28 protein-coding genes and 1 other RNA gene (1 of these 29 cut by a window edge) are annotated in these 40,902 nt (G+C 61.2%); 16 read left to right on the top strand and 13 right to left on the bottom strand.

Features of this window, described 5'->3' with window-relative positions; translation table 11 throughout:
* Nucleotides 1-120 precede the first annotated feature (120 nt).
* Together Mhypo_RS00610 and Mhypo_RS00605 are read right to left on the bottom strand one after the other, a co-directional pair.
* Entirely contained in the window at nucleotides 121-642 is a 522-nt protein-coding gene (locus Mhypo_RS00610) for a P44/Msp2 family outer membrane protein (protein ID WP_119339416.1), read from the bottom strand.
* A gap of 56 nt (nucleotides 643-698) precedes the next feature.
* Nucleotides 699-887 (bottom strand): hypothetical protein, encoded by a 189-nt coding sequence (locus tag Mhypo_RS00605; protein WP_119339415.1) that lies wholly within the window; start codon nucleotides 885-887, stop codon nucleotides 699-701.
* Nucleotides 888-981: 94 nt separating this feature from the next.
* Between Mhypo_RS00605 and Mhypo_RS00600 the strand changes: the two genes are divergently transcribed.
* Entirely contained in the window at nucleotides 982-3,975 is a 2,994-nt protein-coding gene (locus tag Mhypo_RS00600; RefSeq protein WP_119339414.1) for an ATP-binding protein, read from the top strand.
* Between the two features lie 5 nt (nucleotides 3,976-3,980).
* On the opposite strand, the gene Mhypo_RS00595 is transcribed toward Mhypo_RS00600, so the two are convergent.
* Nucleotides 3,981-6,239 carry a xanthine dehydrogenase family protein molybdopterin-binding subunit gene (locus Mhypo_RS00595; RefSeq protein ID WP_119339413.1) on the bottom strand — a complete coding sequence of 753 codons (2,259 nt, stop codon included), beginning with the start codon at nucleotides 6,237-6,239 and terminating at the stop codon, nucleotides 3,981-3,983.
* Nucleotides 6,240-6,686: 447 nt separating this feature from the next.
* On the opposite strand from Mhypo_RS00595, the gene Mhypo_RS00590 reads away from it, so the two are divergent.
* Nucleotides 6,687-7,631 (top strand): acetamidase/formamidase family protein, encoded by a 945-nt coding sequence (locus Mhypo_RS00590; protein WP_240637054.1) that lies wholly within the window; start codon nucleotides 6,687-6,689, stop codon nucleotides 7,629-7,631.
* 2 nt (nucleotides 7,632-7,633) lie between these two features.
* Here Mhypo_RS00590 and Mhypo_RS00585 read toward each other — a convergent pair whose 3' ends face one another.
* A complete protein-coding gene (locus tag Mhypo_RS00585) occupies nucleotides 7,634-8,542 on the bottom strand; it encodes an AAA family ATPase (RefSeq protein ID WP_170148169.1) in 909 nt (302 codons plus the stop codon).
* A 100-nt stretch (nucleotides 8,543-8,642) separates the two neighbouring features.
* On the opposite strand from Mhypo_RS00585, the gene tsaD reads away from it, so the two are divergent.
* A complete protein-coding gene (gene tsaD, locus Mhypo_RS00580) occupies nucleotides 8,643-9,623 on the top strand; it encodes a tRNA (adenosine(37)-N6)-threonylcarbamoyltransferase complex transferase subunit TsaD (RefSeq protein ID WP_119339411.1) in 981 nt (326 codons plus the stop codon).
* A gap of 10 nt (nucleotides 9,624-9,633) precedes the next feature.
* On the opposite strand, the gene Mhypo_RS00575 is transcribed toward tsaD, so the two are convergent.
* A complete protein-coding gene (locus Mhypo_RS00575; protein WP_240637053.1) occupies nucleotides 9,634-10,320 on the bottom strand; it encodes a TapB family protein in 687 nt (228 codons plus the stop codon).
* 269 nt (nucleotides 10,321-10,589) lie between these two features.
* On the opposite strand from Mhypo_RS00575, the gene secA reads away from it, so the two are divergent.
* From secA to Mhypo_RS00560, 3 genes are all read left to right on the top strand, one after another.
* Entirely contained in the window at nucleotides 10,590-13,619 is a 3,030-nt protein-coding gene (gene secA, locus Mhypo_RS00570; protein ID WP_119339410.1) for a preprotein translocase subunit SecA, read from the top strand.
* Nucleotides 13,620-13,690: 71 nt separating this feature from the next.
* A complete protein-coding gene (locus tag Mhypo_RS00565; RefSeq protein ID WP_119339409.1) occupies nucleotides 13,691-14,566 on the top strand; it encodes a metallophosphoesterase in 876 nt (291 codons plus the stop codon).
* A 21-nt stretch (nucleotides 14,567-14,587) separates the two neighbouring features.
* Complete coding sequence (locus tag Mhypo_RS00560) at nucleotides 14,588-15,409, top strand: metallophosphoesterase (protein ID WP_119339408.1); 822 nt, start codon at nucleotides 14,588-14,590, stop codon at nucleotides 15,407-15,409.
* A 6-nt stretch (nucleotides 15,410-15,415) separates the two neighbouring features.
* Here Mhypo_RS00560 and Mhypo_RS00555 read toward each other — a convergent pair whose 3' ends face one another.
* The 3 genes from Mhypo_RS00555 to Mhypo_RS00545 all read right to left on the bottom strand — a co-directional run bounded on the left by Mhypo_RS00555 (nucleotide 15,416) and on the right by Mhypo_RS00545 (nucleotide 18,369).
* Nucleotides 15,416-16,495 (bottom strand): prephenate dehydrogenase/arogenate dehydrogenase family protein, encoded by a 1,080-nt coding sequence (locus Mhypo_RS00555; protein ID WP_119339425.1) that lies wholly within the window; start codon nucleotides 16,493-16,495, stop codon nucleotides 15,416-15,418.
* A 233-nt stretch (nucleotides 16,496-16,728) separates the two neighbouring features.
* Nucleotides 16,729-17,766 carry a 3-deoxy-7-phosphoheptulonate synthase gene (aroF, locus tag Mhypo_RS00550; protein ID WP_119339407.1) on the bottom strand — a complete coding sequence of 346 codons (1,038 nt, stop codon included), beginning with the start codon at nucleotides 17,764-17,766 and terminating at the stop codon, nucleotides 16,729-16,731.
* Nucleotides 17,767-17,967: 201 nt separating this feature from the next.
* Nucleotides 17,968-18,369 (bottom strand): hotdog fold thioesterase, encoded by a 402-nt coding sequence (locus tag Mhypo_RS00545; protein WP_119339406.1) that lies wholly within the window; start codon nucleotides 18,367-18,369, stop codon nucleotides 17,968-17,970.
* Nucleotides 18,370-18,420: 51 nt separating this feature from the next.
* Between Mhypo_RS00545 and ssrA the strand changes: the two genes are divergently transcribed.
* The 3 genes from ssrA to Mhypo_RS00530 all read left to right on the top strand — a co-directional run bounded on the left by ssrA (nucleotide 18,421) and on the right by Mhypo_RS00530 (nucleotide 23,250).
* Nucleotides 18,421-18,776: a transfer-messenger RNA gene (ssrA, locus tag Mhypo_RS00540) on the top strand.
* 315 nt (nucleotides 18,777-19,091) lie between these two features.
* Nucleotides 19,092-21,275 carry a VWA domain-containing protein gene (locus Mhypo_RS00535; protein ID WP_119339405.1) on the top strand — a complete coding sequence of 728 codons (2,184 nt, stop codon included), beginning with the start codon at nucleotides 19,092-19,094 and terminating at the stop codon, nucleotides 21,273-21,275.
* 31 nt (nucleotides 21,276-21,306) lie between these two features.
* The gene (locus Mhypo_RS00530) at nucleotides 21,307-23,250 is read left to right on the top strand and encodes a S8 family serine peptidase (protein WP_119339404.1); all 1,944 of its coding nucleotides are present in this window, start codon (nucleotides 21,307-21,309) and stop codon (nucleotides 23,248-23,250) included.
* 262 nt (nucleotides 23,251-23,512) lie between these two features.
* Here Mhypo_RS00530 and Mhypo_RS00525 read toward each other — a convergent pair whose 3' ends face one another.
* From Mhypo_RS00525 to Mhypo_RS00515, 3 genes are all read right to left on the bottom strand, one after another.
* Nucleotides 23,513-26,290 carry an FtsK/SpoIIIE family DNA translocase gene (locus Mhypo_RS00525; protein ID WP_119339403.1) on the bottom strand — a complete coding sequence of 926 codons (2,778 nt, stop codon included), beginning with the start codon at nucleotides 26,288-26,290 and terminating at the stop codon, nucleotides 23,513-23,515.
* Nucleotides 26,291-26,519: 229 nt separating this feature from the next.
* Nucleotides 26,520-27,011, bottom strand: a complete 492-nt coding sequence (locus tag Mhypo_RS00520; RefSeq protein WP_119339402.1) for an OmpH/Skp family outer membrane protein — start codon at nucleotides 27,009-27,011, stop codon at nucleotides 26,520-26,522.
* Nucleotides 27,012-27,022: 11 nt separating this feature from the next.
* A complete protein-coding gene (locus tag Mhypo_RS00515) occupies nucleotides 27,023-27,514 on the bottom strand; it encodes an OmpH/Skp family outer membrane protein (protein ID WP_170148168.1) in 492 nt (163 codons plus the stop codon).
* 124 nt (nucleotides 27,515-27,638) lie between these two features.
* Between Mhypo_RS00515 and Mhypo_RS00510 the strand changes: the two genes are divergently transcribed.
* Nucleotides 27,639-28,076, top strand: a complete 438-nt coding sequence (locus tag Mhypo_RS00510; protein ID WP_119339400.1) for a hypothetical protein — start codon at nucleotides 27,639-27,641, stop codon at nucleotides 28,074-28,076.
* Nucleotides 28,077-28,356: 280 nt separating this feature from the next.
* Here Mhypo_RS00510 and pheA read toward each other — a convergent pair whose 3' ends face one another.
* Nucleotides 28,357-29,199 carry a prephenate dehydratase gene (gene pheA, locus Mhypo_RS00505; protein ID WP_119339424.1) on the bottom strand — a complete coding sequence of 281 codons (843 nt, stop codon included), beginning with the start codon at nucleotides 29,197-29,199 and terminating at the stop codon, nucleotides 28,357-28,359.
* A gap of 92 nt (nucleotides 29,200-29,291) precedes the next feature.
* Here pheA and Mhypo_RS00500 point away from each other — a divergent pair, with 92 nt between their 5' ends.
* The 4 genes from Mhypo_RS00500 to Mhypo_RS00485 all read left to right on the top strand — a co-directional run bounded on the left by Mhypo_RS00500 (nucleotide 29,292) and on the right by Mhypo_RS00485 (nucleotide 32,991).
* Nucleotides 29,292-30,314, top strand: coding sequence for a lipid II:glycine glycyltransferase FemX (locus Mhypo_RS00500; RefSeq protein ID WP_371862135.1), 1,023 nt, complete (start codon nucleotides 29,292-29,294; stop codon nucleotides 30,312-30,314).
* A gap of 195 nt (nucleotides 30,315-30,509) precedes the next feature.
* The gene (locus tag Mhypo_RS00495) at nucleotides 30,510-31,079 is read left to right on the top strand and encodes a hypothetical protein (RefSeq protein WP_119339399.1); all 570 of its coding nucleotides are present in this window, start codon (nucleotides 30,510-30,512) and stop codon (nucleotides 31,077-31,079) included.
* Entirely contained in the window at nucleotides 31,076-31,990 is a 915-nt protein-coding gene (locus Mhypo_RS00490; protein ID WP_119339398.1) for an LptA/OstA family protein, read from the top strand. Before Mhypo_RS00495 ends, Mhypo_RS00490 begins: the two co-directional genes overlap by 4 nt.
* A gap of 8 nt (nucleotides 31,991-31,998) precedes the next feature.
* Entirely contained in the window at nucleotides 31,999-32,991 is a 993-nt protein-coding gene (locus Mhypo_RS00485) for a DUF5666 domain-containing protein (RefSeq protein WP_119339397.1), read from the top strand.
* A 97-nt stretch (nucleotides 32,992-33,088) separates the two neighbouring features.
* Here Mhypo_RS00485 and Mhypo_RS00480 read toward each other — a convergent pair whose 3' ends face one another.
* A complete protein-coding gene (locus tag Mhypo_RS00480; protein WP_147371334.1) occupies nucleotides 33,089-34,990 on the bottom strand; it encodes an SBBP repeat-containing protein in 1,902 nt (633 codons plus the stop codon).
* Between the two features lie 155 nt (nucleotides 34,991-35,145).
* On the opposite strand from Mhypo_RS00480, the gene Mhypo_RS00475 reads away from it, so the two are divergent.
* The gene (locus Mhypo_RS00475; RefSeq protein ID WP_147075268.1) at nucleotides 35,146-36,954 is read left to right on the top strand and encodes a VWA domain-containing protein; all 1,809 of its coding nucleotides are present in this window, start codon (nucleotides 35,146-35,148) and stop codon (nucleotides 36,952-36,954) included.
* A 480-nt stretch (nucleotides 36,955-37,434) separates the two neighbouring features.
* Nucleotides 37,435-40,902, top strand: the start of a protein-coding gene (locus tag Mhypo_RS00470; protein WP_119339394.1) for a tandem-95 repeat protein. The gene runs 5,712 nt beyond the window's last position; the window shows 3,468 of its 9,180 coding nt (coding positions 1-3,468); its start codon is at nucleotides 37,435-37,437; the stop codon falls past the right edge of the window.

Here is a 40,902-nt window from a genome sequence, read left to right as displayed (position 1 = left end):
GGGTGGGGGGGTGCTGCTACCGCCACAAGCGCTCAGGACTGCTAGACTGAGAACAAGACCGACGGTTCTGATGAAAGCCTTCATATCTCCTCCTTGATCGTTTGAAACTGCATTCTTGCCTTAGAAATAAATGTTTGCCCCGACCCGCAGTTCTACCGTGGTGCCGCTGATCGGGAGCGAAACTGCTGATCCACCTGATGTCCCACTGACGGTGCCGGTCACGAAACCGGGACGGGCCTCGGCGAACAGCGCGAACTGGCGGTTGAGCAGGTATTCGACCCCAAGGATTCCATCGGCCCCAAACACCAGCCCCGAGACCGAGGCCCCCTGTACAAAGCCGCTGAGGAAACCCAGCCCGACCCCCGCCCCGATGTAGGGGTTGATGGGAGAGTTGGGCGTAGTGATCAGATATAGACCATCCACCCCAAAGCCGAATCCGGTTAATCCTCCCCCTGAGCTGAAAGTCAGGCTGCCCCTGGCTCCAAAGGCTGGGGTGAAGTTGGCCCCGAACTGAACCCCGAAGGTAGCGGTGCTGTCGTTGAGCGCAAAAGCGAAAGTTCCGCCCAGATAGGGGCGCTGGGCAAGGCTTTGAGCAAGGAGACCGAAGACGATCAAGACTAGGGGCAACAAGATTTTTTTCATACCAATATTCCTCGGGGCCGGGCCTGAAGTGACGTTGAGGTGGTTGCTGGAGGGTTTTACTCGGGCTTGGACGGTTCCAGGCGAAACTGCTCCATCCAGTCCAAGGCGGCCTCGAGGCTATCGGTCTGGGCCTCCTGACCGCTTTGCACATGACGCACCTGGTAGCGCCGACTGCCACCTGGGAGCAGCCAACAGCGAACCAAGAAAGTGGTTTGCTGCTTGGGCAGGTGTTTGGTTTTGTCCATAAAGCGCTCCTCAGCAGGCTCATGTTGCACATCATCTCCTGGGACACTTATCGGTCACTTACTTGCACTTACTACCTTGCTAAAATGAACTTAGATGTCTTCTCAGCCGCAGTTGCGCATTGGGCTGCTGGGCTCCTTTCGTTTGAGCCTGGACGACCAGACTGTGTCTATCCAGGCCCTGCGTAGGAAGAAAGCCAGTGATGTCATCAAGTTGCTGGCCCTCCAGCCTGGGTTACGTCTTCACCAAGACCAGGTGCTGGACGCACTCTGGCCCGAACTTGATGAGAAGTCGGGCATGAACAACCTGCATCAGAATCTCTATCATGCCCGCCGGATGCTCGAGCCCGGGCTTTCCAAGGGAGTCAGGTCGCGCTTCCTAACCCTCGAGCACGAGGTTCTGGTGCTGTATGCGGGCCCTGTAGAGGTGGATTATCAGGAGTTTCTGAGGTTACAGGCCCAGGCCCGCAGACAGGGCGATCTGGCCCTTTACGAGGCGGCAATAAGGCTTTACCAGGGCGATCTGCTGCCGCAAGACATTTACGAGGATTGGACGGAGCCACAGCGTGACGAGGCTCGCTCGCTGTATCTGTCGACCCTGCTCGAGCTGGCCCAACTACTGGAACAGCGGGGCGATCTGGCCCAGGCCTGCCGCTTCCTGGAGCAGGCCATTGCCAAAGAACCCACCACCGAGGCCGCTCATCTGGCCTTGATACAGATCTACGCACGCACGGGGCAACAGATGGAGGCTATCAGGCAGTTTCAGGCCCTGCGCGAAGCCTTAGTGCGCGAATTGGGTGAAGAGCCCGATGAGCGTACCCGGGCCGTGTATGAACAGGTTTTGCAGCAATTGCCAAGCCCGCCCGAGCTGTCATTACCTGCCGGGCCTGCGCGAGCTCAAGGATGGGTGCCGGTACCGTTATCCCCCTTAATTGGCCGCGAAGCGGCACTGGAAGAAACCCTTCAGTTGCTATCCACCACCCGCTGCTTGACGCTAACAGGAGCAGCCGGTTCGGGGAAAACCCGCCTAGCCCAGGAACTGGCTACCAGAGTCCAGGGCCGGTATACGGGCGGGGTCTGGTGGGTGGAACTCGCAGCCATGAGCGAGGACCAGATGATACTGCCAGCCATCGCCCAGACACTGGGCGTGCACGCCACCTCTCAAACACCCCTAAAGGGTATTATTGAGAGGCTGCGGGGTCATAAAACCTTGCTGATACTGGACAACTGCGAACATCTGATTGACGGCTGTGCCGAGGCTGCCATTCAGCTGCTAAAGTCGTTGCCAGAGTTGCATTTGCTAGCTACCAGCCGTGAACCACTGGGGATCGTGGGGGAGATCGCCTGGGTAGTGGCTCCTCTGGAAGTTCCTGATCCCAAAGCTGATCTCAGCCCCGAGAATCTCAATCGCTTTGAGGCGGTGCAGTTTTTAGTCGAGCGTATTCGACAGTACCGATCTAACTACCGACTAAACATACAGAATGCGGTTCACATAGCACAAATCTGCCGTCGTCTGGAGGGCTTACCGCTGGCTCTGGAATTGGCGGCAACCTGGGTGGGGGTGCTATCCCTGGAACAGATTGTTGCCCGCCTGGACAACAGTCTGCGTCTGCTCACGCGGGGCCAGCGGGGTGGAGAGCGCCACCACCAGACCCTGGAAGCGGCTTTGCAATGGAGTTACAACTTGCTCCAGGAGCCCGAAAAAAATTTATTTGTGCGGCTTGCAGTGTGCGTGGGGAGTTGGTCGCTCGAGGCCGCCGAAATGCTGTGCGCTGATCAAAATTTTGAGATGGGAGAACTGGCTGAGTGCCACGCCCGGTTGGTGCGTACCTCGATGGTGCTGCCGCTCGAGGAGGGTTCTCAGTTGCGCTTTCGTATGCTCGAGCCGATACGCCAGTTTGGCCTGGCCCAGCTCGAGACCCAGGGCCTGACCGAGGCAACCCGAAAACGGCTACTGGAATGGTATCTGGCCGAGGCAACCCGCATTGCCCCCAAGCTGACGGGTGCAGACCAGGCCCAGTGGTATAGCTACCTTTCCGCAGAGTACGAAAACCTCCAGGCTGTTTTATGGTGGAGCCAGCGTGCTGAGATCGAGCTGGGCTTACAGCTCGCAGCGCGTTTGTGGCGTTTCTGGCAGGTAAAGGGTCATGCCCAGGAGATACTTTCCTGGTTCAAAGAGGTGTTGCCTAAAACGTCTCGAGTGTCTCCGGCTATTCTGGCCGAGGCCTACAACGCTGCCGGTATCATGGCGCGTACCTGTGGTCAGTATGCCCTGTCATTTGACTACCTGGGGCAATCCCTGGCCGCTCGAAGAGACCTCGGTGATCGGCGGGGAGAGGCCATCGCGCTGAACAATTTGGCTGTGAGCGCTCGTGACCAGGCAGACTACCCCAGGGTTGAATACTACGCACGCCAGAGTCTGGCCATTGCTCAAGAAGTTGGCGACAGGAATCTGGAGGCCTTGGGTTTAATGAACGTGGGGGTGGCGCTTCGTGGGCAGTCTCAAAATGAAGCTGCTAAAGCCCACTTTCGGCTTAGCTTGGCCATTTTCAGCGGGTTGGGTGAAAAGCGATCAGTAGCCGCACTCCATAACTATCTGGGTAACCTGGCCCAAGAACAGGGCTACTGGCAAGAAGCCCGCCAGCTCTACCAGCAAAGCCTCGAGCTCAATCAGGAATTAGGAGATTTCTGGGGTCTGGGTATTTCTACCCATAATCTGGCTAATCTTTGGTGTGAGCAGCAAGAATATACCAGGGCCTGGGAAATGCTTCTGCAAAGCTTAACTCATTACCGTCGTGCCGGAGTACGACATGGCCTAAATGAGTGCTTTGAAACCCTGGCCAGGATTGCTCATAAGCGGGGGAGGCCCGAGCAAGCAGCCTGGGCCCTTGGGGTACGGGATGAGCTCGAGGCCTCTATTGGGCTGGCTGTTTCGTCAGAGCAACGGAGCCTGCGCGAGCAAACGGTAAAAGAAGTGGTTCTGATCATGGGCCATTCTGCCTTTGAGCGGGCCTACCAGAACGGCCGTAGCACCTCCCTCGAGCACGCCTACCAGGAAATTCTTGCAGGGTTTTCAGAAGTGAGCAATTGAGCTTGCTAGAGTGATATTTGCTTCCAGACCTTCTCCGGCGTGAGGGGCATATCCAGGTGAGCCATGCCTAGCGCATCCAGCACTGCATTGACCACCGCCGGCGTGGCGGCAATGGCCCCGGCCTCGCCCACCCCTTTTACACCCAGGGGATTGGTGGGCGAGGGAGTTTGCTGGCGGTGGGGTTCCATCCAGGGAATCTGATCGGCTTTGGGTAGGGCGTACTCCAGGTAGTTGGCCGTGCGGTTTTGCCCTTCGCTGTCGTAGACGATGCTTTCGTAGAGGGCCTGCCCGATGCCCTGAGCAATGCCCCCGTGCTGCTGCCCTTCGAAGAGCATGGGGTTGATCACCACCCCGCAGTCGTCTACCGCAATGTAGCGAAGAATGCTTATCTGGCCGGTCTCGGGGTCTACCTCGACCACGGCCAGGTGGGCTCCAAAGGGATAGTTGGCCTCCTTCAGGGCAAAGCTGGCGTGTCCCTCCAGCCCTGGCTCCATATCGGGGGGCAGCTTGCGGGGGTTGAGGGCAGCTGCGATGATCTGCTCTAAGCTTACCGATTTATCGGTGCCGCGCACCCCCCAGCCTTGCTCGAGCAGGTCTATATCCTCGGGGGCGGCCTCCAGCAGATGCGCGGCGATTCTTTGCACCTTGGCCCGAACCTCGTCGGCGGCTTTGAGCACCGCCGAACCCCCAACCGAGAGCGTGCGGCTGCCCGCCGTACCCATGCCGTAGGGAATAGCCAGGGTATCGCCCTGCACCACGCTAATGCGCTCTGGTGCGAGGCCCAGCCGCTCGGCCACAATCTGCACAAAGGCGTTCTGGGTGCCCTGGCCGTGGGGGGAGGTGCCGGTAAAAATAACGGCGCTGCCGTCGGAGTTGATGCGTACCCCGCCGGTATCCCAGCCATAGCCAGTAATCTCCACATAGCTGCACAGCCCAAGGCCCAAAAGCCGCCCCTGGCTTCTGGCCTGGGCTTGCTCGGCCCGGAGTTCTGAATAGCGGCTCACCTCGAGCAGCTTCTGCAAAACCTCGGCGTAGGCCCCCGAGTCGTACCTGGCGCCGGTGCGGGTTTTGTAGGGGAAGGGGCCCTGGATGAAGTTTCTGCGGCGAATTTCTGCCGGGTCGAGGCCCAGCTCCCGTGCGCCCATATCCATCAGGCGCTCCAGGTAATAAGTAGCCTCGGGCCGTCCTGCACCTCGGTAGGCCCCAGTAGCGGTGGCGTTGGTGTAAACGCCCAGCACCTCCAGCTCCACTGCCGGGATTTCGTAGGGGCCTTGCAGCATCAGGATGGTGCCGGGGGCATTGCCCAGGGTGGTCTCGAGGGCATAAGCACCCAGGTCGGCCACCACCCGCCCCCGCAGACCCAGTATTTTTCCTTCGGCATCGAAGGCCATCTCGAGCTCGGCCACCTGGGCCCGCCCGTGGATGGTGGCACTGAAGCTTTCGCCGCGCCCTTCCACCCAGCGCACACTTTTGCCCAGGTGTTTGGCCAGGTATGCCACCAGAATTTCCTCGGGATAAACGTTAATCTTGGCCCCAAAGGCTCCACCTACATCGGGGGTAATTATCCGCACCTGGTTCTCGGCCAGCCCCAGCTTTTCCGCAACCGCACTGCGCAGGTCGTGGGGCATCTGGGTGCTCGACCAGACCGTAAGGACCTCGCGGATGCCGTCCCAACTGGCCAGAATGCCCCTAGGTTCCATTGAGCTGGGTGCCACCCGCTGCTGCACCAGCCGCCCACGCACTACCTGATGGGCCTGCGCAAAAGCCTCTGAGACCTGGCCGGCTGAGGTCTTGCGGGCAAGGGCCACATTGCTCTGCAGGTGGGGGTGAATGGCGGGCGCTTGCTCGGCCTGCAGGGGCTCGGGATAAGCCGGAAGAGGCTCGTAGTCCACAAAAATTTGTTGGACAGCATCCTGGGCAACAGCCTCGGAAGTGGCCAGCACCGCCGCTACAGGTTCACCCACATAGCGAACCGTATCCCTTGCCAAAACTGGGTGTGGGGCTACCTTGCTGTCACGTGCTCCCGAGGCCGGGGCAAATATGTGTGGAAGGTCGTTTGAAGTGTAAATGGCAACTACACCCGGTATTTGCAGGGCCTCGGAGGTGTCTATCTGGCCCAAGCGGGCATGGGCGTATGGGCTTCGCACCAGCACCACGTGGAGCAGATTTTCGGTGGTTAAGTCGGCAAGGTATTGTCCCTGACCTTGGATTAGCTTGCCGTCCTCGAGGCGCTTCATGGGTTGGCCAATATAGCGGTTCGACATGCTGCTATGTTACCCACTACATGGGGAGTAATGGGAATCTGCCTTACGCGGGATGCGGCAGGGTGGTTTAGAGCCCAGACCGCGCCTACCGGCTCGAGAACTGGGCCCCCGAGACAAGCCTATGAAAAACCTGTCCAGGGTTGCTTGTAATACCAGATTCGGTTAGTTCGTCACCATTTGGTGACGAACTAACCCGACCGAAGTTATCCGCGTAGCGGAGGGCGATACCGCCCCTTGGAAGTTATCCGCGTAGCGGAGGGCGATAACGCCCCTTGGAAGGGAGACGCTTTCTTCGCCGACCGACAGTGAAGGGCCATCGGCCCCCGGCTAGCGCCGGTACTCAAGGGAGGGGTGTGCTCTAGGATTCAAAAAGACAGCCTCTGGTGTTTTTGATTTTGTAAACTGTCTTTTTGAATCCGGTATAAGCTCTGGAAGGATGCGTATGCTATGGGAACCATGTCCACTCATACCTTCGAGCCCACCCATTACCACCACACCCTTGGCAACCATCCCCCCGTTTTGCGCATTGCACCGGGCGATACCGTGATTACGACCTGTGTGGATGCTGGCGGCCTGGATCGGTATTTGCAGCAGGTTACCCCCAGGGGCAATCCCATGACCGGGCCCTTTTTTGTCGAAGGGGCACAGGTGGGCGATACGCTGGCGGTCAGGCTGGAAAAACTCAGACCCAACCGTACCAGCGGCTGGTCGGGGGTGGTGCTGGCTTCCAATGTGGTCGACCCCGACGATGTGCCCATACTGGCCCAGGCCAGAGGCTCGCAGCGCTGGCTGGATTGGGAGGTTGATTTGCGAGCCAATACTGCTCGCCTGCGTTCGCCTGCAGGGCCGCTAGAGGGTTTCGAGCTGTCCCTGGAACCCATGTTGGGCTGCTTTGGGGTGGCTCCGGGACGCGGTGAGGCCATCTCCACCGCCACCTCGGGGCCACACGGCGGTAACATGGACTACCGGGGTTTTAAGGAAGGCGTCACGGTCTATTTTCCGGTGCTGGTCGAGGGCGCTTTGTTTTTCCTGGGGGATGGACATGCCTTGCAAGGTGATGGCGAAATAGCCGGCACCGGCATCGAAATCTCCATGGATGTGCAGTTTTCAGTAGACCTCATCAAAGGCCAGGCCATCCGATGGCCCAGGGGAGAGAACGCGGCGTATATCTTCACCGTGGGCAACGCCCGGCCCCTCGACCAGTGTGTACAGCACGCCACCAGTGAGATGCTGCGCTGGCTTACTTCGCAATACAGGCTGGATACTCAAAGTGCTTCGCAACTGCTGGGGCAGTGTGTGCGCTACGACCTGGGCAACATCTTCGATCCGGCCTACACCATGATTTGCAAGATGCCCAAAAAGGTGCTGGAGCGCCTTTCGAGCAGCCAATAATCCTATTTGGGCATGGTGCGGCGCAGTAAATCCTGGATAATCTGGGCTACCTGAATGCCCTCGAACTGGGCCTCTTCGGTCAGGAGCAGCCGGTGCGAGAGGGTGGGCATGGCTGCGCTGCGCAGGTCGTCCCAGTCTAAGTGCGCGCGGCCCGAGAGGTAGGCCAGGGCTCTGGCCAGGTTCAGCCAGGCTTTGGCTCCCCGGGGAGAAAGCCCCATGCGAATATGCTTTTCTTCGCTGGCAAGCTGGGCGGTGTTGGCAATGGCCTCGAGCGCAGGCTGGCTCACCACCACCTGCCGCGATTCGGCACGGGCCAGGAGCAAATCCAGCCCGGGCACCGGCTCCGGGTCGGCCGGCTCTTCGGAAAGAATTTTTATCCAGGTGGCCCGGGGGGGTGCCTGCACGGTAATTTTCGACATAAAACGGTCTAACTGCGCCTCCGGAAGGGGGTAGGTGCCCTCGAGTTCCAGGGGGTTCTGCGTGGCCAGCACGATAAAAGGCTCGGGCAGGGCATAGCGGATGCCGCTGACGGTTACGCCGCGCTCCTGCATGGCTTCCAGCAGTGCCGACTGGGTTTTGGGGGTGGCCCGGTTGATCTCGTCGGCCAGCACCACCTGGGCAAAAATGGGCCCCTGGCGAAACACGAACTGCCCGTCTTCCAGAATTTCGGTTCCGGTTACGTCGGCGGGCAGCAGGTCGGGGGTGAACTGGATGCGGCGGTAGGAAAGCCCGCTGGCCTCGGCAAAGGCTTTGGCCAGCAGGGTTTTGCCCAGCCCCGGCAGCCCCTCCAGTAGGGCATGACCGCCCGCCACCGTGGTAGCCAGTAGTTCCTGTATAACCCGCTCCTGCCCAAACAAAACCTGCGAAAGTGCAGTTTGCAGGGCCGAAAGTTGGAATCGAGCCTCACTCACATGCCTATACTACCCGCGGCATCCGGCGCGCGGGCAGGCTCCAATCCGCAATTTAGGTTTTTGGCTTGACCCCAAAGGCTCAGCTAAGGAAAATCGGACTGTGTGGATTCTGGGCATAGACACCTCCTGCGACGATACCGGCGTGGGCCTGGTGCGAGACGGAAGCGTAGTGGTCAACCTGGTGGCCTCGCAAACCCTGCTGCACCAGCGCTATGGGGGGGTGGTGCCCGAGCTGGCCTCCCGCGAACACACCCAGGTGATTGATGGTTTGGTGCAACAAGCACTTCTGGAGGGGGGAATTGAAGTTTCCCAACTCGATTTGGTTGCCGCTACCCGGGGGCCGGGCCTGATAGGGGCCTTATTGGTGGGTTATACCTACGGCAAAGGGCTGGCTTTTGCCCTGGGCAAGCCGTTCGTTGCGGTGCATCACCTCGAGGGCCACATTTATGCAGCGCTGGCCGAACACCCCGAGGTCGAACCCCCATTCCTGGCCCTAATTGCCTCCGGTGGACATACCCACCTGTTCGAAGTGCCCGCCTGGGGAACCTACAGGCTGCTGGGGGCTACCCTGGACGATGCCGCCGGTGAAGCCTTCGACAAGTCGGCCCGGCTGCTCGGCCTGGGCTACCCCGGGGGGCCCGAAATAGAAAGACTGGCCCAACAAGGCGACGCCAGCAGGGTGCCCCTGGGGGTTCCGCTACAGGGCCAGGAAGGCTTTGCCTTCAGTTTCTCGGGCCTGAAGACCGCTGTGGCCAGGGCCCTTGAAAAGGGCTATGCACCGGCCGACATTGCCGCCCGGTTCCAGCAAGTGGCGGTGGAGCATATCGCTCAGGTGGTGACCCGTGCGGCCCTGCACAGCGGCCTCAGAACGCTGCTGGTGACCGGAGGGGTAGCGCAAAATGCAGCGCTTAAAGCCCACTTGCAGGCAGCTGGACTGCGAATTCTGTTCCCACCAAGGGGTCTGGCCACCGACAACGGAGCCATGATTGCCCTGGCGGCCTGGCGTACCCAGGCGCAGAACCCGCAAAACCAGCTCAACCTGCCGGCGGCGGCCTATCTGCCGCTGAGTCGCGCGCCTTGAGCCTTACGCCTTACTTCCGCAAAGCGATCAGCTCGGTAACGTTTTCACCCTCACGGGACTTTTGAATGCTTTTGACCAGCCCCACATTTTCGGCATACCAGCTGGTGCCCTGGCTTTCGAAGTTGAAGGGAATGCTGATGGGGCCAGCGTTGGCCCGCATTCGGGTAGCAAAGGTGGTCTGGAGTTTGTAGGCCGTAAAACGACCCGCAGGGGTGCTGACGTTTTCCAGGGCCACAACCCGGTAGGTGGTCTCGAGGGTTCCGCTAATGTTAAAGCGCAAAGGCCCTTGCTGACCGGTTCCACGTACTTCAATTACCAGCCTCCAGTTATTGCCCACTGCCCAGGTGTCGTAGTCGGGTATGGCGACTCCGGTCACCTTGACCACCTCGAGGTCGTAGCTAACCGGCTGCCCTCCCGCCTCGACCCGGTTGCTCCCACTGCCGCCGAAATCTACTGGGAAGATGCCTTCAAGGGTACAACGGTATTTCAATTCCTCCCTACCACCCGCAGTCTGGCGAACCTGGGTAAAGCTGCCATCGGTGATGCTGGTCTTGCGGATCGAATAGGTGCTACCGCGTTCTCCGGTAACCCGGTACTGCCATTCCCAGCCCGGCCTGGTCGGTGAAAAAGGTTGGTCACAAAGCTGAGCCAGGGCTGGACTGCCCAGCAGAAATAGCATGAACAATACCCGGAACATGTCCAGAGTGTATAAAAAGCTGGTCAGCAAAACGTTAGAATCTGGTTGGGAGCTTTCTGTGGGTATTCCAGGAAAGAACGGTTTCTGGCTTTTCTGTGGTGCTTACGATCAAATCGGTTGAACTCCAAGTGACATTCCGAATAATGTACTTGTTCTGTCTATGACAGAAGATTTCTCACGCCGCATAGCTGGATTCTTGTGAATAACGCTCTAAAGTACCCAAATACCCCATTCATTCTCATTCAGACAGGGTACAATCGCGTTTGGATATGTTGGCCTGGATTAATAAGCTTCTGGATAACAACGAACGCAAGGTGGCCCGCTACTGGAAAGAAGTGGTGGCCCCGGTTAATGCCCTCGAGGACGAAATTTCACGCATCGAGAACCTGGCTGCTGAATACGCCAAACTGCGAGAAGCCTACCAAAACGGCAGCAGCCTCGATGAACTCCTTCCCCGGGCCTTTGCCCTGACCCGCGAAGCCTCCAAACGGTTTTTGGGTTTGCGCCACTACGATGTACAGCTCATCGGGGGCGCGGTCTTGCACGAGGGCAAGATCGCCGAGATGAAGACCGGTGAAGGCAAGACCCTGGTGGCCACTCTGGCGGTGGCCCTGAACGCCATTGCAGGTAAAGGGGTTCACCTGGTGACGGTGAATGACTACCTGGCCCGGCGTGATGCCGAGTGGATGGGGCCCATTTACAAGGGCCTGGGCCTGACGATCGGGGTGGTGCAGAACCACTCGAGCCCCGAGGGGCGACGCCAGGCCTACCTGTGCGACGTAACCTACGTGACCAACAGCGAGCTGGGTTTCGACTACCTGCGCGACAACATGGCGGTGGCCCCGGAGCAACTGGTGCTGCGTCACGACACGCCCCTGCACTACGCCATCATCGACGAAGTGGACTCCATTTTGGTGGACGAAGCCCGCACCCCCCTCATCATCAGCGGGCCGGCGGAAAAAGCCACCGATATGTATTACCGCATGGCCGAAATCGCCCGGAAACTCGAGCGCGGCGAGAAACCGCCTGTCGGAACCAAGGGCGAACCCACCGGCGACTACACCATCGAGGAAAAACAGAAGGCCGTGCACCTCACCCTGCAAGGTATTGCCAAAGCGGAGAAGTTGCTGGGGGTCGAGGGGCTGTTCAATACCGAGCACATGGAACTCGCCCACATGCTCACCCAGGCCATCCGGGCTAAGGAGCTCTACTTTATCGACCGTGAATACATCGTGCAGGAGGGTCAGGTCATCATCGTGGACGAGTTTACCGGTCGCCTTCAGCCGGGTCGTCGCTTTGGCGAGGGGCTGCACCAGGCTATCGAGGCCAAAGAAGGGGTCAAAATCGAGCGCGAGAACCAGACCTTGGCTACCGTCACCTACCAGAACTTCTTCCGCCTTTACGAGAAAACCGCAGGCATGACCGGCACGGCCAAAACTGAGGAAAAGGAGTTTCAGGAAATTTATGCGATGGACGTGGTGAGTATTCCCACCAACCGTCCGGTGATTCGGCAGGACGCACCCGACGTGGTCTACCGCTCGGAAAAGGGCAAATTCTTTGCGGTAGTGGAAGAGATTGCCGAAAAGTACCAGAAAGGCCAGCCAGTGCTGGTCGGCACCATCTCGGTAGAGAAGTCGGAGCGGCTTTCGGCCATGCTCAAAGAGCCCCGCCACTTTTTGCCCCGCCTGGAGGCCCGCGCTCAGCTACTCGCTAAGGCCATCGAGAAGCAAAGCGGCCCCGAGTGGGATAGGCTCAAGAAAGCCCTCGAGCGCCCCGGTGCCCTGCGCGACAGCGAGCTCGAGCAGCACGAGTCCACCATCCCCCCCAAGGGCAATATCCGGGTGGCCTGGGAGTACCTCAAAAAAGCCGTGCACACCCTGGAGCTGATACGCAAAGGCATCCCGCACCAGGTCCTGAACGCCAAGTACCACGAAAAAGAGTCGGAGATCGTGGCGCAGGCCGGTCGGAGCAAGACCATCACCATCTCGACCAACATGGCCGGGCGCGGCACCGACATCAAGCTGGGGGGGAATGCCGAGTACCTGGCGGCCGATTTGCTGCGTAAGGAGGGCCTCGAGCCCCGCTCCGAGTGGCGCATCGAACTCTTCATCAAAAAACTGGTACAGGGGGACGAGGAGGAAGCCCTCAAACTGGCTGCCGAAATCGGCATACGCCAGTCGGTGATTGACGAAATCCGCCGCCTGCGCGATACCTGCGCTGCCGACGAGGTACGGGTCAAGGAACTGGGGGGCCTGCACATCATCGGTACTGAGCGCCACGAGTCCCGCCGCATCGACAACCAGTTGCGGGGACGTTCGGGCCGCCAGGGCGACCCCGGTAGCAGCCGCTTCTACGTCTCTTTCGACGACGACCTCATGCGCTTGTTTGCCTCCGAGCGCATTGTGGGCATGCTCGACCGTATGGGCTTCGACGACTCGGAGCCCATCGAAAATCAGATGGTCACGCGCTCGATTGAACGGGCCCAGAAGCGCGTTGAGGATCGCCACTTTGATACCCGTAAACAACTCCTGCGCCTCGACGAGGTAATGGCCCGCCAGCGCGAGGTGGTCTACGCCCAGCGCCGCAATGTGCTGCTCGGCAGCGACGAGGTGGTGCGCGAGGGGGCCCTGGCCATGATCGAGGATACCGTGGACGGAGTGGCCGCCAACTACCTCAACCCCCAGCAGCACCCCGACGACTGGGATATTGAAGGGCTGCGCTCGAGCCTGGTGGACTACATTCCTGCTCTAAAGGACTTCGACTTCGAGGGCCTGCGCAAGCTCAAGGCCGAAGAGGGCATCGAAAAGTTGGTGGAGGCTGCCCGTAGTGCCTATGAAGCCCGCGAGGCCGAACTCAACCGGCAGGGCCCGGGCTTAATGCGGGCGGTGGAGCGCTTCGTGACCCTACAGGTAGTGGACAACGCCTGGAAAGAACACCTGCACAGCATGGACGTGCTCAAGCAGGGCATTTTCCTGCGTGGCTACGGCCAGCGTGACCCCTTCCAGGAGTATAAGCTCGAGGGCACCCGCTTTTTCAACGAGATGATTGGGGGCATCAAGAGCGAAGTAACCAAGTTCTTGTTCCGCCTCCAGGTCGAGGTTAACCAGCAACCTGTGCCGGCTCCCGTAGCCCAGGGGGTCGAGTACAGCGGTTCCGAGGCCGGTGTAGCTTCCGCTCAGGGCAACCGTGACCCCTTTACTGTGCGCCGTCAGCAAAAAGCAGCCTCGGCCTACTCCGGTCTGAGCCGCGCCGAGCGGCGGCGGCTCGAGCGCGAGGAACGCAAGAAAAGCAAGGGATAGCCCTGCGCTATCTGCTTACGATGTTCGCGCGCAGTAGGTTTGGTTTGGGTCTGGACGTACACTAAAGAAGCATGTTGAGCCGTCGGCGCTTCCTGACCCTGCTTGGCCTTGGGGGGGTAGCTCTTTCAGGCGCGAGCGCGCTGGCGGTTGGCAGCAGCTTCCAGTTTCAGATTAACCGCCATCGCCGGGTCTTGCCCGGACTTGACCGACCTTTGCGGGTGGTTCAGCTGAGCGACCTGCACTATGGTTTCTGGGTACACGCGACCTCGGTGCAGGCCTGGGTACGGGCGGCCAACGCCGAAAAGCCCGACCTGGTGGTCATTACCGGTGACCTGGTCGAGTCCGGGTTGCGCCTGGAATGGCTCAAGGGCTTCTACCGCGCAGCCAGTCCCGACCTGCAGGGTTTGCTGGCGGCCCTGGGCGGGCTGCGGGCCCCGCTGGGGGTGTTTGCCATCTGGGGCAACCACGATAACGGGCTGCCCCAGGTCAAGCGATACCTGGGCGCACAGTTGCCCAAACATGGGGTAGGCGTGCTCACCAACCAGGGTTTGTGGGTGCGCGACGACCTGTACCTGAGTGGGGTAGACGACTACTGGGCCGAGGAAGCCAACCCCAAAGCTTCCCTGGATGGGTATCGGAAGGGCAAGGCCAGTCTGGCTCTGGTTCACAACCCCGATTTTTGGGATTTTTACCAGGATTTGCCGGTTCATCTGTTGCTGAGCGGACATACCCATGGAGGACAGGTTTACCTGCCGGGTATCGGGGCCCCCTGGACCCCCTCGCACTATCAACAGGCCTATCTGGGTGGTTGGTACAGCCCGGGTCTTGGCCCGGCCTCCCCTCCGGTTCCAGGGTTTGTCTCGCGGGGGCTGGGCATGACCGTGCTCCCTCTGCGCATAAACGCCCCAGCCGAACTCGTGGTGTTTGACTTCATTCCCGAAGGCTAGAGCTTTCGGTAGTATAACGGGGTGATTTTCAGCTACACCTTCACCGTCCAGCATTACCGGCGCGCCTTGCGGGGCCTGCAGGCTCCCTTGCGGGTCGCTCATCTTTCCGACCTGCATATCGGGTTTTTCATCCGCCGCGGCTCTGTGAAGCGCTGGGTAGAGGCCACCCTGGCCGAGCACCCCGACCTGATTGTAATTACCGGCGACCTCACCGATTCGGGCCGCCGGCATCAGGTGTTGCCGACCCTCGAGGAACTCGGCAGGCTAAAAGCCCCCCTGGGCACCTGGGCGGTCTGGGGCAACCACGATTACCGTTTTAACGGGTACCAACCCAGGAACTCCCCCCAGGGTGGACTGTCCAAAAGGTCGAATGCAAACCCCCCTCGAGTGCCCATGGTGCCGCCCCTCGAGCTCGAGCAGCACCTCAATCAACAGGGTATTCGTCTACTTCATAACCAGGGGGTTCAACTCAGGGAAGACCTGTATCTGGCCGGGGTGGAAGACTGGTGGCACGGCGAACCCAGTGCAGAACAGGCGCTGGCAAAAAAGCCCGATTCTTCGGCCAGTCTGCTGATCTGCCACAACCCGGACTATCTGTACCAGGTGCCCAGGTCCGTGGACCTTACCCTGTGCGGCCATACCCACGGCGGGCAGGTGGTGCTACCCTGGTATGGCCCTGCCTTCACGTCCTCGAGCTATGGCCAGCAGTTTGCCGGGGGTTGGGTAAACGACCCCGTTCCGGCGTATATTTCCAGGGGCCTGGGTTTGTCCACTGCGCCCATGCGGGTGGCCTGCCCGGCGGAACTGGTCATTCACGATTTTGTGCCCCTAAAAATCGAGTAGCCCTTCTCAACGCACTTTGTAGCCGATGCCCTCCAGAATTTGGCGGGCCTCTTCGCGTTCTTCAGGGGTGGCAAAGCCCATGCGGATGGCCCCCCCTTCGTCGCGGATGGCCAGAACCTCGAAATTTTTGATGTTGACCCCGGCGTTGCCCAGCGCCGTGGAGACCGTAGCAATCTGCCCTGGTTTGTCGGGCACCTGAACCACCAGCTCGTTCATCACCGGTAGCAGGCTGCGCTTGACGATGGGCAGCGAATCGCGGGTGCGTTTGGCCTCCAGGGCGGTCTCTAGCAGGGCTTCAGGGGCCTCGAGCTGGTTTTCCAGCTCCAGCATGACCGCCCGCAGGTCTTCGATGGCCTCGCGCAGGGCCTCTTTGTTGGCCACCACCATGTCCCGGCTCATGCGGGGAGAACCTGAGGCCACCCGGGTCAGGTCGCGAAAGCCGCCTGCGGCCAGGAACATGAGCAGGTCTTGATGCGGGTCCTGCGCAACCAGCCGGTTGAGCCCCACCGCCAGCAGATAGGGCAGGTGCGAGATGCGGGCCACCAGGCGGTCGTGCAACGCAGGGGGGATTTCCAGAGGGTAAGCGCCCAGGTTCTGCACCAGATCGCGCAGTTTGGACAGTGCAGTGGGGTCGGTGTTGCCATGAGGGGTTATGACCCAGACGGCATTCTGCAACAACCCCGCATGGGCTGCCTCAACACCGGCTTTCTCGCTGCCCGCCATCGGGTGCGAACCTACAAAGTTGGGCAGCACGCCCGTAAGGGCCTCCACAACCGGCCCCTTGACGCTGCCCACATCGGTCCAGAGGGTGTGTGGGCCGGAAAAGCGAGCCAGCTTCTGGCCCTCGTTCACCAGTACCCCCACCGGGGCAGCCAGCACACCCAGGTCGAGTTCGCTCACCCAGTCGCCCAGCGAGGCGTGAACTTTGTCCACCACCTGAAGGGCCAGGGCGTCCTCGAGCGCCCCGGGGTCGGGGTCGTAGGCATGAATCTCTTCGGCCAGGAAACGCTCGCGCATTCCCAAAGCCACGCTGCCGCCCAACAAGCCGATGCCAAAAATACCGACTTTGCCAAACAGAGGCTTCATCATAAAAATGTCGCAAGTCCAGGTCTGAGAGCTGGGGGCTATGGGTAATACCGGATTCAAAAAGATAATCATCCAAACCAAAGATCCCCAGAGGCTATCTTTTTGAATCCTAGAGCACTCCCTTCCAAGGGGCGGTATCGCCCTCCGCTACGCGGATAACTTCGGTCGGGTTAGTTCGCCGCCATCCGGCGCCGAACTAACCGAATCTGGTATAAATCGCCATTGGCGGCGGTTCAGGCGGGCTCGAGTTCCTGTGTCAACCGGCGCCCCAGGGCAGGTAGGAGGGCCCTGACCTTGCGCATCATATCGGCGAACTGGCTTTCGGTGAGTTGCTGGGCCGCGTCGGACTGGGCTTTTTCGGGCTCGGGGTGGGTTTCCACAATCAGCCCATCGGCCCCGGCGGCCAGGCCTGCCAGCGCCAGCGAAGTCACCCAGTCTCGCTTGCCGGCTGCGTGGGAGGGGTCTATCCAGACCGGAAGGTGCGTCCAGCTCTTAAGCACCGGCACCGCTGAGACGTCCAGGGTGAAGCGGGTGGACTTCTCGAAGGTGCGGATACCGCGCTCGACCAAGATGAGCTGCATGTTGCCCTGGGCCAGCACGTACTCTGCCGACATCAAGAACTCCTCCAGGGTCATGCTCATGCCTCGCTTGAGCATGACGGCCCGCCCCGACCTGCCCGCCGCTTGCAGCAGGGCGAAGTTTTGCGCGTTGCGGGCGCCAATTTGCAGCACATCGGCATAGGTGGCCACCAGGTCTACCTGCTCCGGCGAAACCACCTCGGTCACGATGGGCAGGCCAGTCTGGCGACGGGCTTCAGCCAGGATTTCCAGCCCTTCTTGGCCCATGCCCTGAAAGCTGTAGGGCGAGGTGCGGGGCTTGAAAGCGCCGCCCCGGAGCATCTGTGCGCCGTGCTTCTTGACATAACGGGCAGCGGTAAGGGTTTGCTCCAGGCTTTCCACCCCGCAGGGCCCGGCGGCTATGAGCACCTCGCCCCCGCCTGTAGCGCCGCTGTTCCAGCGCAAAACTGTGGGCTTGGGCGAGACCTCGAGCGAAGCCAGCTTGTAGGGCTTGGAGATGGGAATCACGTCCTGCACGGCAGAAAGTGCGCGAAAATGATCCAAGAGCTCCGGGGTAGGCCCCTTGCCGATGGCCCCAATCAGGGTGGTGTGCTTGCCCTCAGAGACGTGGGGCCGGTAGCCGACCCGTCGCACTTCTGCCACCACCGACTCGATCTCCTGAGGCCCCGAACCATGTTTCAGAATAATTAGCATTGATTGTCCTCCTTGCACACAAAAAAACTTCCGGGGATTTGGAACTCCCCGGAAGCATGGTGCGCTAAACGCCTACACAGACCCCACGGGGCGAATGGGCCAATAAAAATACCCAAAAAAGCAGGTATTTTGTCTGGCGAAACCCCTCGAGGTCTGCATATGCCGATGAGTGTAATGGGGTTCGCGCAAAACTGTCAATCCTCAGCGCATGGGTGTAATGGCCAGGGTGCAGCGCGAGATGCAGACCAGACGCCCCTCTTGGTCGCGTATTTCGATGCTCCAGACAGCGGTGGTGCGCCCCGAGTGAAGAGGGGTTCCGGTAGCCGTCACCTTGCCGGACTGCATCGAGCGCAGGTGGTTGGCGTTGATTTCCAGCCCGAAGCTGGTGTAGCCCTCCGGTGCAGCCAGGTAGGCCCCAATGCTGGCGACGGTTTCGGCCAATGCCACCGAGGCCCCGCCATGCAGGTAGCCGAAGGGCTGATGCAGCCGGGGGGTCACCTCCATTTCGGCCACCACTTTCTGTGGCGATGCCTCCAGAATCTGAATGCCCAGGGTCTTGACCAGGGTGTCGCGCTCTAACCGGGTGGGGTCTATCTTGCTCATGGCCCTAGCCTACCCAAGAAGCCAAAAACCTGCTACAATAGCTAATCGCCTGGGGGCGTTCTGGTTTCGACAGGGGCTCTTGAAGGCAGTACGGCGTGTCGAGGTAGCCCATGGCCTCGTAAAAATGGGCAAAGCCATAACTGGCAACGCTCGTAGCAACAGCTACGCCCTCGCTGCTTAAGTCAGCGACGTTCTTCAGAAGCCCAGCCGATGGCGTGCTGAACGAACGACCTAAAGTCGGCTAGCTCGAGGCAAGGCGCCGTAGCCAGGAGCGAAATCTACACGGTGCTGGGTTCAGGCCCGCTGTTGGTGGCGCAAGCCTGAGCGACAACCAAACACCAACTACACACGTAGAAGTCTGCTGGATGGGTCTTTGGACAGGGGTTCAACTCCCCTCGCCTCCACCAGAACCGCTCTGCCAACGGCAGGGCGGGTTTTTTTGCCAAGTTATGTTCATGATTGCTGCAACAAACGGGCGTTATATCAAATCCACATGAACCCCTCGCCTTCTCCCCGGAGGGAGATGGCGGCGACACCCCGACCGCGCTATTTACAAACAGCGATAGGAACACGCTTGACTGCACCTGGGGTGTCGCCGGTTGGGGGAGCTTGGGGCGACCCTTAAAGCTAACTGTCCAAGTAAAGTCGGTATTACACTTCCCGATAGCGCATCTGCGGCGCTACTCGCATTTGTCTAACCGCGTACCTCAGATAATGGGTCTGTGTTGATCGGGTTGCGGGGTGCCATCATACTCCTCCTGCTGCTGGCCTTCTGGGGGCCCAGTATTCCCGTGCAGCCGGTTCGGACGGTGGTTCTGCTGGACCAGAGCCCATCGGCACGTGAGGCGGTGTGGAAGGTGGCGCCGCAACTTGTCCTGCCCGGCGCGCAATACATCGCTTTTGCCAGCGGCGCGGTTCAGGTGGCTTCTCCGACCGCGCGCAGGCTCGACTTGGGGGAGGGCACCCAGCTGCGCGAAGCCCTCCGCAAGGCCCAGGAACTGAACCCCGACCGGATTGTGCTGGTATCAGACGGTCTGTTTCAAGATCGGGCTGAGCCCATTGGGATTCCAATTTTTAGCCTCTACCGGCCCCCCAGCCCCAACCTGTCACTGTCGCTGGTGGCTCCCGCCTTACCGAGCAAGGGCGAGACCATCGAGGTGCGGGCGGTGCTGGAGTCAACAGCCAGCCTCAAGGCCAGACTGACCCTGAGTGGGCCCTCGGGGCGACTCGAGCGCGAGTTACAACTGGAGCCCGGACGCAGCAGCGTGGGGTATCGCTTTCGCCTGGACGAGCCCGGTGTGGTAACGGCCCGGCTCGAGAGCACCCTGGGTGTTGAACAGGCCCGGCTCGAGCTCAGCCCCGCAGGCATCACCCGGGTCTGGGTGCTGGGCGACACATCCCTGGCCCGCTACCTCGAGGCCCAGGGCTTTGCGGTCGAAGAGCGTGCGGAAATTACCTTGCCCATCCGGGCCGAGGTGGTGGCCTTAGGGGTTGGGGCGCGGGATTTATCGGCGGCCGAACTCGACGCCCTGCAAACCTTTTTGAATCAGGGGGGCAGCCTGCTCTGGACGGCTACGCCCAGAGGGTTGTTCTTTGGGGGCTGGGAACGCACCAGCCTGGAGGCTAGCCTGCCGGTGGAGCCGGTGGAGGAGCCGGGCGGGGTGGGCCTTGTGCTGGTGCTGGATGTCTCGGGTAGTATGATCGAGGCCGATAAGCTGGGACTGGCGGTGGTGGGTTCGCTCGAGCTCATCCGCTCGGCGCGTCCGCAGGACTACATCGGGGTGGTGGTTTTCTCCGACCGCCCGCGCTGGCTCTTTCGTCCGCGCCCCATGACCGAGCAGGGCCGCAAGGAGGCCGAAAACCTGCTGCTCTCCACCACAGCGGGGGGCGGCACCATGATTCGCCGGGCCTACCTCGAGGCTCTGGACGCCCTGGAAAATGTCCCCACCGATTCCAAACAGGTGATCGCCCTGACCGACGGCCTGGCCGCCGATGTGACCCCCGGCCTGCTGGATGCGGCCCGCGATGCCAGCCCCAAAATCAAGACCAGTACGGTTGCCCTGGGCGCCGATGCCGACCGCCAGTTTTTGCGCGAGCTAGCCCAGGCCGGCGGGGGCACCTTCTGGGACGTGCCCAGCCCGCAGGATCTGCCCCGTTTTTTTCTAGAGGAAGCCCAGCGGGCCTTCCGGCGCGAGGCGCTCGAGGGCCGCTTTCCGGTCTCGGTGCGCCCCCACCCCATCACCCGCACCACCAACCCCCCGGCCCTTTCGGTCATTCTGCCGGCCAAAAGCAAACCCTGGGCCCAGACCCTTGTTGCCTCTGGCGAGTTTGCCGTACTGGCCGTAGGGGAGAGCGGGCGGGGCCGGGTGGCGGCCCTGGCCACCGACCTCTCGCGTTCCTGGCAGGGCTGGCAGGGCACGCCTGCACTGATGGCCGAGCTTGTGCGCTGGCTCTCGCAGACCCCGGCCCGTCCCAGGGCTCAGGCCGTGCGCGAGGCCGATTTTGTGCGGGTCCTGCTGGAAGGCCAGTTTGAACGCCCCAGCATACGGCTGGGCGGCCTGGAGCAAGCCCTGGCCCCCACAGGCCCCCTGCGTTACGAGGCCCGCCTGCCCAGCGAAGCGGCGGGGCAAGCCGTGATTTTTGAAAACGAGCAGCCCCGACTGCGGCTACCACTCCCCACCCTGCCCGAGTGGCGCATGGAGGATGGTCGGGCCAACCTGAAAAGGCTGTCGGAAGCCAGTGGGGGCCGCCTGCTGGACGATGCCTCCGAGTTGAAAAACCTTGTGGCTCGAAAAGCCCAACCCTTGCAATGGCCCCTGATTGCGCTGGCAATTGGTTTGTTTTTGCTCGAGCGTTACCTCGAGCGCAGGCGCGTTGCGGCGGTTTTTGGGTCAAATCTGCCTTGACGAATGCAGGGGTAGCGATAGTGTGAGGAAGATGCGGCGATTTCTCCTGTTGGTTTGGTTGCTGGTAGGGTGCTCTACCCAGAGCTCCCTGGCTCCTGGGCCCGCCCAGAGCATTCCAGGCGAGGTGGTGATGGAGGGCCTCGAGGGCAGCCTGACCCTGCGGGTAGGCTCTAATGTGGCCTGGCGCGTGGATTCACTTGCTACCTGGCTTAACGTGAGCCCCCAGAGCGGCATCGGCCCCCAGGTCGTAAAGCTCCAGGCCGATTTCGAAGGCGAGATTGCTAGCCAGTCTGAGTACAGCAGCAGCCTCAGGGTTACGGGCGATGTAGAGGCTACGGTTGCGGTGCGCCTGCCATTGGTGCGGGTGGTGGGCAAGCTAACCGAAGAGCTGGCCTCGAGCGCCTCGATGGCCGAGTTGGCTAGGCTTGGGGTCCGCGAACCTGCGCCCATGGCGCAACCAGAAACCCAAAGCACCCAGCCCACCGAAGTCCTGGTCAAGTACCGCCGCGATCTGCGAGCGGTGGCCCTGCCCCAGGGGAGCCGGGTGCTCTCGCACGACCAGGTGGGCCGCATTACCAAGCTCTCCACCACCAACCCCGAGGCTTTGCTGCAACGCCTGCGGCTCGACCCCAGCGTAGAGTGGGCCGAGATCAACGGCACCGTCAGTGCCCAGGGCGAGCCCACCGATCAGTTCTACCCCCAGCAGTGGTACCTGCGCAGTACCGGTGCCCGCTTTACCTATCTGCAAACCTACACCACCCCCATCACGGTGGCCGTTGTGGACACCGGGGTGCGCTACGACCACCCCGACCTGGCCGGACGGCTCTGGTTACCGGGCGAGGGCGCCTACGACTTTGTGGGCGACGCCGCCTCTCCCACGGACCCCAACCAGCCCTACGACCCCTGCGCCGATCCGGCCCCCGGTAACCCCGGCGACGCTGACCCTTCCGACCCCTGCGATTTGCTCTCGCGCACCGGCGGCAGCCACGGCACCCACGTGACCGGCATCGTTGTGGCGGGCAGCGGCAATTTCACGCCAGCCTGCCCCACCTGCACCGACTCCGGCATCGTCGGCATGGCCCACAACGCCCCCATCAAGGTGCTGCCGCTGCGGGTGCTGGACTCGATAGGCAACGGTACTTTTGAGGACGTGGCCCTGGCCGTGCGCTACGCTGCCGGTATACCGGTGCAAAAGGCCGGCCAGACCCTGAACAATCCAAGGCCGGCTCAGGTCATCAACCTGTCGCTCGGCTCGACGTCTTTTTCCAACCTAATGTGCGAAGCCGTTGCGGACGCTGCGGCCCGGGGTGTGCTGGTGGTGGCTGCGGCAGGTAATTTCCAGACCCGCAATCCCGGTGCACTGGTCTATCCGGCGGCCTGCCCGGGGGCCATCTCGGTAGGGGCCACCGACCAGTACAACCAGGTGGCCTATTACAGCCAGCAAAATGCGAGCGTGGATGTGGTCGCGCCGGGCGGCAACACCGCCCAGCCCGGCGGTGGGGTTCTCTCGAGCACCTGGAACTATAGCCTGAACCAGCCCAACTACACCTTTTATATGGGTACTTCTCAGGCCACCCCCCAGGTAGCCGCGGCCCTGGCTATGGTTTTGTCGGCCGGAAAGGCCTCGAACGCCACCGAGGCCTGGAACCTGATTCGTTCCCACCTTACCGACTTGGGCCCTCCAGGCCGCGATGATGCCTACGGCCATGGCCTGCTCAATCTGCCCGGGGCCTTTGCCTGGACGCTTCCCAGAGGCGGCTTCCTGGTGAGTTTTATGGGGCCTAGCTCGAGGCAGGTGGTGGTGAGCGATGGGGTTTTCGAGACCTACCTGGTGCCAGGGCGCTACCTGGTGACTGCCTGCCGTGACGACTCGGGCAACAACCTGTGCGATGCAGGGGAGCCAAAACTCGAGCGCACCCTTCAAGTTGGCGCGAGAAGCTCCCTGGACCTGGGCACGATGGTGGTGAGGCCTTAGGCCCATACCAGTGTTGATTGGTATGTTGCAAACCAACTCGCGCAGCTTGCGTGAAGCTATCCGCCGGGCAAAGTGGGGTAGCCCCCCTTGTAGGACAGGCGCCCTTTTCGCCAACCATATGCGTCAAATGCCTTTCATACCAGATTCGGTTGATTCGTGACTGAATGGTAACGAATCAACCCGACCAAAGGGTTTGCTCCAGGATTCAAAAAGAGAACCTGTGGAGTTTTTGTTTTTGTAAACTGTCTTTTTAAATCCGGCATTACTCCCCGCCAAAATACTCCGGTAGCTGGTCGCGGGTAATCAGCACATCGCGGGGTTTGCTGCCCTGGTGCGGCCCCACAATGCCCATGGCCTCGAGGGCATCTACCAGCTTGCCCGCCCGGGCGTGGCCCACCGAAAGGCGACGCTGGAGCCGGCTCACTGAAGCGTAGCCCTCCTCGATCACAATTTCGGCGGCTTTCTTCAAGAGAGGGTCGCCAAAGTCGATATCCCCGGCGTCGCCGCCTCCGCTGCCTCCTAGATTCAAGGGGCCTTCGAAGTCGGAGCCGTACTGCGCCACAAAGACATCCTCGAAGCTCTGCTCACGCAAAAACCCAGCAATGCGGTGAACCTCGGTTTCGGAAAGGAAAGGTCCTTGCAGGCGTACCGGCTTGGGCAGGCCGGGCTGGTGGAAGAGCATATCGCCCTGGCCCACCAGGCGCTCGGCTCCGTAGGTGTCCAGAATGGTGCGCGAGTCGAAGCCAGAAGAGACTGCGAAGGCCATACGGGCCGGGATGTTTACCTTGATCAAGCTGGTCAGGATGTCCACCGAGGGGCGCTGGGTGGCCAGTATCAGATGCATCCCGGTAGCGCGGGCCATCTGGGCCAGGCGCAGAATGGCCTGCTCCACCTCTTTTGGTGCAGTAATCATCAGGTCGGCCAACTCGTCAATCACGATGACCAGGTAGGGCAAGGTGGGGTCGCCGGCGGCCCGCATCTTCTGGTTGAACTGCTCGAGGTTTCGCGCCCCCACCTGGCTCATCATCTTGTAACGCCGCTCCATGTGGGCCACCGCGCCCAGGAGCACCCCGGCGGCATCGGCGGGGTTGGTGACCACCGGGCGCACGAGGTGCGGGATGCCCTCGTAGGGGGTAAGCTCGACCATCTTGGGGTCAATCATCAGAAAGCGCAGCTCGGTGGGGAGATATTTGAACAGCAGACTGGTAATCAGGGTGTTCACCGCCACCGACTTACCCGAGCCAGTGGAGCCAGCGATAAGCAGGTGGGGCATGCGGGCCAGATCCTTCACCCAGACTTCACCGTCGATGCTTTTGCCCAGCACCATGGGCAGGGTGTCCTTGCTGCGGGTAAAAGCGCTGGACTGAATGGCCTCGCTGTAGCGCACCAGTTCACGCTCGGCATTGGGCACCTCGAGGCCAATGACGCTCTTGCCAGGAATGGGCGCCTCGATGCGCACCGAACCTGCCGCCAGGGCTAGGGCCAAGTCGTTGTGGAGGTTTTGCACACGGCTGATTTTTTCGCCGGGGGCGGGCTCGAGTTCAAAGCGGGTAACGGTTGGGCCGCGCGACCAGCTCACCACCCGAGCTTCCACCCCGTGGTGCTGCAGGGTGTTGTTGATGAGCTCGACCTGGCGCTGGGTGATGATTTCCAGGGCCTTGGGGTCGTAGCGCGGCGCTTCGGGTTTGTCGAGCAAATCGAAGCTGGGGAGCTGCAGCGCAGTCGAGGGTTGGGTTGTGGAGCCGGATTGGGGTGCGCTGCTCCGGGCAGGCTTGCCAGTTTTGGGCTTCTCGGGCGGCGGAACTGTTTTGTGAGTGGCCTCCACCTTGTCTGGCTCAGGAAATATAAAATCGAAGTCGAGCAACGGTTCGGTGGGCGGCTTGGCCGTTGCCACCGCAAAAGCAGGGGGTTCGGCCCGCAGGCCCTTCTCGAGCAGGGCCCGCAGCCCCGCCGGGTGGGCTTCTGCCGGAGCCGACTCCACCCACTCGGCCCAGCGCAGCCAGCCGTCCACCCGCTCCTCCAGGCCCAAGGTCAGCTCTTCCGACTCGCGCCAGCTCGCCAGGCGGTGCTGGTGCTCGTCCAGGGCGGCCAGCAAAGCCCGGGCGGTAGGGTTGCTTAGATTTTTTGCAGCAGTCTCGGCCTGGCGAGTAAGGGCCTGGGTTTTGGTCAGCAGGGTGCCGATTTCCAGCACCAGCGCGGCGCGACGCTCCTCGAGGGCCTGGGCCAGGCCGTCGCCCTGGAGGGGAGCTGCCAGGGCAGCCGCCAGTCGCTCGAGGCGCACCGGCAGGGGCCGGGGCTCGGCAGCCAGCTTTCCTGCAAGTTCCTTGGCCCTTTCGCTTCGGAATTCGTCCAGCAGTCTGGCAAATCCTATAATGGCTTCGCCGTCCTGGGGGTTGCGCCGGAAGGCTTTGAGGTCCTGTTGCAGGGTGTATAGAGCCTTGTGCTCGGGGTACCGCTCGGCCAGCGCCTGGGCTTCGTGCAGCAGCCGGGTGGCGGTTTGGGAAAGGGTATAGGCCCGGTACAAACGCTGTGCGGCCAGCACCACCCGTCGGGTGCTTTTACCCAGCAGGAAACCGGGTCGCTGACGCAGGGCCAGGTCGGCGATAAAGCTAAGGGCCAGCATGGGAATCAGCAGGCCGAGGTTACCGAGTTGGCCCGTTAGCAGGGAATGGAGGTTTTGGCCAAGGGCGCCACCCAGCGGTTTGGAGGCATGGGCGACCAGCGGTAAGCTGACCAGACCCCCCGACAGGGCGATGGCAGTTGCCCTGATAAAGCCCCCCAGAGGGCGATCCAACAGCAGCCAGACGCCCAGGAGCGCCAGCGTGGGCGGCACCAGCCAGGCCAGATACCCCAGGTTGCCCCAGAAAAAATTTTGCACCGTGCTGCCCAGCTGTCCGGCCAGGTTGGAGCCAAAATAGATGGCGGCAGCCAGTAGCACCGAGAGCCCCATAACGAGAAGAGAAAAAGCCTCGAGGTCGCGCTTTCGTTCAGTGGGGGACGCTTTTCTTGTTTTATCGCCTTTAGATTTGCCTCTGGCCATCGTTTACGATTCTAACATATCGGCAATTAAACTTGACCCTGACAATAAAGCGGCCTTGTAGAAGTCGATAGTCTATAGTCCATAGTCGATAGCTGATAGCCAAGTGTCGGAGGGGTTCGATGGAAGTGTTGCGGGCTTAGCGGAGTGCTGAAAATCGAATATTTGCCAGGCTGCTTCACGGCAGACAACAGGCGTGGGCGATTTGTTCCCACGCCTGTTGGGGTTTTGACTACTTGGGCAGCGCTCGGATCACCGCGTTGGTAATCTCGAGTTCCTCGGCGGCATAGACCACCAGACCGCTGCTGGCGGCCACTTTCTTGTCCAGCACAATGGCAAAGCCTTGCTGCTGAGCCACCCGGGCAATTACCTGGTCAATTTCTTCGGTGATGGGTTTCAGGACTGCATTGCTGCGCTCGGTCCACTTGCGCCCGGCTTCCTGCAAGCTTTGCGCCAGCACACGGTAATCCTGCTGCTCTTTGGCGGTGGCATTGCCGGCCCGAAGTTTGGCCTCCAGGGGTTGAAGCTGGTCGCGGAGGGGCTTCAGCTCGCGCTCGGCCTGGGTGCGCACATCCTGTACCTTTTTGAAGTCCTTGTGGGCCTGCACCACTTTTTCGGCATCCACATAACCGATGCGGGTAGGGGTCGGGCGGTTCTGCGCGATGAGCGAACCCCCAAACAGCAAACCTGCCAGCATCACTACAAACAACCAGTTTCTGTTCATCTTTCACTCCACTACTTGGGTAAGGCCCGCAAGATGGCCTGGGTAATATCGAGCTCCTGTGCGGCGTAGACCACCAGACCGCTGCTGGCGGCGACTTCCTGATCAAGCACGATAGCAAAACCCTGTTCCTGGGCTACCTTGCTGACGAGTTTGTCGATGTCTTCTGTGATGGGACGCAGGGCTTCGTTCTGCTGGTCGGTCCACTTCTTGCCGGTTTCTTGCAGGCTTTGAGCCAGAATACGGTAATTTTGCTGCTCCTGAGCGGTCGCACTGCCTGCTCGGATTTTGGCTTCCAGGGGCTGAAGCTGGTCGCGGAGGGGCTTGAGTTCAGCCTCGGCTTTAGCCTGGATCTCTTTTATCCTGGCAAACTGGGGATGGGCTTCTACCACGGCCCTGGCATTGAGATAGCCAATTTTGGTAGCCGTAGGTTGGTTTTGTGCCACCAGCAGGCTGCTCAGCAGCAGCCCGGCCAGTATGGGCACAAATAGCGAAAGACGCTTCATACGGGCCATACTGTAAGGGCCGGGCCTTAGCATAGGGTGAGAGCCATGCCACTGGCGCTTTAGGTCAGGCTGGGCTATGGTATCGCCTGTGAGGTCTGTGACCTCAAAATCAGAGGTGTGTGTCATGAAACGTTTACCTGTCTTGATCGTTTTGCTGCTGCTGGTGTTTGCTTCATCCGGTTTTGCCCAACGGGCCTTTCAACTCCGCATCTCAGTACCTGCGCCCAGCCTGGGGTTTGGCCTCGAGGCCAACCTACAACGCGATCTGGTGGCCCTGATTTATGGGGATGTACTGTTCACGGGCCCCCGTTTCCTGATCGGAGGTGAGGTGCTATTCAAGCCCGACCTCGGTCAGTTCGACCGCGACCTGCGCGGTATCAAGCCCTACTTTGGGGGCGGCCTGGGCCTGGGGCTACCCAACGCTAATTTTGCCCTGACCCTGGATGCCGGTATTGAGTTTGCCCTCGACCGCGATACGGGGTTGTTTATTGGTGGACAGAGCATCTTCCCCTTCAACAGCTCACCTTCGGCCCGGCTGTTGTTTGGCGCTACCTTCCGATAAGTCCTGGAATATAGCGGGTTGCACTTTTTGTTAGCGTTATACCGGATTCAAAAAGACAGTTTACAAAACCAAAAAAATGTAGGTTGTCTTTTTGAATCCTAGAGCACCCCCTTCGGTCGGGTTGATTCGTTACCGAACCGAAAGGAATCAACCGAATCTGATACTAGACCCCCTGCCGTGTGCGGGGGGATTTATATCTGTCTATGAATCTGTGCCACAAAAAATGTCGATCGTAGCCCAGCCGATCTGCATTTGTGCAAACTTGAGTGTAACGTTCTGGTCAGGTTTCTTTGAGAAGACCCCAGCTTGTAACCGCCGGATATGAGCCCAGCACCTTCACAAACGAAGCCCGACGTAAGAGCGTCAGCAGGGCCTGAGAGGGGCCAGGGTCTTCGGCGTGGCCCTCGAAGTCGGCATAAAAAATAGGGGAGAAAGGGCGTTCGGGGTCGCGGCGGGGACGGGACTCGAGCTTGGTCAGGTTGATGCCCTGGTCGGCGAAAGCCTGCAAGGCAGCCAGCAGTTCGCCGGGCCGGTGGCGGGTGGTAAAGACCACCGAGGTCTTGTAAGGGCCTTCCCGGCGAGGTAGGTCCTCGCGCGAAAGTACAAAGAATCGGGTGTAGTTGCCGCTGAAGTCCTGGATAGCCTCGGCCACAATACTCAGCCCATAGCGCTCGGCAGCGCGGCGGCTGGCTATAGCGGCCAGGCCGGGCTGGGGGTGCTCGGCCAGCTCGCGGGCGGCGCCGGCGGTGTCGTAGACGGGCTCGGCCTCGAGTTTGTACCGGGCAATAAAGCCATCGCACTGGGCCAGGCCCTGCGGATGGCTTTTGACCTTACGGATATCCTCCAGGCGGGTTCCGGGCGGGGCCAGCAAGCAGTGCTCGACCTTCAGCACCAGCTCACCTACCACGTGCAGGTCGGTCTCCAGGAGCAGATCGTAGGTCTGGTTGATGATGCCGGCGGTGGTGTTTTCCACCGGAACCACCCCTAGATCTACCTCGTTGTTGGTCACCGCAGAAAAAACCTGATGAAAGGTGGGCAGCCCGATGGTTTGTGCGCCTGGAAAAGCTCGCAATGAGGCTTCCTCACTGTAGGCTCCCTCAGTTCCCTGGAAGGCAATACGCATCACGCGGCCCAGTATAAGTTTTTCTGGTTTTCTCAGGTAGTCCAGCAAAAAATCCAGACCAGCCCAACTTCGATACGGCATAATGGTAAAGCGTGTTGAGATTGGAACCCATTAATGACCCCGTGGCCTGGAATCAAATGGTTGCTTCAATGCCCATCACCAGTGCCTTGCAGTCCTGGGGCTGGGGTGAGGTCAAGAAGCTCTCCGGCTGGCAGCCGGAGCGCGTTGCGGCCTACCAGAACGACGAGTTAATTGCAGCCATACAACTTTTCCGCCGTAGTTTTGTGGGCCCTATCTCGATGCTTTATGCCTCCCGCGGCCCCGCACTGCGCGATATCCGAGATTTGCCCAGGGTTGTAGAGGCGCTCAAACAACAGGCTGGAGGTGCGGTCTACCTGAAGCTCGAGCCTGAAACCGGCCAGCCTGCGCTGCAATCTGCCCCAGAATTTCCCCAAATGCAACTGGAGGAAACCATCCAGCCCGAGTACACCATCTGGCTCGACCTGACGCTGGGGCGCGAGGGACTTCTGGCCAACATGGAAAACATGCACCGCCGCAATACCAGGCTCGCCGAGAAACGTGTGGTAACGACCATAGAAGGTATGGAAGCTTTTGAGGAGTTCTGGCGGCTTTTTGAAGAGACCAACCGACGGGCCAGGCTATTGCAGCACGCCAAATACTATTACCAAATGGTACTCAAGGAGATGAATCAACCGCTGGGGCAGGCCTTCATCTCGATTGCGCGCCTGGACGGCAAGGCGCTGGCGGCGGGTCTGTTTGTGGCTTTTGCTGGCAAAATAGACTACCTCTACGGCGGTAGTAGCCGCGAGAACTCCAATGCCAAAGCGCCCAACGGCATGCACTGGGGCGCCATCAACTGGGGAATTGAAAACGGCTGCCGCATCTACGACCTGTGGGGCGTACCCCGTCAAACCGAGGGCAGCCATGCGGCTGGGATTGACGCTTTCAAGGAAGGCTTTGGTGGTCAACGGGTGCGCTTCCCGGCTTACGATGTCAGCCTCTCACCGCTTTACGGTGTAATCAAGAAAGCCCTGCGGCTTCGCAAGAACTGGGTCAACTACCGCACCCGCGGCACCACACGGGATGTCTTGTAAGCTGGCTTGAATCGAATCATCTGGATTTACCTTCCTTATTCCTCAACACGTGAAATGAGCGGGGTGTGTGAGAGGAAGCCAGGTATTCTGGGTAAAGATGGAGCAAAGCTGCCACTCATGCGATATTCAAACTAACCCAACGGCCTTTAGCCCTCAGTTCACGCTTCTTAGCGACCTTGCTTCTACCCTCTAGCCGTGGTTCGACCTGCACTCATCGCTCTGGTTGTGATCGGCGCGCTCTCGCTTTTTTTGGTGAGCCGTCCGGTTCCAACACCCCCTACCCCCAACCGTGGGGTGAAACTCGAGAACGTCCGCCTGACCCTTTACCCCGAACAAGACCCCAAGGCCCGCTGGGAGTTCGCTGCCGCCCAGGTCGAGCAAGACCCCGGCTCCCGCGAGGCCAAGGTGACCGGGTTGCAGTCGGGGCAGCGTTTTGTAGAAAACCGGCTGGATATGCGGCTTTCTGCCCCAGAAGTGACCATCGACCGGGCCGATAACTTAAGGCTGCCCTACGCCCGGGTGGAAATCCTGAAGGGGTGCTATACGGTCAACCTGGGCAAACCAGGCGAAGTGCCGGTCACGATTGACCAGCGCGAGGGGTTCCGTGCGCCCAGCGTCTTCATCACCGCGCCCAGCCTGGAAGTGCAGGGTAAGGACTTCAAAAGCGATTTTGGTATCGAAAACCCCAGTTGGCGCGACCCCATCGAGAAGTTCATCTCCGGTGGGGAACAACCGCCCTGCCCTATCGAAGGGGGTAGCTCATGAAACGTCTGGCATGGCTTCTTTTTCTCCTTACTTTGGCTGTACTGGCCCAGAGTAAAGAACAGCGCATCATAACCATAGAGGCTCCTGGTGGGCAGCGCTCGGGCAACCTGCGCAACGGCCCCTGGGTCTACGAGGCGGGCAAGCCCGGAGGGGTGATAGGGAAGGTAAAAGACCTGGAAATCAACGCTACCCGTGCTACGTTAGAGGCGCCCCAGGGCAAAACCATGCAAGAGGCAGAGGGGGAGCGGGTGGCCTCCTTTGAGGGGAGTGTGGTGGTCAAGCGCGACCGCATGACGGCCAGCGGGCCCAAGCTGGTCTACCGCGAATCCAGCGGACGCGGTACCCTGGACGGTAACGCTCGCATGCGCCAGGAACCCAGGGACAAAAACAGCGACCCGGTGGAAGTCACCGCCCCCCGCATGACCTTCGAGGTGGACACCAACATCTCTACTAGCGAGGGCGGCGTGATTCTCAAGAACGGCCGCCAGGAGGGGCGCTCGGAAGGAGTGTATTACGAGGAAGACCGCGGGCTGGCCGTCTTCAACGATGCCAGGGAGGTGGTGCTGCTGCGCAAGCGCGAAGGCAAGGGTGACCTGGTGATTCGGGCTAAGGAAATCCGCAGCTTGACCGACGAAAAACGCTTGCTGGCCACCGGCGGGGTTACCCTGGTCGATGGCGACATCACCACCACCGGGGCCAGCCTGGTCTACAACGACAACACCGGCGAGGCCACCATTGTGGCCGGTCGGGTGGGCAACCAGAACGTGCCGGCCCGCAGCGTCAATGCGAAGGAAAAAGCCACCCTATCGGGCAACTCGCTTCTGCACAACGTCAACCGCTCCCAGGTGCGGGTGCTGGCCCAGGCACCCCGGCTTCCCGTGAACGACTTTCGCAAGCTAAGCGAGCAATAATAAGAACCATGCGCTGGCCCTGGCTGCTATCAGGACTGTTGCTGCTGATAGCTCTGGCCCAGCAAGACCCCGAGCCGGCCTTTCAAACCACCGCCGAAATTGAACGGCGCGGTAAGAAGATTGTGGTGGTCAAGACCGGGCCCGACAACCCTCCGGCCATCATCGAGTTGCGCGACCTGTATGGAGGGGTTATTGCTGCGCTGGATGCCGAAAAGAAGAGCCTGCGGGTAGGCGAGCAGGTTTTTACGACCGATAAGCTGACCCGCTTCTGGCACGAAGGAAAAGCGGTGCAGTTTAGCGACCTGAAGGTAGGGCAGCAGGTGCGCCTCGAGGCCGCCGAGCAAAACGACGGAAGCCTAAAGGCTTTCGACGTTCAGGTTGGAGCCAAGCGTGAAGGCCCCTCCCTGAGCCGCTCGCTTTTTGCCGACCCCCCGCCTTTTCGGGTGCAAATTACCTTTGGCGAAGATGCCCGGGCTTTTGGGGCTATTGCCCGTGTGGAACAAGTGCGCGAGGTCAACGACTACGTCTTCATGACCGGGGGCACCGCCCGGTACATCGAAGAAGAGGACCGCCTCGAGCTCGAGCTTAAACCCGCCCCCAGGGCGGTAGAGGTTCAGCAGGGCAAGAGCAAGGCCTGGGGCAGCCGCCTCGACTACGACAACGAGAGCGGCAATGCGCGAGTGACCGGGCCCATCGAACTCGAGCGCACCGGAGAAAAGCCCCTGCAAGGTAGTGCCGAACGCATGGTGTACAACGTAGACGATGAAATCTTGCACCTGTTTGGCTCCATCAAGCTGGTGCAGGATGGCCGCACCTCCACCGCCGAAAGCGCTGTGGTGCGCGAGAAAGACAAGGTAGCCTACCTGTTCGGCAGCAAGGAAAAACCCGTGCGCAGCCAGAACAAAGACGGCTTTGTAGAGGGAACCCGGGTGCTTTATAACCTGGATACCAGCGATGTGGTGGTGCTGGAAGGGGTCAAGGGGGAGTTTCAAGACCCCTAGTCCACCTGGCCAGGAAACCTCGCCCCTACCAGCTCCTTCCCTGCACCACCGAGAGGCCCCCCGAGGCTGCCCAGAGCAGGCCCGACCGCGCCCGCCCTCAAGGGCTGTACTTGCGTAGGAAGGCGTCCGTACTGCCCAGATGGGCCTGGCCGGGCAGGGCGCCCCCGACCCGCCCCGCCACCAGGACGTTCCCCTGGCCGTCCACTGCCAGGGCATTGGCTTCGTCAAAGTCGCTGGTGCCGAACTGCCTTGTCCAGATGGGGTTGCCGTTCGGGTCGTACTTGCGCAGGAAGGCGTCGGAATCGCCCAGATAGGTCTGGCCGGGCAGGGCGCCCGCGACATCCCCCGCCACCAGGACGTTCCCCTGGCCGTCCACCGCCAGGGCAGAGACTGTCTCTGCGCTATCGGTGCCAAACTGCCTTGTCCAGATGGGGTTGCCGTTCGGGTCGTACTTGCGCAGGAAGGCGTCCGTAACGCCCAGATGGGTCTGGCCGGGCAGGGCGCCCGCGACCCACCCCGCCACCAGGACGTTCCCCTGGCCGTCCACTGCCAGGGCATTGGCTTCGTCGCGGTCGCCGGTGCCAAACTGCCTTGTCCAGATGGGGTTGCCGTTCGGGTCGTACTTGCGCAGGAAGGCGTCGAAAAAGCCCAGATGGGTCTGGCCGGGCAGGGCGCCCGCGACATCCCCCGCCACCAGGACGTTCCCCTGGCCGTCCACCGCCAGGGCAGAGACTGTCTCTGCGCTATCGGTGCCAAACTGCCTTGTCCAGATGGGGTTGCCGTTCGGGTCGTACTTGCGCAGGAAGGCGTCCGTAACGCCCAGATGGGTCTGGCCGGGCAGGGCGCCCGCGACCCACCCCGCCACCAGGACGTTCCCCTGGCCGTCCACTGCCAGGGCATTGGCTTCGTCGCGGTCGCCGGTGCCAAACTGCCTTGTCCAGATGGGGTTGCCGTTCGGGTCGTACTTGCGCAGGAAGGCGTCGAAAAAGCCCAGATGGGTCTGGCCGGGCAGGGCGCCCGCGACATCCCCCGCCACCAGGACGTTCCCCTGGCCGTCCACCGCCAGGGCAGAGACTGTCTCTGCGCTATCGGTGCCAAACTGCCTTGTCCAGATGGGGTTGCCGTTCGGGTCGTACTTGCGCAGGAAGGCGTCACTTTTTCCTAGATGGGTCTGGCCGGGCAGGGCGCCAGTGACCCACCCCGCCACCAGGACGTTCCCCTGGCCGTCCACCGCCAGGGCAGAGGCTGCTTCATCGCCGCTGGTGCCGAACTGCCTTGTCCATATGGGGTTGCCGTTCGGGTCGTACTTGCGCAGGAAGGCGTCGGAATTGCCCAGATGGATCTGGCCGGGCAGGGCGCCCTCGACCTGCCCCGCCACCAGGACGTTCCCCTGGCCGTCCACTGCCAGGGCATTGGCTTCGTCAAAGCCGCCGGTGCCGAACTGCCTTGTCCAGATGGGGTTGCCGTTCGGGTCGTACTTGCGCAGGAAGGCGTCCGTACGGCCCAGAGGGGCCTGGCCGGGCAGGGCGTTCACGACCTCCCCCGCCACCAGGACGTTCCCCTGGCTGTCCACCGCCAGGGCAGAGGCTTTGTCTAAGCGGTCGGTCCCAAACTGCCTTGTCCAGAGCAGCGTTCCCGTAGGAAGGGCCACCCGCAGGGTGAGCGCGGTGGTCTGCACCTGGCCGTCGCTTTCGGCCTGGAGGGTGAGGTTGTAGGTGCCCGGGGCCACCCCGGTATCTACCCCCAGCACAAGCCCCTGGGTGATGGGGCTACTGCTGGCCACCTGCAGGCGGGTAACGGCGAAGCCCACCCCCGCCGGGGCGCCCACCAGCCGCAGGGTTACCGCACCGGTAAACCCGCCCCGGGGCTCCAGGGTCAGGGTGAAGGCGGTGTCGCCGCCCGGCGGAAGGGTCAGGGTGCTGGGGCTCAGGCGGATGCTGAAGCCCGGGCCCTGGGCCTGGGCAATTCCCAGCAGGAGCAGGATAGCAACCCATTTCATCTTGCTTGACATGGTATCTCAACCCCCGTCTAGCGCACCAGCCCCATCAGGGCACCTCCACCCGCGCGGCCCTGTCGGGACAGACCCCGGTCCGAACGGGCTCGAGGCAGCGCGTAACCCTCACCACACCCCGGACTTGCCCTACACTGGTAGACGTGCGAAACCTGGTGCAGGTCCTGGTAGCGGTGGGGTTTATCGGCGCGTTGGCTTTTTTCTTCCTCTTTTACCCCACCCAGACTGTAGAAGTCCTGATCTGGACTTCGGGCGAGAAGCAGAATGTGCTCAAGCCAGCCCTGGAGGAATTCAACAAGCAGGGTAAAACCGTGTTGATTGGTTCTCGCCGCTACACCGTGCAGGCCAAAAGCGTCACGGTCAACTCTGGTGAGATGTACACCCACCTGGTGCGCAAACTCAACCAGGGGGTGGCCTTCCCGGAGCGCACCGCTGGCGCACCCACGGTGGTCTCGCCCTCCACTTCGGATTGGCTGGCCCAGGTGAACCTGGATGCGGGCCGCGAGGTCTTCAACTTCGCCGAGATGACCGCCATTGTGCGCACGCCGGTAGTGATCTTTACCTTTCGCGAGATGGCGGAGTGCCTGGGCTGGCCGGCCAAACCCATCGGCTGGTCGGACATCATCGCTCTCAAGGAAAGCTCACAAGGCTGGGCCACCTGCCCTGCGGCAAAAGCCGAGTGGGGACGCAAGCCCAGGGTAGCCTTTACCGACCCGGCGGTAAGCTCCACGGCCCGTTCAACCTTGCAACTTTTGTACCAGGCAGCCGCCGGAAAGTCGGGGTCGAGCCTCACCCTGGAAGACGTGCGCTCGGCCAAGACACAAAACTATGTGCGGCGCTTCCAGGCCACGGTAGACCATTATTATCCCGAAACCCTCAAGCTCCAGACCAAGATCTTCCAGGGGCCACGCTTTGTACATTTTGCCCCACTGGAGGAGTACAACCTGCCCTGGCTTTATCAGGGGCGGGTAAACGCCGAGAGTGTGCCGGGCGGCCAGGTGGTACAGCGGCCCATCACCGAAGCTGGCTACGAAGTAGTGGCGCTCTACCCCAAAGAGGGTACGGTCTGGCACGACAATCCTTTTGCTGTTCCAAACGCCGAATGGGTCACGCCACAACAGCGGGCTGCGGCCCAGGTGGTCAAGGAATATCTCCTGAGTGAGCCGGTGCAGAAGCAGTTTGTGGCCTGGGGGTTCCGCCCGGGTTCGAACCTGCCTTTTGCCGATGCGCTGGGCGCCGCCCTCGGTATCAACCCCAACGAGCCTAAAAAGCTGCTCGGAAGGCTGAATCCCGAGGTGGCCAGGGCTATTCAGAACAGCTGGGAGGACGTTAAGAAGCCCGGCGTGGCCGTCCTGGTGCTGGATACGTCAGGCTCGATGTCGGGTGAGCGCATTCAACAGGCCAAAGAAGGCGCCAAACGTTTTCTGGATCGAGCGGCGCCCGGCACCCATGTGGGGCTGGTTACCTTTGCCAGCAGCGTGCAGGTGCGGGTTCCTATTGGTCCGCTGAACAAGACCCGGTTTGCCATTGTGGAGGCCATAGATTCCCTCACGGCCAGGGGCAACACTGCTATGTACGAAGCCATCAAGCGGGGCTTGGAACTGGCCGATAGCTACGAAGGGGTCTCGAGGGAGGCCATCCGGGGGGTGGTGCTGCTTTCCGATGGCATCGCCAATACCGGTTCTGTGGGCATTTCCGGCCTGCTCAAGCTGACCGACCGCCAGGAGCGGGAGGTTCGGCTCGAGTTCCCCGAGAGTGCTCAACTGCGAAATATCGTAGCCTCGGGTCTGGCCTTTACCCCTCAGAACACCGTGCACGTTTTTAGCGTCGGCATCGGTGAAGCCGACTGGGAGGCTTTGCGTCTGGTGGCTGAGGGAACGGGCGGGGTGGTGGTACGCAGCGACGAAAATGGCCTGGGGCCGGTGCTCGAGCGTTTTTCCAAGTATTTCTAGGGGTGATTTGGGTCAAAGCGAGCTTGAGCAACACAGTCGCGTAGCCTTCGTTCGTGGCGTCCGGCATGACTATAGAAAAATTTGTTCCAGGCGAAATTTTTCAGTTAATGCTCGAGCAGAAAACCAATGGAGGACGTTTAGGTCACCATAAGTTGTGTAAATGCTGTGTAAGTCGATGTTTACTTGTCACAACTGGCCGCCAATGCCCTATGGTAAGTTTGACAAGGCTTGATTAATAACGATTAATTAAGCTGCATTTGCGTCACTGAACGGGGTGGCCAGTTCGCAATGCGCTCTCAAGAAAGTCGAGGAGCGCCTGTGTTTTTTTGTTTGGTGGAAGCCCTAATCCCAGGAGGTATCGTGGTGATCAACACTCACGTTAAGAACCTAGAGCAAATTAACACCTTCTCATCGAGTCGCGATGAAAGCCTACAGCCCAGTGTATTGGCTGGACAGCCCGGGCGCTGTGAGGAGGGGTAGATGATTGGCAAGACGCTGCGAGGTCTGAGCATATTGGCAGTTGGGGCTATTTTTTCCCTAGCTGGAGTCGCCCAAGCACAAATTCCCAGCCGCATTATTGTCAACCCCAGTTTTGAGATTCCGAACATTTCTACAGCGGGTGTCTGCACCACATCTGGGGGAACCCTTCAGCGCTATCTACCGGACAGCAGCTACACGGGCACCAACGAGGCCAACAAGGTACGGGGCTGGCGCACCACCGATGACCTTTACAACAGCACGGGCTTCAACTGTCCCACCTTCACCCTGCCTTATCGCCCGGTCGAGTATTTTCGCACCCCCCAGCGCGGTAGCGCTGCCGATGGACAGCAGTGGGCCGAGCTCAATGCTGAGAACCCACGGCGGCTTTACCAGAACGTATGCTTGGTGGCGGGCGAGTCGGTCCCCTATACCTTTAGCCACCGGGCACGCTTCGATGCCGGAATCGAGACGGCCAGAGCAGCGATCTATGGTGCTGACGGCGTCACGCTGATCAGCGCAGGGGCCGATTTCACCGCGACCTCCATTGATACCTGGGATAACCGCTCGGGTGTGTTGACCAACACCGGCCCCAGCGGGATCTACCAGTACGGCTTTGAAGCCCGGATTGGGGCCGGGGGTACGGCGGGCGTCATCGGCAGTGGCCGGGCCAACGAAGGCAACTTCCTGGACAACATTCGCATTACCCTGCGCCCCCTGGCCGATGTGAACCGCTTCGTCAATGCCTCGGGCGCCACCCTTACCAGCGTAGGGGAATCGGCGGGAACGGTTTTCCTGGAAGTGATTGTCAACGGTACGGTCACGGCCCCCGCCACCATCACCCTCACCCGCAGCGGGGCGGCCAGTACCGCCGATTTCAGCATCGGCACCCCCAACCGGGGTAGCGCCAGCGCCAATGCCAACGGTGACATCAGTCTGAGCATTCCGGCAGGGGAGTATGACCCCAACGCCAGCACCGGTTCGCAGATCGGGGCCATTCGCATTCCCATTACCATCACCGGCGATAGCCTGGTGGAGGGGGGAGAACCTCTAACCTATGCCATCACGGCGGTTAGCAATCCAGGTGCACCGGCCGGAACCGATCTGGTCACCAACATCAACGGCCAGAGCGCCAAGTGCACCACGGCAGTGGGTAGCACCACCCTAACCATTCAGGATGAGGCCGACCTGGCCATAGAGAAAACCGGGCCGGCCAGCGTGAATCAAGGCGATAGCGTCACGTACTCCATCAAGGTCTGGAACCGTGGCCCCACATCTGTGGCCAGCGCAAACTTCAGCGACAACGTGCCCGCCACCCTGACGGGCGTGACCTGGACGTGCACGGCCAGCGGTTCGGCGCTCTGCGGGGCTTCCTCCGGATCAGGTAACAACATCAGCGTGACCACCGGGGCGCTGCCTGTGAACACCGCGGCCTCGAGCCCCACCTCGGGAAGCTACCTGACCTTTACCGTGACCGGCACGGCTGCCAATGCGGGTTCGCTGCCCAACACCGCCAGCATTGCCCCGCCGGTGGGGGTTATTGATCCAACCGGTGGCAACAACAGCTCGACGACCACCGCCCAGGTCTTGCCACCCCCACCCAGCATCTCTGGCACGGTCTACAACGACAACAATGGCAACAGCAGCCTCGATAGCGGCGAGCCCCGCCTGGCCAATGTGCTGGTCGAGCTCCTGAGCGGAAGCACGGTGATCGCTACCCAGAGCACCGATGCCGCCGGCAACTATACCTTTACGGGCATTGCCCCCGGCACCTATACGGTGCGGGTCAGCACCACCGACCCCGACCTGCCGCCGGGCTCGAGCCTTACCACCCCCAATAACCTCTCGGTCACGGTGCCTTCGGGCAGCGCAGTAACGGGCCGGAACTTCGGCTTCCGCCGTTCGGCCCTGGACGTGATCAAGTCGGCGGGCGCGGCCCAGCAGATCAATGCCACCACCTACGTGGTGCCCTACACCATCGTGGTGGGCAACACCGGCCAGTTGGCCCTGCCCAACGTGCAGGTTACGGAAAACCTGAGCCAGACCTTCCCCGGTAGCTCGTCCATCGCCATTGTGGCTGGCTCCCTAAGCGCCACGGCAGGTGGGGGTGCTACCTGCACCCTCAACAACGCCTTCAACGGTACCAGCGATACCCGCTTGCTGAGCGGCTCCAACACCCTGAATGCGGGCCAGAGCTGCACAATTAGCTTCTCGGTACGGGTGGCCTACGCCAGCGCAGGTGCGGTGCCCAGCGTGCCGCAGAACAATACCGCCTACGGCTCGAGCCGCACTACCGGGCCCAACCCGGGCTATACCTTCCCTGGCGGGGTGCCCACCCCACCCACTGGGGCCATTGCCACCGACGCCAGTACCAACACCACGAACCCGGCCACCCCGGCAGGCTTGCCCAGTACCCCAGGCGGCGACAGCCCCAGCGCTACGCCGGTCTCGCTGACCCCCAACCCCGGCAGCATCCAGGGTACGCTTTACAACGACCTGAACAACAACGGCAGCTTTGACCCCACCTCTGACCCTCGCCTGCCAGCCAACATCGAGGTGCAACTGCTGGACAGCGGTGGCAACATAATTGCCACCACCCAGACCGATGCCGATGGCAACTATACCTTTGCCAGTGTCAGCCCTGGCAGCTACAGTGTGCGGGTAGTCTCGAGCGACCCGCAGGTGCCCCCTGGACTCGCGCCTAGCGCGCCCGCAACCGGTTCGGCGCCTGTCACAGTGACTGCGGGCACGCCCTCCACCCAGAACTTTGGCTTCCAGAAAGTGGCAGTCGACGTGATTAAGTCGGCGGGTACGCCGGTGCAGATTGACCCCACCACCTACGAGGTGCCCTACGCAGTGGTGGTGGGCAATACCGGAAATGTGGCGGCGCCCAACGTTCAGGTTTCGGAAAACCTGAGTCGCACCTTTAGCGCGGGCAGCCCTGCCATCAGCCTGGTGGGTACCCCGGCCCTTACCGTGACGCCCTCTTCGGGGGCTACCTGCACCGCCAACCCTGGCTTCAACGGCACTACGGTCTTTGGCCTGCTGGCCGGAACCGACGACCTCGCCCCCGGCCAGAGCTGCACCATCAGCTTCCGGGTGCGGCTGGTTTACCCGAGCACCGCGGCTATTCCCAGCGCCCCCCAGAACAACCAGGTCTACGCCACGAGCCTGCCCGGCAGCGGTCCCAACACCGGCCACACCTTCCCCGGTGGGGTGCCCACGCCTCCTCCGGGTTCCCTGGCCACCGATACCAGCAGCAACACCACCCACCCCGCCAGCCCGTCTGGCTTGCCAAGCAGCCCGGGCGGCGACACCCCCGGCAATACCCCGGTGACCTTCCCCAACCCCGGCAGCATCTCGGGTACGCTCTACCTTGACCAGAACAACAACGGGAGTTTCGATTCTGGCACCGACCCGCGCCTGCCCAACGTGTCGGTGGAGCTGGTAGACAACAGCGGTAACGTGGTT

Origin of the sequence: Meiothermus hypogaeus (assembly GCF_003574035.1) — a bacterium.
GTDB lineage: Bacteria > Deinococcota > Deinococci > Deinococcales > Thermaceae > Meiothermus > Meiothermus hypogaeus.
The sequence above is the reverse complement of the archived record's forward strand: the minus strand, read 5'-3'. Positions and strand labels throughout refer to the sequence as shown.

Coding starts and splice junctions, on each gene's coding strand:
- secA (WP_119339410.1), top strand. CDS start 10,590: ATGTTGGCCTGGATTAATAAGCTTCTGGATAACAACGAACGCAAGGTG.
- Mhypo_RS00565 (WP_119339409.1), top strand. CDS start 13,691: ATGTTGAGCCGTCGGCGCTTCCTGACCCTGCTTGGCCTTGGGGGGGTA.
- aroF (WP_119339407.1), bottom strand. CDS start 17,766: ATGCTAATTATTCTGAAACATGGTTCGGGGCCTCAGGAGATCGAGTCG.
- Mhypo_RS00480 (WP_147371334.1), bottom strand. CDS start 34,990: ATGAAATGGGTTGCTATCCTGCTCCTGCTGGGAATTGCCCAGGCCCAG.
- Mhypo_RS00605 (WP_119339415.1), bottom strand. CDS start 887: ATGGACAAAACCAAACACCTGCCCAAGCAGCAAACCACTTTCTTGGTT.
- Mhypo_RS00490 (WP_119339398.1), top strand. CDS start 31,076: ATGAAACGTCTGGCATGGCTTCTTTTTCTCCTTACTTTGGCTGTACTG.
- pheA (WP_119339424.1), bottom strand. CDS start 29,199: ATGCGTATTGCCTTCCAGGGAACTGAGGGAGCCTACAGTGAGGAAGCC.
- Mhypo_RS00545 (WP_119339406.1), bottom strand. CDS start 18,369: ATGAGCAAGATAGACCCCACCCGGTTAGAGCGCGACACCCTGGTCAAG.
- Mhypo_RS00515 (WP_170148168.1), bottom strand. CDS start 27,514: ATGAAGCGTCTTTCGCTATTTGTGCCCATACTGGCCGGGCTGCTGCTG.
- Mhypo_RS00520 (WP_119339402.1), bottom strand. CDS start 27,011: ATGAACAGAAACTGGTTGTTTGTAGTGATGCTGGCAGGTTTGCTGTTT.
- Mhypo_RS00555 (WP_119339425.1), bottom strand. CDS start 16,495: ATGAAGCCTCTGTTTGGCAAAGTCGGTATTTTTGGCATCGGCTTGTTG.
- Mhypo_RS00510 (WP_119339400.1), top strand. CDS start 27,639: ATGAAACGTTTACCTGTCTTGATCGTTTTGCTGCTGCTGGTGTTTGCT.
- Mhypo_RS00525 (WP_119339403.1), bottom strand. CDS start 26,290: ATGGCCAGAGGCAAATCTAAAGGCGATAAAACAAGAAAAGCGTCCCCC.
- Mhypo_RS00590 (WP_240637054.1), top strand. CDS start 6,687: ATGGGAACCATGTCCACTCATACCTTCGAGCCCACCCATTACCACCAC.
- Mhypo_RS00575 (WP_240637053.1), bottom strand. CDS start 10,320: ATGTTCCGGGTATTGTTCATGCTATTTCTGCTGGGCAGTCCAGCCCTG.
- Mhypo_RS00610 (WP_119339416.1), bottom strand. CDS start 642: ATGAAAAAAATCTTGTTGCCCCTAGTCTTGATCGTCTTCGGTCTCCTT.
- Mhypo_RS00600 (WP_119339414.1), top strand. CDS start 982: ATGTCTTCTCAGCCGCAGTTGCGCATTGGGCTGCTGGGCTCCTTTCGT.
- Mhypo_RS00595 (WP_119339413.1), bottom strand. CDS start 6,239: ATGTCGAACCGCTATATTGGCCAACCCATGAAGCGCCTCGAGGACGGC.
- Mhypo_RS00485 (WP_119339397.1), top strand. CDS start 31,999: ATGCGCTGGCCCTGGCTGCTATCAGGACTGTTGCTGCTGATAGCTCTG.
- Mhypo_RS00530 (WP_119339404.1), top strand. CDS start 21,307: ATGCGGCGATTTCTCCTGTTGGTTTGGTTGCTGGTAGGGTGCTCTACC.